We start from the raw sequence: 57318 nt of genomic DNA, 5'->3' as shown, positions 1-57318 counted from the left end.
CTTTTAATGTAGATAATTAGCCCAAAAATAATAAAGGAAAAATGATGAAAAAAGATATCCATCCAGAATACGTAGATTGCACTGTAACTTGTGCTTGCGGAAACACTTTTAAAACAAAGTCAAACAAAAGCGAAATTAGAATTGACATTTGCGATAAGTGCCACCCATTTTTCACAGGCAGCGAAAAGATAGTTGACAGTGCTGGCCGTGTTGAGAAATTTAAGAAAAAATACGCTCAAAAATAAGCCTTGCTCTACTTTATTCCTACTCCAATAGGAAATTTAGAAGATATCTCGCTTCGTGCGATCAAAATTTTGCGTGAATGCGAGATAGCTATCTGCGAAGATACAAGAGTCTGTAAAAGTCTTATAAACTTGCTAAATGAACGCTTTGACGCAAATATAAATATCTCAAATTTTATCCCGCTTCATACTCATAACGAAGATGACTTTTTCACAAATTTAAGTGATGATTTTTTTAGTAAGAATGTAGCCTACATGAGCGATGCTGGTATGCCAGGTATCAGCGATCCAGGTGTTAGCCTAGTAAGATATGCTCAAAAAAATAACATTGAATATGAAATTTTAAGCGGAGCAAATGCGGCACTTTTAAGTGTGGTCGCAAGTGGACTTTGCGATAAGGAATTTGTCTTTTTAGGCTTTTTGCCAAACACTGGTAGAGATAGAGCTCTCTCTATCCAAAATGCTCTAAATTTAGCCTATCCGGCTGTGATATATGAAAGTCCAAAACGCATACTAGGCTTAGTACAAAGCATCGCAAATCTAGAACCTGAGAGAGAAATTTTTGCCATAAAAGAGGCTACGAAAAAATTTGAAACTAAATTTAAGGAAAAAGCTAAAAATTTAGTAAAAACTTTAGAAAAGGCTAATTTAAACGGTGAGTGGGCGGTTGTCATCTCAAAAAGTGACAAAACAGCCACTCAAAATATCACAAAAGATGAGATACTTTCGCTTGATCTTGCCCCAAAAGTAAAAGCAAAATTGCTTAACAAAATAACTGGAGAAGATGCAAAAAAGATATATGATGAGCTTATAAAAGCTTAAATTATAGGCTACAAAACTACTAAGCGACACTAAAACGAAAGTGTAAAATTTACTCTAGCTACATACAAAAATAAGTTAAATTTTAATTGACTTTAGCTACCATAAGTTACCATGATAATATACGGAAAACAACTATTTTTACATATTTTGAACAAGCGACCACAGATATTAGAAGAGATATATCTCTCAAAAGAGTGTGACAAAAAACTCTTCTCTAAAATTTGTGGCACAGGCAAAAAAATTATTCGCGTGGATAATCAAAAAGCGCAGTCTTTAGCTCGCGGCGGAAACCATCAAGGTTTTTTAGCAAATGTTAGTGAGTTTGAATTTTCAGACATTGCCGAGCTTAAAAAGCTAAATTTTATCGCTATTCTTTATGGCATAAGCGATGTTGGCAATATCGGTGCTATCGCTAGAAGTGCTTATGCTCTAGGCTGCGAAGGTCTTGTGATAGTGGCAAAAAGTATAAATATGCAAGGCGTTTTAAGATCAAGTAGTGGTGCTGCTTATGAGATACCAATAGCGATTTTTGAAGACGGACTTAGTTTATTAAATGAACTAAAGCAATTTGGTTTTAAAATTTATGCAACAGCAAGTGATGGCAAAAACGTAAAAGAGATGAAGTTTGCTGGTAAGAGAGCTTTGGTGATGGGCTCAGAGGGCGAAGGCATACCGCAAAAGGCTCTAGCGAAGTGTGATGAGTGTATTGGTATAAAGTTAAAAGAGGGCTGGGACTCCTTAAATGTAAGTGCAGCTTTTGCAATAATTTGTGACAGGATGATAGATGAATGAGATTGAAAATTTAAAAGAGATAGGTATAAAGGAAATTTCACGTAAAACGCATATTGAGCCTACATTTTTACAATATATTTTTGATAAAAATTTTGAAAAATTATCACGTTTAAATATTAGAGGCTATGCCAAGATTTTGCAACGTGAATATGATGTTGATTTGAGCGAGTTGCTCGCTGAATATGATGCCTTTATGCAAGAAAATACTCCAGATGAGAGTCACAAAACTAAAGTTACTCCAAAAATTTCTTCTTACACTCCAAAAGATATTACCATACAAAAACAAAGCGGTAGTGGCGGTGCTGGATTTTTATTTTGGCTCATCATTTTAGCTATTATCGCTGGTGGGGCATATCATTTTGATGCTTACAAATATATCGAGAATTTTTTATCGTTTTTAAATGATGAGAATAAAAGCGTGAGCTATTCGCAGTCAAGCATAGTAAATGAGGTGAAGAAAAATATCATCGATACAAATATCACCATCTCTCAAAATAGCCCTAAAATAGAAGCAAACATATCAAGCGTAAAAATTTCAGCTCCAGTTGAGCAAAATGTGACAACAAGTCCTGCAAACATGGAGCAAAATGCTGTAAAGCCAAGCATGGCAGCTCAGCCAGCTCCTAAGATAGAGCAAAACATTACAAAGCCACTAAATGAGGCGGTCATTACACCAAAACAACGTGTCTGGATAGGCATCATTAATCTTGAAAATGGTCAAAAAGTATCAAACGACACAAGTAAAAGCATAAATATAAATTTAGACCAAAGACAGCTTGTGGTTTGTGGAAATGGTAACATTGAGCTAAAGATTGGCGACAAGGTGACAAAATATAATCCAAGCCGTCCAGCTAGATTTTTAGTAGAAAAAGGAGAGATGAAATTTGTGAGCTATGATGAGTTTGTAGAACTTAACAAGGGTAAATCTTGGTAAGAAAAATAGCGATTTTTACCGCTTTTAGTGTATTTGCCTATGCTTTTAGCTTACAAACTAGTGCAAGTGCTTTAAGCAATGTTGAAAATGTGCAAATTTCTTTAGAAAATTTAGACCAAAATGGCTCACTCAATGTCAATGAGCTAGTATTAAGATTAAAACAAAACTCAAGTTACGATAGCATTTCATTTAGTTCAAATAGTTTGAATTTGAAATTTATAAGCGAGCAAAAAGTTCCTTCTACATTATTTGTAAAATCAATAAATTCAACTCTGGATGATGCCAACATAAGTATCTCAAGGATAAATTCTCTAAAAAATGGAGATCAAATTTCTTATGGAATTTCAGCCATAAAAAATGGCGGAATAGATCCAAGTTTATTAAGCTTAGCGCTTAGTCAAAGCGGTTTTAAAATTTTAGGATTTGATAGGGTTGATGGGAATTTAGAGATATTTTTAGATGCTCAGAATATGATTCTTAAGGCTACAAAGGTAAATTTTGACGAAGAGACGCCACTTTTAAAAAGCGGTGGTACTTATTTTGTTGATGTTGAGGGTGCAAGTAGTCTGGATATCGCATCAAAAGAGTCAAATAGATGGATGCCACTTGTTAGGATTTATGATAAAAATTTAAATCAGATCGACTCTATAAAAGAAGAGCAAGCAAAAACCGCCATTTCTATAAATTTAGCAATAGGCGCAAAATACGCATTAATTAGCGACAATGTTGATATAAATAATATAAAAAATGAGATAATTATCAAGCTTATAAAATAGGAGTAAGCAGTGTTTGATGAGATAAGATTTAATACAATTGAGCGTTTGCCAAACTACGTTTTTGCCGAAGTAAATGCTATAAAAATGGCAGCACGCAGAGCTGGCGAGGACATCATCGACTTTTCTATGGGCAACCCAGAGGGCAGAACACCGCAGCACATCGTCGATAAACTATGCGAAAGCGCGCAAAAAGATAAAACCCACGGCTACTCAGCCAGTGCTGGAATTTACAAGCTCCGCCTTGCCATTTGCAACTGGTATAAGAGAAAATATGGCGTAAATTTAGACCCAGAAACTGAAGCAGTCGCCACAATGGGCAGCAAAGAGGGCTTTGTGCATCTTGCTCAAGCCGTGATAAACCCAGGCGACGTGGCTATCGTGCCTGATCCTGCATATCCGATACATACACAGGCATTTTTATTTGCTGGTGGAAGCGTAGCCAAAATGCCACTTCATTACAACGATAAATTTGAGCTAGATGAGAATAAATTTTTTGAAAATTTGATCCAGACTATACACGCAAGCTCGCCAAAACCAAAATACGTAGTCGTAAATTTCCCTCACAATCCAACGACCGTGACAGTGCAAAAGAGCTTTTACGAGCGTCTTGTAAGTATTGCAAAGCAAGAGAGATTTTACGTCATATCTGACATCGCCTACGCTGATCTTACATTTGATGGCTACAAAACGCCAAGTATCTTTGAGGTTGATGGTGCAAAAGACGTTGCAGTCGAGTGCTATACACTTTCAAAAAGCTACAATATGGCTGGCTGGAGAGTTGGCTTTATGTGCGGAAACAAGAGACTTTGCGCTGCACTTAAAAAGATAAAATCGTGGGTTGATTACGGCATGTTTACGCCGATACAGGTGGCTGCCACAGTCGCATTTGACGGCGATCAAAGCTGCGTTGAAGAGATACGCCAAATTTATGAAAAAAGAAGAGATGTGATGATAGAGGCCTTTGCTCAGGCTGGTTGGGAGCTTAAAAAACCAAGCTCTAGTATGTTTATCTGGGCAAAACTACCGCCAAAAGTTAGTCATCTGGGCAGCCTTGAGTTTTCAAAGCAGCTTCTTACAAAGGCATCAGTAGCAGTTAGTCCGGGTATTGGTTTTGGCGAGGGCGGAAACGACTATGTGCGTCTAGCTCTTATCGAAAACGAAAATAGAATAAGACAAGCAGCAAGAAATATAAAAAAATATTTGAAAGAATTTGAATGAATGTAGCGATATTAGGCGTTGGAACCGTCGGTGAGTCAGTTGCTAAAATTTTACTAAAAAATAAAAAGCTAATCGCAGCAAGAAGTGGCGAAGAGATCGTACCAGTTATCGGTGTGGTTAGAAATTTAAACAAAAAAAGAGATGCGGGCATCCCTTTGACTGACGATATAAATAGCGTTATAAATCGCGATGATATCGATGTTTTTGTCGAACTTATGGGTGGTGTGGAAGAGCCTTTTAGGGTTGTGAGTGAAATTTTAAAGCGAAAAAAAGCAGTTGTAACCGCAAACAAAGCACTTCTTGCCTATCATAGATACGCCTTGCAAAATTTAGCCAAAAATATACCATTTGGCTTTGAAGCAAGTGTGGCTGGAGGCATACCGATCATTAGAGCCTTAAGAGAAGGCTTAAGCGCAAACCATATCGTTAGTATAAATGGCATACTAAACGGAACTAGTAACTTTATCCTAACCTCGATGATGGACGAGGGATCAAATTTTAAAGACGCACTTAAAAAGGCGCAAGAGCTTGGATACGCTGAGGCTGATCCTACTTTTGATGTGGGTGGCTTTGATACGGCTCATAAGCTTCTTATACTGGCAAGCATCGCATACGGTGTACACGGCGATCCAGAGGATATTTTGATCGAAGGTATTCAAAATATTACACCTGAAGATATATTTTTCGCAAAAGATTTCGAATACTCAATAAAACTTCTAGCAATTGCCAAAAAAAGTGAGGGTAAAATCGAACTACGTGTACATCCAGCGCTTGTGCCACAAAATAAAATGATAGCAAAGGCAAGTGGTGTGACAAATGCGATCAGTGTCGTTGGTGAGGTCGTTGGTGAGACGATGTACTATGGACCTGGAGCTGGTGGCGACGCAACGGCAAGCGCGGTGATCAGCGATCTTATCGACATCGCAAGAGATAGCAAATCGCCAATGCTAGGATATAAAGCACCTTTTGAATTAAATACGCTTGAGCTGCTTGATCGCGATAGGATAAAGACGAAGTACTACTTTAGATTAAAGGTCGAGGATAAAATGGGTGTGCTAGCAAAGATTACAAATTTAATGAGCGAAAATAACTTATCGATCGATAGCATACTTCAAAAACCAAAAGATGAGAGCGAATTTGCGGTATTGTTTTTTACGACACATACGAGTCTTGAGGCTGATGTAAGAAGGACAATTGAAATTTTAAAAGAGCAAGAGTATATAAAAGAAGAGCCATTTATGATGAGGATCGAGGAGTAGCTTGGGGCTAAAAGAGTATCTCTTTGGCAAAAGCTCAGAAGATAGGGCGTGTGAATTTTTACAAAAACTTGGTTTTGTCATTTTAGAGAGAAATTTTCACTCTAAATTTGGCGAGATCGACATTATTGCTCTAAGCAGTGATAAAATTTTACATTTTATAGAGGTAAAAGCGACTAGCAAAGAGTATGAGGCGGAGTATAGGCTAAATCAAGCAAAATACACGAAAATTTTAAAAACTATAAATTTTTATATGATGAAAAACGAGCCAAACAGAGATTTTCAGCTTGATTTGCTAGTTATAAAAAATAAAAATTTCGAGTTTATAGAAAATATTAGTTTATAATAAAATTTATTATTTAGATAAAATTTAAATTTAATTTTGTATAATTGCCACATCTTGAAAATAAGGAGAAAAAATGGGAAAATACATCGAACTTACAAAAGAAAATTTTGATGTTACAAAAGAAGGCGTTGCTTTAGTAGATTTCTGGGCTCCATGGTGCGGACCTTGCCGTATGCTAGCTCCAGTGATTGAAGAGCTTGCTGAAGAATTTGACGGCAAAGCAAAAATTTGCAAGGTGAACACTGATGAAGTGCAAGATCTTGCAGTTGAGTTTGGCATCAGATCGATCCCAACATTGCTATTTTTTAAAAATGGCGAGTTAGTTGAGCAAATGGTCGGTGCACAGTCAAAACAAGCCTTAACTGACAAACTAAATTCGCTTCTTTAATGAGCGAAAAAAGAAGAGGAAGCCTACTTCCTCTTACATATATATTTGGTTCATTTTTTGGTGCAGCTATGATAGCAGCTGCATTTGCGTATAGCAACTATCGTTTTTCACAATATAAATTTGTTGATTTTGCGAAGCTAGTTTTTTACGAAAAAAGCGAGATTTTCACTCCAAAAGAGCCAAAATACACGCTTTTAATCTTCAGCTCAAATCAATCAAAATTAGATGAAATTTTACCAATCAAAAATGAAACAGTTGTGGCAATCGATATCTTTCAAAAAAGATATGAGTCAAACTCAACACTAAAATATATAAGCTCGGATATTAATACGGTCTTGGAGCTGATGCGAAATTTGAGCATTACAAAGCTTCCAAGTAGTGTTGAGATAGTTCATCAAAGGGGCGAAATTTATAAACAAAATTCGCCCATAAATGTTTTAGAATAAAGGAAAATTATGCTTGATTTAGCGATCATCGGAGGCGGTCCAGCAGGACTAAGCGCCGGACTTTACGCCACTAGAGGCGGATTAAAAAATGTTGTAATGTTTGAAAAAGGCGAGCCTGGCGGTCAGATCACCTCGAGCTCAGAGATAGAAAACTACCCAGGCCAAAAAGCCCCTGGCGAGAGCGGTTTTGACTTTATGAGCACTTGGTGGAAGCAGTGTAGTGCATTTGGACTAGTTCATAAGTGGGCAAACGTCGTTGGTGTTAGAAAAAATAGCGACCGCAGCTTTGAAATTTTACTTGAAGGCGGCAAGAGCGAGCAGGCAAAAGCTGTCATCGTAGCAACTGGCTCAACCCCAAGACGCGCTGGCTTTAAAGGTGAGGATGAATTCTTTGGCAAAGGTGTTAGTACATGCGCAACATGCGATGGCTTTTTTTACAAAAACAAAGAAGTGGCTGTTCTTGGCGGTGGTGACACAGCTGTTGAAGAGGCGCTTTATCTAGCAAATATCTGCTCAAAAGTCTATTTAATCCATAGACGTGACGAATTTAGAGCGGCGCCAACTACAGTTGAAAAAGCTAGAAAAAATGAAAAGATCGAATTTATAACAAGTGCGACGATAAAAGAGGCGCTTGGTGATAAAATGGGACTAACGAAGATCGTGCTTGATACCAAAAATGGTGAGCGCGTGCTTGATGTGCCGGGAATTTTTACCTTTGTCGGGCTAAATGTAAATAACGAAATTTTAAAAGACGAAAATGGCAAATTTATCTGCGAGATGGTTGATGGCGGACAGGTTAAGACAAATCTTAAGATGCAAACTAGCCTAAATGGACTCTTTGTAGCAGGTGATATCAGAGAAGACGCTCCAAAGCAAGTCATCGTAGCAGCAGGTGATGGCGCAGTGGCTGCACTTAGCGCTATGAGCTACATAGAAAGCTTGCATTAATACTCAAATTTAGCCAAATTTTTGGCTAAATTTCTCTTCTTTTTTCTATTAAAATTTTGATTTTATACGCATTTTTAAAGCCTATTTGTAATCTATCTATAATAAATTTTATGTTAAATTTCAACCAAAAATCAAAGGATAAATTTTGGTAAAAATAGGCCTTTATGGTGCTAGTGGAAAGATGGCTCAAAGTATCATTTCTTGTTTAAAAGATGAAAAAGATGCCACTTTAAGCATCGCTTTTAGCCAAAAAAATCAGGTTGAAAATTTAAATAGCGAACTTTTGACAAATGACTTTGCTAATTTTTTTGAAGCATGCGATGTGATAATCGACTTTAGTCAAAAAGAGGCGACCATGGCACTGCTAAACTACGCTAGAACCAATCCAAAACCACTAGTTATCGGTACGACTGGCCTAGATGATGAAGATAAAAACTTACTTCACCTAGCATCTGGAACTATGCCTATTCTTTACGCAACAAATATGAGTCTTGGTGTGGCTGTTCTAAACCGCCTTGCAAGGATTGCTTCAAAAACATTAAGAGAATTTGACATAGAGATCGTAGAGCAACACCACAGGCACAAAAAGGACGCTCCAAGCGGCACAGCGATGACCTTAGCTGATTGCGTGGCTGAGGCTAGGGATCTAAATTTAAAAGATGTTTTAGTCACTGGTAGAGCTGGCATGGTGGGCGAAAGAAGCAAGGACGAGATCGCAGTTATGGCACTTCGTGGTGGAGATGTGGTCGGTCGCCACACAGTTGGCTTTTATAATGACGGCGAGTTTATTGAGCTAAATCACACCGCAACAAGTAGGGTAACCTTTTCAAAAGGCGCGATCAGGGCTGCTATTTGGCTAAAAGATCAAAATAGTGGCTTATATTCGATAGATGATAGTTTAGGGCTTGATGATTAAATTTGAGCTTGATGATGTAGAGAGCTATAAGCTATAATTTGGTGATAAATTCTATCTGTCGGAGCGTGAAAAGCGTCAAAATTTAAGAACTGGCGATATAGTAAAACTTATATTTAGATTTGAAGATGATGAGTTTGCTTAGGTTGAGCGCATGTGGGTGGTCGTTGGCGAGACAAATAACGGCGAATTTACCGGCATTTTAGACAATGAATCATTTACAAAAGGCTGTTTAAATGCTGGCGATGAGATCAAGTTTAACTACAAAAATGTTCTTGAAATTTACAAAGATGATGAAAACTAAAGGAAAAAAATGTGTGCAATAGTTGGTATTATAAATTCTAAAGATGCAGCAAAGACTGCGTATTATGCGTTATTCTCTATGCAGCATCGCGGTCAAGAGGCGAGCGGCATTAGTGTTTGTGATGACGGAGAAATTTCTACTCACAAGGGTAATGGCCTAGTTACAGAGGTCTTTAATGAAGAAATTTTAAGATCACTAAAGGGTGATATGGCGATCGGTCACAACCGCTATGCAACGGCTGGTAAAAACTCAGGTCGTGATGCCCAGCCAATAGCCGCTAACTACTCTTTGGGACAAATTTCAATCGTCCATAATGGAAATTTGGTAAATAAAGATGAGGTTAGAGATGAGCTTATTAAGGATGGTGCAATATTTCAGACAAATATGGATACTGAAAATATCATCCATCTAATTGCAAGAAACCATAGTAAACACTTGCAGGACCGTATTATTGCGGCACTTGACAAGATAAAGGGTGCTTATTGTCTGCTTATCCAGTCACGCCATAAAACCTTTGCCATAAGAGATCGCTGGGGTGTTAGGCCACTAAGCCTTGGCAAGCTAAAAGATGGTGGATATATCGTAGCTAGCGAGACTTGTGCTTTTGATCTTGTTGGGGCTAGCTTTATAAGAGATATCAGGCCTGGTGAGATGATAGTTTTTGAACATGGAAAAGGTGAGTTTCAAAGTATCCAAATTTATGATCCAGATCCTAGAATTTGTGCATTTGAATATATCTATTTTGCACGTCCAGATAGCGTGATAGAAGGTAAAAGTGTCTATGAAGTTAGAAAAAAAATGGGTGAAGTACTAGCTAAAAAGAGCAAAATTAAAGCAGATTTCGTCGTACCTGTGCCAGATAGTGGCGTGCCAGCAGCGCTTGGGTACGCAAATGAGAGCAAAATCCCATTTGAGCTAGCTATCACTAGAAACCACTATGTGGGTAGAACCTTTATCGAGCCAAGCCAAGAGATGAGGAATTTAAAAGTCAAGCTAAAACTTAATCCGATGTCATCGGTTCTAAAAGGTAAAAGTATCGTTGTTATCGATGATAGTATCGTTCGCGGTACTACTTCAAAAAAAGTGGTTGATCTTTTAAGACATGCGGGCGCTAAAGAGATTCATTTTAGAGTCGCTTGCCCTGAGCTTAAATACCCTGAGCGATATGGCATCGATACGCCAAGCTTTGAAGAGTTAATAAGCTCTAAAAAAAATGCAGAGGAAGTAAGAGAATATATCGGTGCAGATAGCTTAGAATTTTTAAGTATAGACGAACTTAAAGAAAGTATCGGTAATGAGCGAAAATATTCGCTTGTAAGCTTTGATGGTGACTATTTCATAAAGTGAAAAATTTAGCCATTTTTTTGCTTGTTGCAATATTTTTTAGTGGTTGCTCACAAAAGAGTCCAAGCAAAAAAGATGAAATTTCTATTTACGTAAGCTACTATGAGATAAATGGCACAAAACAGCAGCTACAAATAAAAACTGCTCAAAATTTTACAGAACAAAATACTAGTGTGCCATTTTTTGGTATAGTAAATTTTTTAGCAGAAGATAAGATTTTAAATGCTTATTCGCTTGCAAAGGGTACTATAAATGTACTTGAAGTAAATAACAACTCTATAAATTTAAATAAATCAAGAGATATATTAGCTTTAAAAAAAGCTAATGAGATAAAATTTTATGAGATAAGGCCCGATGTGCTTGAGAGTGTTAAATTTAGCTCACAAAATAGTGTTTGTGGTGATTTTTTGTTACAAAAGCCAGTGCATATAAATGTGGCAACAAACTATTATTTAAGAGATGATAGCTTTTTTGCAAGCTTAATAGATGCAAATTTCTTTTATAAAAAAGGTTCAAAGATCCTAAAAAAAGAGTTTGTTTATAATATAGCCGAGACTAAAATCCTAGAAGAAGCAAAAGAATTTACACAAAAGACAAAGCAGCTCTTTTTAAATGACCTACAAAAATTGGGCAGGCTACTTGATATACTTTGTACTTTTTAAATCTTTATCTTAAAAAATCGTGTTTATTGCAGATGCTAAAAAGATAAAATTTAATCTAAAATCAAACCAAGACTTAGCGTTTTATCCTATGAAATTTGTAAAATTTTGCTTTAACTTGATTAGTAGCAATTTAGTTTTGTGATATTCATGCCATTTTTAAAGTAAGGCGGATATGGCATATATACGGTAAATGGTGTGCTTTTTTGCTTTGGTAAATTTTTGGCTACATCAAATTTATATTCAACTGTATTTGGCCTCTCATCCTTATCTGTGCCAAGAACCCATGAGAAAAATGAAAGCCCACTTGGCTTAAAAAATGCTTCACCGCCAAGGTCATTTTTATTTAGCGGTTGATTGATTAGTTTGACTGTCAGTGTGCAGTTGCTAATTGTAAATTTACCAATGTTTCTCACTTGCCCCTTAAAAACAATACTTTCATTTCGTAAAATTCGTTCACTTTTTACATTTTCGAGCATACCTTTTTTTGTATATTTATCAAGCACTAGCATCAAAAAAACAGCAAGTGTAGTTGAGACCAAAATGTTTGTAAAAAATAGTGATAAAAATAACTTTCGCTCAGCTCTAAGTGAAAGAACAAGAAACAAAATAGAAAGTAGAGCAATCGCAAAAAGAACGATAATATGAACGATCGTAAAATATGCTGAGCTCATCAAAAACACTCCACTTTTTTAGAGATATTGTAATCTATAAATGCGAAATCATTGACAAATTCTTTAATCTCAATGCTTTGCTTTGGCAAAAATTCCTCGTTTAAGATGATTCTTTTTCTAGCAAATGGATTAAGTGAGTTAAAAAAGTCTTTCGTATTTTGCCTTGAGCTTAGATAGAAGTCAAGCTCGATTTTACAGATATTAAGTATATTATTTGAATTATTTGTAATATTAAAATCAACCATTAGCGCATCGACATATTGAAGCTGTTTGGTAGTTATTTTGCTTATGCTAACTGGTCTTAAATTTTCATTTATATATTTGTTCGCGTAGTAATTACCTATAAAAAGTCCAAAAAAATCAGCCAAAATAAATAAAAATCCTATCTGCCACCATGACTTTATCGCTATAAAAATCCCTAAAAGCACAATTAGTATAAATGCTAAAAATATCCAGCCATAGGTTAGAAAATCAATGAGCTTTGCATTTTGCAATACAAAAAGCAAGTTGTGCTTAATGCTGTTTAACATCTCGCGATCTTTTCTCTTCAATGCCACTTATGCCAAAACGCCTTGCAAGTTCGTTTTTTACAGCATCTGGATGGATATTATGGGCTGAAAGTGCTACAAGTGCATGAAAGCAAAGGTCGGCTGCTTCATAGATCAGATCATCTTTTGCTTTTTGCTCATTTTGCTTTGAGTTTTCTGCGAAACTAAGATCCTTTGCGGCCATTATAAATTCGCCAGCCTCTTCGCCAACTTTCTTTAAAATTTGATTTTCGCCTTTTTTAAAAAGACTTGCCACATATGAAGTTTCAGGGTTAGCATTTAGCTTTCTATCTTCTATCACATGGTAAAGCTCATCAAGCACACCATAATTTATTTTTTTGACTTCAACTTTTGTATCTAAAATTTTACCGTCATGCAAATTTATCTCATTAAAAAAACACGACCTTGCTCCAGTGTGACAAGCAGCGCTTCCGTTTTGAATCACCTTTAAAAGCAAAGTATCGTTATCGCAGTCTAAAAAAGCAGCCTTTATCTCCTGAGTGTTGCCACTTTCTTCGCCTTTTTTCCAAATTCTATTTTTAGTGCGTGAAAAATAGTGAGCGTAACGGCTAGATAGACTTAAATCTAATGCTTCTTCGTTCATGTAAGCAAGCATTAAAACTTCATTTGTGGCATGATCGCAAACCACTACTGGAAGCAATCCACCAACTTTTTGCCAGTCTATACTTTTTGTTACGCTATTCATTTTTATCTCTCGCTTACTGAGCTAGCTCTTGCTTTATCTTTTGCATCTAGCCAGATGTTTGGCACAGCCCCACCAGGTGTCAAGAAAATTTTAGCATCTTTGTTTTCTTTTAGAGCCTCGTTAAATTTATTTTGCGTCTCGATCTGCTTTAAATTTAGTAGATTTTGATCGACACTTTTTGCAACCTCTTTGTTTGCATACGCAGTTGCGTCAGCCTCGATTTTAATGGCATCAGCCTTACCTTTTGCTTCAATGATCGCAGCTTTAGCGGTACCTTCTGCAAGTGCGGCTTGTTTTAAGGCTTCTTGATTTGCTCTTTCTACTTCGTATTTTGTTCTCTCAGCCTCTTGTTTTGCGATTTGGACGCGCTCGATCTGCTCTTTTACCTTTGAAGGCAAGATGATCTCACGAAGCTGCACTGTTAAAAGCTCAACTGGCTTATTTGGCTGAGAGTCGATGTCTTTTCTTATGCCATCATCGATTTGTCTTGCTAGATCGTTTCTCTTTGTTGGAAGCTCTTCTGCTGTGTATTTACCAGCGATACTACGAACTACGTCACGAACGACAGGATCAACTATCTTGCTCTCCCAGCTAAGACCCCAAGAGGCAATAGTTTGAGGGGCATTTTCTGGATTTAAACGGTATTGCACAGTAATATCAATGCTAACTGGTAAATTTCTAGCATCAAGCACTGAAATAGAATTTTTACGTAAAATTCCAGCGCCAACACCTTGATATGATTTTTGCATTGATTCGCCCATATCCTCGCCAGAAGTATAGTTTATGATCCTAACTCTGGTGTCCACTATGATGATGTCTTGGATAAAAGGTAAAAAGAAGTGAAAGCCTGGTTGCAAAGGATTTGGCTCGTATTTACCTGCTGTAGATTTTATGCCAACTTCGCCTGAGTGAATCACTTTAAATGGCTGAGTGATAGCAAAAATAGCAATAATTGCAATTACAATGTAGGCAAGTGCTCCAAATTTACCAAAACCACTTGGTAGATTTGGCATTTTAAAGTCCTTTTTGAAAGGCGGCTCTTTGTCGCTATTTTGACTAGAGCCTCTGTTATCATTACCTGGCTTTTTTTTATTGAAATAATCGTTTAAATCAGCGGGCATTTCGTTCCTTTAAATTTTTAAATATATGTTAAAAATGATTCATATTTTTTGTTTAGACCATAAACCACGTCAAAATAAGCTTTTTGTAGTCTCTTTGTCACTTCGCCTCTAGCTCCGTTGCCGATAATGCGGTTATCTATGCTATTTATCGGTGTTACTTCAGCTGCAGTACCAGTGAAAAATGCCTCGTCAGCTGTGTAAGCCTGATCTCTTGTGATGCGCTCTCTTCTTACTTCTATGTCAAGATCATGAGCAAGTCTTATGACTGTATCTTGAGTGATGCTAAGTAGGCTGTTGTCGTTTGGTGGAGTGATTAAAACGCCGTTTTCAACGATAAAGAAACACTCGCCTGGGCCTTCAGCTACAAAGCCCTCACTATCAAGAAGTAGCGCCTCGTCGTATCCAGCCTCTTTTGCCTCGTAGTTTGCCATTTGTGAGCTTAGGTAGTTTGAGCTAGCTTTTGCTCTATTCATTTGAGCAGCAGGTGCGAGTTTGGCAAAGCTTGAAATTTTAACTCTAATGCCTTTTTCTAGGCCTTCATCACCAAGATAAGCACCCCATTCCCATGAGGCGATAGCAGTTTGCACTGGTGCTTTTGTGTGAGCTACACCCATTACGCCGTATCCTAAAAATATAAGTGGGCGGATATAAACATTGCCATTATATTTATTTGCACGAAGAAGCTCTATTTGCGCTTTTTCAAGCTCTTCCTCAGTGTAAGGTACATTTAAAACGGTCATTTTTGCTGATCTTAAAAGTCTTTTTGTGTGATCTTGGAGTCTAAAAATAGCTAGACCTTTTTTTGTTTTATAAGCTCTTGTGCCTTCAAATACGGCATTAGCATAGTGTAAAGAGTGAGTTAGAACGTGTACTTTTGCATCGTCCCATTTAACTAATTTTCCATCCATCCAGATAAATTCTGAAGCATTCATTGTTAAACCTTTCTTTTTTCTTAGAAATTTTGGTCTGAGTTTATCTAAAATTGCTTTAAATTTACATTTCTAAGACCAAAATTTGCAGATATTACCCGCCAAAACTACTTATCTAAAAGCTCTTGTATGATCTTTGCCATCTCATCGATTGATGAAGCTGCGCTTAAATTTATTAAGTATTTGCCGCTTACTACAAAAGCTGGCACACCGCTAATACTTGCAACATCATAAGAGGCAAACCATGCGTCTAAAAGCTCTTTTGCTCGGTCGCTATTTAGTGCTTTTTCGTAGTCGTCCTTGCTCACGTGAGCTGCTTTAAGGGCTAAATTTATAAATCTCTCTTTGTCTTTGCCATCATTAAAATCATCTTTTTCATCATGTCTTGCTTTATAGATCGCAAATTTGGCTTGCTTAAATTTTGACTCATCGCTTAGTAGATCAGTCCCATTTGTTTCATCTATAAAGATAAGAGCAGCAAAAATTTTGCTTGCGGTCTCACCAAGCTTGCCTTTTGTACTTAGGTGATATGGGATAAATTTCACATCTTCAAGCTTTGACATCAGCTTTCTTGTGATAGTTCGGTCAAATTTATAGCAGTGTGGGCAGTCGTAGCTAAAGACCTTAACGACCGAGTTTTTAGGCACATTAAGCGATTTTGCTAGAGTTTGATACTCTACGCCTTCGGTTAGCGCAAATAAATTTAGTGCAAAAAACGCACTTAAAATTAGCATTTTTATAAGCTTCATCTTTGCTCCTTATTTTACAAGATCGGCTAGCACTTTTGCGGCGTGATCTTTGGCTTTTATGCTTTTATAAATTTTAACTATCTTGCCGTCTTTGCCGATCACAAATGTACTTCTAACGATACCAAGATACTCTTTGCCATAGTTTTTCTTAACCTGCCAAACGCCATAAAGCTTTGAAATTTCTTTATTCTCATCGCTTAATAGAATGTGCTTTAAATTTTGCTTTGCGATAAAGCCAACGTGTGACTTCACACTATCTGGGCTAACGCCGATTATAACCGTGTCATTTTTGATAAACTGATCGTAGTTTGCGCTAAATTCGCAAGCCTCAGTTGTGCAGCCCGGAGTGTTGTCCTTTGGGTAGAAGTAAAGCACTACATTTTTGCCCACAAAGTCTTTTAATGCGACCTTTACACCGTCTTGATTTAGTGCTTCAAACTCTGGCGCTTTATCGCCAACCTCAAGCGTTATCTTTCTTTCTAAGTCTGTTCTGCCAAATTCGCTCATTTTATCCCCTTTCTCTTATCTTCTACGCTTTCGCCACCTACGCCGATGTTGCTAGCGTCGTGAGTTTCTATGAAAATCATAACCGCCTCTTTTTTCTTGCCAAGTACTCTTACAAGCGTCTCAGTCACTTCTTTAAAGACTTGATCTTTCTGCTCTTTTGTCGGCTCTGGACCTGCTATTTTGATATTAACATAAGGCATTTCTGCTCCTTTTTTAAGATGCAAAATATTAGCCAAAATGAGTGAAATTTCAGATTAAAGCCTTTATTTAAGAATTTGGCATTAAAATACAAAAACTTGTTACATAGGAGCGAAAAATGGACTACAACAAACATAACAAAGGCTTTGTTTGCTTTATGTACGGCTTTGGACGAAGCAGAGCGGTTTATGCTGTTTTGATGGTTTTAGTCATATTTTTGCTTGGTTTTTTGACATTTGGCTCAAGTGCTCAAACTGATATTTTAAATTTACAAATAGCCCTTGGTGTCATGCTTTGTGGGCTTTTACTGATCTTTTTAAATCCAAAAATTTTTATCATCAAGCTAATTGGATATTTAATTTCACTTGCTGGCGTTATGATCGCTCTTCACAATGCAAATTTGCTAGGCGAAGGCTTTAGCTTATATTTTTACGCAAGCCTAGTCTTTGGCGCATTTATGATGCTCATGCTTCTTAGCTGGTTTGTTTATAACGCAAGAAGCAGCGAGATAAATGAAATTTAGTTCGCCACTCCCATAAGCACGCTTGTATAGGTGTTTTGTTTAGGATCTGAGCTTGTTGCATCATTTACATTTATGCGGCCAGTCTCAAGCCCAGCCTTGATGAGCGCTTCTTTTACTGCATTTGCACGCTCATTTGCTAGCTCAACCAGCTTTTCCTTATCCACTTCGATAGCTTTTATTGCCTCTTCTCTTAAGGCCTTATCACTTTTATCTTTAGCGTTTGGAACGAGAGAATTTAGCACGGTAATATAATCTTTGCCACTTGAGGCGATTATTTGATTTATCTTTTGATCAAGCCTTTTTTCTTTAAAGTAGAGCACATCTATCTCGGAGTAAGTAGGCGTGATGCTAAGTTTCATCATAGGCTTTGCAGTGGTTAATTTTATAAAATCAGCTATTTTTGGTGCTTCTGAGCTTATTAGCTCGCTACTTCCAGCAAGAAAATCAATAGAGCTAAGATCCTTGCCGCCAAGCCCTAGAGCATTACCTAAAAATCTAAACGGAGCTAACGTAATGTCTGCAAAGAGTTTTTTAACAGCAGCCCAAATGACACCGCCATATTTAAAGTCAGGATCGTCTAAATTTCCTTCAACTGGAAGGTCGATATTTATTTGATTATTTTGATCGCTTAATATCGATATAGCAAGCGAAAGTGGTAAATTTACAGCATCTTTTGAATCAACCTTTTCTCCAAGTGTGAGTGTGTCAAAATTTATAAGATTTGAGCCGTTTAGTTTTGAATCAACAACGCTATAATTTAGATTTAAATTTAACTTACCTTTTTTTATTTTATAACCCAAAAATTGCCCGCTGTATGGTGTTATGTCGATTAGATCGATGTCTTTAAAATCAAGCTTAACATCGGTATTTTGCTTTAATTCAAAAGGAAATAATTTTGCTGTAATCTGAGAAAAACCGTTTTTACCAACTGTGCCTTTAAACTCGCCCGAACTTGGACGTTTTTTATCGATGTCAGTTAGCTTGCCATTTAGATTTGAAATTTTTGTAGCAAATGGCATAAATAGTGACGCATCTGAAAAATCAACCTCGCCGTTATTAAGTGAGAAATTTTTGATACTAAAATTTAGCTTGTCATCTTTTTTACTAGCCACCTTTTTGCTCTCAGTTTTTTGCTCACTTTGGGCTTTGCTTTTATCTTCTTTTACGATTTTGCTTAGATTAAATTCGCGCTCTTTGCTTAGATGAGCCTTGATAAATGGCGAATTTAGAGCAACTCCAGTAATTTCAAGATTATCTTTAAAAAGTGAAATTTTATCTACATCTAAACTTTTAAATGCGATTAGCTTTTCTTTATTTTTAGCATCTAATCTAATATCTTTTACGCTAAGCTTTACATCCGCTTTTATATCTTTTGTATAGTGAAGCTCGGCGTTTGCACTCATCTCTCCACTTGAAAGATCTGCCTCTAAAAATGGCTTTGCGTAAGCAAAATATTTTGGCAAATTTTTATCTTCAATTTTGATTTTAGCAGCTATATCAAGAGGTTCAAGTTTGATCTTTGAAGTTAGGTCTAAATTTAGCTTTTGCGAGCTTTTCATATCCACTTTTGCGTCAAATGGCTTACTAAAATCGCTACTTAAATTTGCTATTTTTACAAACAAATTATCAAATTTATGAGCGATCTTCTCACCTTCAAAAAGGTGTGTCAAAGCGATACTAGCATTATTTACATTGATATTTTTTATATCAAATTTAAACTCACTCTCTTTGCTTTTTGAAGCTGGTGTATTCTCTTTTTTAGTTTTAGTGCGATGATTGGCTGTTTTTGCCGGCTCTTTCTCACCAAGTCCAAGCTGGTTTATCGCACTTAAGCCGCTACCATTTAACTCTGAGTTAAATTTTGGTCTATTTATATCGATATTCTCAGCATTCAAAGCCATATTTAAAATATCAAATTTGATCGTTTTTGTAAGCACATCAGCGATGTCTAAAATTTCTTTATTTTTTGCCTTTAAATTTATGCCATTTATACTAAGCTCATCAAGAGTCGCAAGACTTTTATTGGTATCTTGGGTGAAGCTAATATTTGAGAATTTAGCCCCTGTCACATTTGCATTTGCATTTTTACTAAGTGGGGCATTGATATCATCAAACGCTATTTTTTCAAGCGTCAGAGCTGTTTTATTATTTGCTAAATTTGCATTTAAATTTGAGGCATTTATATCTTTTAGATTTACTAAATTTTTACTGATTTCGTCTATTTTTAGGGTGTTTGCATTTATGCTATTTAGTGCAGCTGTCGCATTTAGCTCACTTTTTTCATTTAAATTTGCTAAAAGCGAAATATTGCTTAAATTTAGTGATTTTAAGCTTGCTGTTATTGCATTTTTAAATGATATATCGCTTAAATTTATGGCATTTAACTCTAATTTAGCATCTATCTTGTCTGCTATTTTACTTGATAGATCAAATTTTGGAAGCTCTAACTCACCAAGGCTTAGTTCGTTTTTGCCCTCATCTATGTTTAGCGATTTTACATTTAAAAAGCTATCCTTTAAATTTATATTTGTAGCGTTCTCGTCGGCAATTAAAGCGTAATTTATTCCTAAATTTATGACCGCATTTTTAAGATTTAGTGTGTCGTTATCGATGAAGCTAATCGCGACTGGATCGATGCTAAAGTTCTTTATGCTGATATTGCCCTCGATTTTTAGGGGATTTAGCTTGATATCGCCATTTAGATCGATCTTGTGAGCTAGAGTCGAGTTTGAGTCAAAGATATGGCTACCTGCACTATTTTTCTTCGTATTTAGAGAGTTTAGCTCGTAGTTTATATCATCAAAGCTTACGTTAAATGGCTTTGTTAAATTTTGATCGCTATATGAAAATGAGCCTTTGATGATTTTTGCGTTATTTAAGGCAAAATTTATAGAACTAGTGCTGTTATCTTCAGTAGTTGCGTTATCGTCGCTTATAAAATTGCTAAAGTTAAATTTTGAATTTTTATCTCGTAAAATTTTGACATTTGGCTCTTGAAGCCTAAAAATATCAACTTCAACTAATTTTTTAAAGATAGAAAATGGCTTTAGCTTGACGTCGATTTGCTTTGTGCTAAAAAGTGGCGAAGTAGTATTTAGCTCGGTATTTGTGGCATTTAGCTCGAAGGTAAATGGATTAAATTTAGCATCTGCTACAAAAAGCGTTGCGTTGTAGTCTTTTAGATATTTTGGAGCAATATTTTTAATGCCATAAGGTACTCCAAAAAATCCAAGAAGAGTATAAATAACTAAAAGTGAAACTACGCAGATGGCTGAAATAAGTGCTGTTTTTTTATTTTTATTCATTGTAAAATTTACCTTGTTATTATCTAAAATAGGGAGAGATTTTACTTCAAAAAAGGTTAAAAGATAGTTAGAAATTTAAAACTTCTATACTATAAATTTACATTTAGCTTAATAATACTTTTATAAAATTCGTATTACCATTTTACAAATATTTCAAAAAAAGGGGATAATGTGAAGAGAATTTTACTTGCATTTTTCTTGTTATTTGGCGTTTACCTTTACGCAAATGAGAGTAAAGTCATAATAGCTATCGAGGAGCAAACACCTCGTATAAATCCACTCTACGACGAGGATCACGATCCTACGCTTTCGCTGGTTTTCTCTGGTCTTACTAGCCATGATGAAAATAGCCATGTAGTGCCAGAGCTTGCCAAGTCTTGGCAGGTGAGTGATGATGGGCTGGAGTATATTTTTGAGCTAAGAGATGATGCCTTTTGGCATGACGGGGTGAAATTTAGCGCAAAGGACGTTAAATTTAGTATCGAAGCGGCTCAAGATAAGAAGCTAAATGCGCCTGCTATCTCAAACTACGAGGTGGTAAAAAGCGTTGAAATTTTAGGCGATTATAAAGTAAAGATCACGCTAAAAGAGCCTTTTCCGCCGTTTCTTGACGCACTTAGCTTTGGCGTGCTGCCTGAGCACATTTTAAAGGGCAAAGATATCGCGACTGATAAATTTAATGACGCCCCTATCGGCACTGGCGCATACAAGCTTGTAAAATGGAAAAAAGATGAGAGCTTGGAATTCGCGGCAAATGAGAAATTTTACAAGGGTGAGCCAAAGATAAAAAGGGTATTTTTTAAAATTGTTGGTGATGAAAATTTAAGGCTCGTTGGGCTTAAAAGTGGTGAGATCGATGTTGCGCTCATCTCTCCAACCGGCGTAAATTTCATAAAAGATGATAAAAAATTAAGCCTGCTTAAATTTAAAAGTGCGGACTATAGAGCTTTGATGTTTAACTTTAATGATCCTCTTTTTCAAGATAAAAATGTAAGAATCGCCCTAAACTACGCGGTAAATAAAGATGAGATAGTTAAAAAACTATTTCACGGATATGCAAGCGTAGCGAACAACCCGATAGAAAAAAGCTTTGCAAACGACAGCGAGTTTAAATTTAGCTACGATCCGCAAAAGGCTAGGGAGCTACTTGAAAAAAGCGGCTTTAAGAAAAACAAGGCTGGCTTTTTTGAAAAGGACGGCAAGGAGCTTGGCTTTGACATCTACGCTTTTAATAACGACATCTTAAGGGTCAATCTAGCTAAAATTTTAAGCAGCGAGTTTGAGAAATTTGGCGTAAGAGCCAAAGCCTACGCAAAGCCAAGAACAGCCTTTAGCATAAGCAAGGTTGATAGCTTTATCATCGGCTGGGGAAGCCCATTTGATCCAGATTTTCACACATATAGAATTTTTGGCGGATTTGCCGATGTGAGTGTGAATGAAAATGGCTGGAATTTTAACCACTACAAAGATGCAAACGTTGATATTGCCATAAAAAATGCAAGATATACAAAGGATGTGGAGCTTAGAAAAAAATACTACAAAGAATTTCTAAAAGCGCTTTTTGAAAATCCACCTTATATTTTCATAGCCTATCTTGACTATCCGCTCGTCTTTAACAATAAAATTTCAGGCATCAAGACGCAAATTTTAGGCCACCATGGAGCTGGATTTTTATGGAACATAAGAGAGTGGCAAGTAAAATAGTGGATAAAAACTTTGTTTAGAGCCATTTTAAAAACAGCGATCTCAAGCCTTGGATTGCTATTTTTCATCTCATTTTTTATATTTTTGCTCATATATTTTTTGCCAGGCAATGTCACTGACGTGATGTTTTCGAGGAGTGAGGCGGTAAATTTAGCCATAAAAGAGCAAATTTTAGAAAATTTGGGGCTAAAAGATGGCTTTTTTGTGCAGTATTTTAGATGGCTAGCCCACTTTGTCGCAGGGGATTTTGGCACTAGCTTTGTAAGTGGGGCAAGCGTTTTTTTGCTCATTAAAGAGAGGCTTTTAAACTCGCTTATCTTATTTTTTGCTTCGTTTTTTCTGATAGTTTTTTTATCATTTTTCTTGGGGCTTTTAAGCGCCATTTATAAAAACAAATTTGCCGATATCTTTATAAACTTTAGCTCGTTTTTGCTTGCCTCACTCCCTCATTTTTACGTAGCTCTCGTGCTAATAGCGATCTTTAGCGTTTATCTAAACGTGCTACCAAGTTCAGGCGCAAACGAGCTAGGATCTAGCGGCGTGGGGGCTAAATTTATCATCTTGCCAACGCTTGCCATCATCTTGCCACACCTTGGCGCAAATGTGAAATTTGTAAAAGACAGGCTAAATCAAAGCCTAAACACTGACTTTATCCAGACGGCTCACGCTAGAGGTTTGGGACGAGGCAAAATTTATCTCTTTGCCATAAAGCACGCAAGCACCGATATAGTCTATTATTTCGCCACTCTTGTGGCTGGCGTTTTTGCTGGCTCATATGTCATTGAGAGCATTTTTTCATTTCCAGGAATAGGCAAGCTTGGCCTTGATGCGGTGATCGCCAAAGACTATCCAGTCGCACTTGCGACTATTTTGCTAACGGCCGTTTTTGTCGTTTTTGCAAATTTGCTAGCAAAAATTTTCGCTATCTTGGCAGATAAGAGAAATTTATGAGAAAAGTAATATTTTTTCTAGCTTGCTTTGTATTTTTGGCACTTGTTGCATTTGCTTTTGTGACGCCGTTTTTTTCTAAATTTGAGCCAAATTTCACTGACTTTATAGCGGTAAATTTAGCTCCAAGTAGCGAGCATATCTTTGGCACTGACATCCTAGGCAGGGACAATCTCATAAGAGTGGCCTACGCGCTTAAAAACTCGCTTATTGTTTTACTGCTAGCTGGCTTTTTAACGACGCTTTTCTCGCTCATCTACGCATATTTTGGCACTAGTAAGAGGAGAGTTTGCGAGAGCCTTTTTGACAAGGGACTTGATGCCTTTTTAAGCATCCCAAATATCGTTTTTATCATGCTTTTTAGCTCATTTAGTAGCGGAGATCTGCTTATAACCTCTTTTATCATCGCCATTTGTTCGTTTATGCAGGGTGCAAAAGTCTTTATGCAAAATTTAAGACTTAATAAAAAGTGCGACTACGCCGAGCAAGCCGTGATAAATGGGGCTGGTAAATTTAGCCTTATTTGCTTTGAAATTTTGCCAAATTTAAAGCATCTAATAATTAGCATCTTTGGCATAAACGCGATAAACGCAGTCGTCATGGAGGCCACACTTGGCTTTTTTGGCGTGGGCAGCGACGCAAATAAGATAAGCCTTGGCATCATGCTAAATGAGAGCAAAGAGGCACTTTTTCTTGGCTCTTGGTGGATGGTGCTTTCCCCAGGCGTGACGTTATTTTTGCTCATCCTTGCAACATCGATCATCACGTCAAATTCAAAAAATGGCAATATAAAAATATGATAGAGATTAAAAACTTAAACGTTTTTTATAAGGATAAGAAGCTTTTGCATGAGCTTGATTTTACTATGAGTGAGGGTAAATTTATAGGTATCACAGGTGCAAGTGGCAGTGGTAAATCACTCTTTGCAAAGAGCCTAATAAGGCTTTTTGATGATGATTTTAGAGTGAGGGCAGATAAATTTAGCATTTATAAAAAAGACATCTTAAAACTTAGCCAAAATGAGCTAAAAGAGCACCGAAGAAAGGTCGCCGCGCTCATCTTTCAAAACTCCGTTGCTAGCCTTCATCCGCTCTTAAACGTCGGCGATCACTTCAACGCCTATCTTGGCGGCGATAATAAATCAAATAAAGAGCTTGCATTTGCTTATTTTAGGGAGTTTGGGCTGGGTAATGCAAATCTCATCTGGCACAAATACTCATACGAGCTAAGTGGTGGCGAGGCGAGCCGCGTGCAGATCGCTCTTGCGCTTTGCCTGAAGCCAAAAATTTTAGTCTGCGACGAGATAACAAGCGGGCTTGATAGCATTAGCGCTAGCCACGTGGCGGGCATCTTAGAGAGCCTAAAAGGCAAGATGAGCGTCATCTTTATCTCGCATGATGAGGCGCTAACGAACTATCTTAGTGATGAAATTTGGCAGATGAGAGATGGACGGCTAAGCTTAAAGGAAAATGCGTGAAAATCAGGCTTGAAAACGTCTCAAAAAGTTTAAGTTTTAAGGAGCATTTTAACGCTAGAGCTGAAGTGCTGCACCTTTTAGAGGGGATAAATTACGAGCTTGATGATGGCGAAAATTTAGCCATTTTGGGGCAAAGCGGCAGTGGCAAAAGCACGCTTGCAAAGCTCATATCATTTAGTGAGCCAAAAAGTGGGGGCAAAATTTATATAAACGATAAAGAGATCACGGACAAAAATGAGCTCAAAAAAGATATCAGATATATCTTGCAAAACCAAAAGCAAGCCCTAAATCCAGCGCTAAAAGTAAAAACAGCTATCGCTCACGTGAGGTCATATCTCAAGCTTAGCTTTAGTGAAAATGAGCTTAAAGAGCTTCTGGTGAATTTAAATTTAAAAGATGAAATTTTAGAAAAATTCCCATCACAGCTAAGTGGCGGCGAGGCGACAAGGGTTGGGATATTGCTGGCACTGCTCTCAAAACCAAAAGTCTTAATCTGTGATGAGATAACAAGCGGGCTTGATAACGAGACAAAGCAAAAGATCATAAATTTGCTTTTAAGCTTGGATGAAAAGATCAGCATTATTTTTATCACGCACGATATTTTAAGTGCGATGAAGATAGCACAAAAAGTGCTAATAATCGAATCTGGTAAGCAGGTGGTGTGGGGTAAATTTGAGGATCTTGTAAGCCAAAATGTCCTTAAAAAATACCTCGATGCTGCAAAAATTTATAAAAATAATCTTTGATATAATGCGAGCAAAAAAAGGTCAAATTTGCTAGTTCATATCTGCTGCTCAGTTGATAGCCACTACTTTTTGCAGCGCCTACGAAAAGACTATCCAAATGAACGAATAGTAGGCTATTTTTACGATCCAAACATACATCCATATAGTGAGTTTTTACTGCGTTTTGAGGACGTGAAGCGAAGCTGCGAGAAGCTAGGCATCAAGCTTTTATGTGGCGAATACGACTACGAAGCGTGGCTTGGTGGCACAAGGGGGCTTGAAGATGAGCCAGAAAAGGGCAAAAGGTGCGAGTACTGCTTTGACTTTCGTATGAAAGACTCCGCTAAAAAGGCACTTGAGCTAGGGCTTGGTAAGATCACGACGACACTTTTGATGAGCCCAAAAAAGGACTTTTCTCAGCTTAAAAAGGCGCTCGATGAGGCGGTGGCTGGCTCAAATTTAGAAGCCGTTGCGGTTGATTATAGAAAAAATGGCGGCACAAGCGAGCAGTTTATCTTAGCTAAAAAAGATAAGCTCTATCACCAAAACTACTGTGGCTGCGTCTTTGCGCTAAAAAAGCAACGTGACTCGCAAAATTTGCCCCAAAGTGAGCTAATGAGCGAGCTGCACGCAAGGACACTTTATGGCAGCATAGAAGCTAGGCTTGAGCTTTATAAAAAGGTGTGCGAGTACGAGGCGAGAGGTGAGAAATTTCACCTTTTTAGAAGGCGATTTTTAAACTACAGGCTTTTGCGCGCTAGTGTGAAATTTCAAAACGCTGTGATACCAAGCTATTTTGTGCTCTACTCTGGCTTTAAAAGAGAAAATTTGAAGCTAAATGTAGAAAATTCTTGTGAGATGGACGATGAGCTAAAAGAGGGTGCAATCTTTATGAGTATAGATCGCTTTAATAAATTTACAAATAGCAAATTTAAAAGCGTTGATGAGCTTTGCAAAAGGCCGCTTGAGCTTGATGATGAGCTAAAATTTCGCCGTGATATAAGCGGAGAATTTTCGCAAAATCCTATCATCGTCTTAGACGAGGTCAAAAAGGGTGGCTACGAAATTTACTCAAAGGCTGTTTTTTATAATGACAGCGAAGAAATTTTGGTTTTAGACTAAAAGGCGAGTTTATAAAATTTATCTTAAAGCAGTGAATTAAATTTTTGCCACATAAGGCGAAATTTAGAGATTTTTAAAAGAGGCTAATAATTTTTTTCTTAGTATAAATTTGTTACAATCGCCACAAATTTACATTACTAAGGCTAAAACGTGATAGACGTCGTAGAAATTCAAAAAATTCTTCCACATAGATTCCCATTTTTACTTATAGATAGAGTTGTCGAGCTAGAGCCTGCAAAAAACATTGTCGCTTATAAAAATGTAACTATTGGTGAGCCGATATTTCAGGGACACTTCCCAGGTCACCCGATCTATCCTGGCGTGATGATAATAGAAGGCATGGCGCAAGCTGGTGGCGTGCTAGCTTTTAAGAGCATGAGTGATGAGCATCAAGCTGGTATCGAGAATAAAGTAGTCTATTTTATGAGCATAGACGGAGCAAAATTTCGCCATCCAGTCCGCCCTGGAGATAGACTAGAGTATAGACTAAATGTGCTAAAACACAAAGGAAATATCTGGGTGCTTGAAGGCAAGGCATACGTAGATGACGCACTTTGCGCTGAGGCTGAACTAAAAGCGATGATAGTCGATAAATAGGCTTTTGCTTAAGAAAAAGAGAAACAATGAAAAATATCCACCAAACAGCTGTAATAGAAGATGGAGCGATAATCGGAGATGGCGCAAACATCGAGGCTTACGCCTTTGTTAGCAAAGATGCAGTCCTTGGCAACAATGTCACGATAAAGCAAGGTGCAAGGGTGCTTGGCAAGACCAAGATCGGCGATAACTCTCGTGTATTTAGCTACGCGATCGTAGGTGACATCCCACAAGATATCAGCTATAAAGACGAGGTCGATACTGGTGTCATTATCGGTGAGCACGCAACTATACGTGAGTTTTGCACGATAAACTCAGGCACGCATAAGGGTGATGGCATAACAAGGATCGGAGATAATGCTTTTATCATGGCGTATTCTCACATCGCACATGATTGCATAATAGGCAGCAACGTCATTTTGGCAAATAACGCAACCCTGGCAGGTCACGTCGAGCTTGGCGACTACGCTGTTGTGGGTGGTCTTACGCCCATTCATCAGTTTGTTAGAGTAGGGGAAAGCTGCATGATCGCAGGTGCAAGCGCGCTTAGCCAAGATGTAGTGCCATTTTGCCTAGCTGAGGGCAACAGAGCTTATATAAGAAGCTTAAATTTAGTTGGCATTAGACGTAGATTTGATAAAGAGCAAGTTGAGGAGCTAGTTCGCGCTTATAAATTTTTGTTTAATCAAGGCATTAGCCTAAAAGATCAAGCAAACGAGCTAATCGCAAAAACCAGCGATGAAAATGTTAAAAAAATGTGTAAATTTATATTAGAAACGACAAGAGGAATTCCGCTTGCAAAAGGAAGAGATTAATGGCTAGAAAGTGTAATTTTTGTGGAGAGGCAGAGTCTGCTGAGAGAAGATTACTCGCTGATATCGAAGGAAATGCCTATATATGCGAGTATTGTATAGCAGCCGCATACGATATGATACATGGAGATACTAGCGTAGAGGAGAGAAAAAACGACGAAACGATAGAGTATCAAAAGCTCACACCAAAGGAGCTAAAAGCGGTACTTGATAACTATGTGATCGGTCAAGACAGGGCTAAAAAGGTCTTTAGCGTCGGCGTATATAACCACTATAAGAGAATTTTTAAACAAAGCGACATCAAAGACGATACTGAAATTTCAAAATCAAACATCTTGCTTGTTGGCCCAACTGGAAGTGGTAAGACGTTGATGGCTCAGACTTTAGCGAGATTTCTTGATGTACCTATCGCGATTTGCGATGCAACAAGCCTAACTGAGGCTGGATATGTCGGTGAGGACGTTGAAAACATTCTAACAAGGCTCTTACAAGCTGCAAATGGTGATGTTAAAAAGGCGGAGCAGGGCATTGTCTTTGTCGATGAGATCGATAAGATCGCTAGAATGAGTGAAAATAGAAGCATCACAAGAGACGTTTCGGGTGAAGGCGTACAGCAAGCATTATTAAAGATCATCGAAGGAAGCGTCGTGAACATCCCACCAAAAGGTGGCAGAAAACATCCAAACCAAGACTTCATCCAGATAGATACCACAAATATATTATTTGTTTGTGGTGGTGCATTTGACGGACTTCTTGATATTATTGAGAGAAGAGTTGGAAAAAATGTTCTTGGATTTAATCAAGAAAAACGTGGTAAAAACGAAAAAGAAAATTTACTAAGCCTGCTTGAGCCAGACGATCTTGTAAGATATGGCCTCATCCCAGAGCTTATTGGCAGACTTCACGTAGTAGCTACTTTAAACGAGATAACAAAAGAAGATATGGTTAAAATTTTAACCGAGCCAAAAAATGCGATATTAAAACAATACCAAAAGCTTTGTGCGATTGACGGTGCTACGCTTAAATTTGATGATGAAGCACTTGAAGAGATAGCAAGTCTAGCTATTGAGAGAAAGACCGGAGCAAGAGGGCTTAGAAGTATAATGGAAGAGCTTATGACGGACATAATGTATGAGCTGCCAGAGTTAAAAGAGTATGATATTGTTATCTCAAAAGAGACTGTAAAAGATAAGGCAAAGCCAATTTTAATAAAGCACGATAAGAAAATAGCGTAAAGGAAATAGATGTTTTTAGATCAGGTTATAGGTTTTTTCTCAAGTGATATGGGCATAGATCTCGGTACCGCAAATACACTTGTTTTGGTAAAAGATAAAGGCATAATAATAAATGAACCTTCTGTTGTTGCAGTAAGGCGTGAGAAATATGGCAAACAAAAAATTTTAGCGGTCGGACATGCCGCAAAAGAGATGGTAGGAAAAACTCCAGGCGATATCGAGGCGATAAGGCCGATGAGAGATGGCGTTATCGCGGATTTTGATATGACTGAGCGCATGATACGCTATTTTATAGAAAAGACTCATAAAAGAAAAAGCTTTCTACGCCCAAGGATCATCATCTCAGTTCCTTATGGACTTACTCAGGTCGAAAGAAAGGCTGTTAGAGAAAGTGCTTTAAGTGCTGGAGCAAGAGAGGTATTTTTGATCGAAGAGCCTATGGCAGCAGCGATTGGTGCAAATTTACCAGTTCGTGAGCCACAAGGCAACCTAGTAGTTGATATCGGTGGCGGTACGACTGAGATAGGTGTTGTCTCGCTTGGTGGTCTAGTTATATCAAAATCAATCCGCACGGCTGGCGATAAGATTGATATTAGTATTGTTAATTACATAAAAGAAAAATATAACCTACTAATAGGTGAGCGAACTGGCGAGGAGATAAAGATTGCCGTAGGTTCCGCTGTACAGCTTGAAAAAGAGCTAAGCGTAGTGGTAAAAGGACGCGACCAAGTGAGCGGTCTTTTAAGTAGAGTCGAGCTAACAAGTGAAGATGTAAGAGAAGCGATGAGAGAGCCACTAAAAGAGATCGCAGATGCGCTTAAAACTGTGCTTGAGATGATGCCGCCTGATCTTGCTGGTGATATCGTGGAGACTGGTATCGTACTAACTGGCGGCGGAGCGCTTATTAGAGGACTTGATAAATTTTTATCTGATATAGTTAAACTTCCAGTTTTTGTAGCAGATGAGCCACTTCTCGCGGTTGCTAGAGGGACGGGCAAGGCACTTGAAGAGATTGGGCTTTTACAACAGCTGACAAATGAAGAGTAAGATTGTTCTTTTTGTTTTTATAGCATTGCTTGCTATGGCCTCAGTTTTCAAGGGAGAAATTTTAAGTAATCTTTCTATCGGGCTTAGTAACTATGCTACAAATTCATACGACAATTTTGCTAAAAGTGTGAAAGATTATATAAACGAATATTTTAGGCAGGCTAGCGAGATAGAAAAACTAAGAGCGCAAAATGAAGAGCTAGAGCGCTCAGCCACGCTTCTTTCTACTTTTGCGAACGAGCTAAATCAAATTTTAAAAGATAAAAACTCAACTGCCTATGCCCCAGCTGTAAAGCTAGTAAAAGGGCTTAGCTACGTGCATATTGGGGATTATAATAAAATTTGGATAAGCGAGTTTGAAGGATACGACCCAAATAAAATTTACGGGCTCATCTATCAAGGAAATAGCGCTGGTATCGTTATCGCAAAAGACGGCAAGCCGCTAGCTTACTTGCAAAATGACCCAAAAAGTATCTTTGCAGTTTATATAGGAAATGACAAAATTCCAGGCGTCGCGCATGGAAATCAAGGCCAAATAATGGTGAAATTTATCCCACAATGGCTCAGTCCAAAAGAGGGCGATGAGGTCTTTACGAGTGGACTTGACGGGATATTTTTTAGTGGGGTGCCAGTAGGGCGTGTGAGTAAAATTTTAAAAGAGAGCTCCTATCAAAGCGTGATAGTTGAGCCCTATGCGAAGCTAAACATACCAAACTATCTATACGTTGTAACAAAGGAAAAATAATGCCAAAAAGAACAGATATAAATACCATTTTGCTAATCGGCTCAGGCCCTATCGTCATCGGTCAAGCCTGCGAATTTGACTACTCAGGCACGCAAGCAGCCAAGACGCTAAAAGAGCTTGGATACCGCGTAGTGCTTATTAACTCAAACCCAGCCACCATCATGACTGACCCAAATTTTGCCGATGCAACGTATATAGAGCCGATCACAAAAGATAGCATTTTAAGGATCATCGAAAAAGAAAATATTGATGCTATCTTGCCAACGATGGGCGGACAAGTAGCGCTAAATGCCGCTATGGAGGTCTTTGAGAGCGGTCTTTTAAAGGATGTGAAATTTCTTGGTGCAAACCCAGAAGCGATAAAAAAGGGTGAAGATAGACAAATTTTTAAAGCAACCATGCAAAAGATCGGCATGGACCTGCCTGAGAGTAGATATGCTTATAACATGGACGACGCGCTAAATGCGGCAAACGAGATAGGCTTTCCGCTAATCATAAGAGCTAGCTACACACTTGGTGGCGCAGGAAGTGGCGTGGCTTATAATATGGATGAGTTTAAAGAGTTAGCTAATACTGGTCTTGACGCAAGCCCGATACATGAAATTTTGATAGAAGAGAGCTTACTTGGCTGGAAAGAGTACGAGATGGAGGTTATCAGAGATAGAAACGATAACTGTATTATCGTTTGCTCGATCGAAAATTTTGACCCAATGGGCGTGCATACAGGCGATAGTATCACGGTTGCGCCAGCTTTAACGCTAACAGATAAAGAGTATCAGGCTATGCGTGATGCTAGCTTTGCCATACTTCGTGAGATCGGCGTTGATACGGGCGGCAGTAACGTGCAGTTTGCCATAGATCCAAAAAGTGGCCGTATGATCGTTATCGAGATGAATCCACGCGTTAGCCGAAGCTCTGCACTTGCCAGTAAAGCTACTGGCTATCCGATCGCCAAGGTAGCGACGCTTCTAGCCGTCGGTTTTAGCCTAGATGAGATCAAAAATGATATCACAGGCACACCTGCTAGCTTTGAGCCGGTGATTGACTACATAGTGACAAAAATTCCACGCTTTACATTTGAGAAATTTCCAGGATCAAACCCATATCTAGGTACTGCGATGAAGTCAGTTGGTGAGGTCATGGCGATAGGTAGGACATTTAAAGAGAGTATCCAAAAGGCACTTTGCAGTCTAGAGCGTGATCTTTGCGGATTTAACAGCCTTAGCCTAGAGAAAAACGCTTTGATTTATGGTATCAGAAATGCAAATGAGAGGAGAATTTTATATCTAGCACAAGCCTTTAGAGATGGCTTTAGCGTGGCTGAGGTGCATGAGTTTAGTAAGATCGATCCATGGTTTTTAGAGCAAATTTATGAGATAGTTAAATTTGAAGATAAGATCGACATGGATATCTTAAACAACGAAGAGCTACTGCGAGAGGCCAAAAGCATGGGCTTTTCAGACAAGATGATAGCTGTGCTTATAAATGAAAAAGACGATCTTGAGCTTAGCCAAAATGATATCTATTTCGCTAGGCAGAAGCTTGGCATCGAGCTTGAATACAACGAGGTCGATACTTGCGCAGGCGAGTTTAAGGCACTAACGCCATATCTTTACTCAACCACAAATATCACTAAATTTCCTAAAAAAGAGCTAGCAAAAGACGCTAAAAAGGTGATGATAATAGGTGGCGGTCCAAACAGGATCGGTCAGGGTATAGAATTTGACTACTGCTGCGTACACGCAAGCTACGCCCTAAGAGACCTTGGCATAAAAACGATAATGTATAACTGCAACCCAGAAACCGTCTCAACCGATTACGACACGAGCGATATTTTATACTTTGAGCCGATTGATTTTGAGCACGTGAGATCAGTCATCGAGCGCGAAAAGCCAGACGGCGTGATCGTGCATTTTGGCGGTCAAACTCCGCTTAAATTTGCAAAACGCCTGAGCGTAATCGGTGCAAAGATCATCGGAACAACTGCAAGAGTAATCGATGTGGCCGAGGATAGAAAGAAATTTAGCGAATTTATAAATAAAATAGGCGTTCTTCAGCCTAAAAATGACACTGCCACTAGCTTAGAGGAAGCCTTGCAAAAGGCCGCGACTATTGGCTATCCAGTGCTAGTTCGTCCAAGCTACGTCCTTGGCGGCAGGGCGATGAGAAGGGTACACAACGAGAGCGAACTAAAAGAGTATATGAGTGAAGCGGTCAAAGTTAGCAACCACTCGCCAGTGCTACTTGATAAATTTTTACAAGATGCAAAAGAGCTCGACGTAGATGCGATATGTGACGGAAAAGAGGTCTATATCGGTGCGATAATGGAGCACATCGAGGAGGCTGGAATTCACTCTGGCGACTCAGCTTGTATACTGCCACCGATGAGTTTAAGTGCAGAAATGATAAAAAAAGTGGAGAAGCAAACCAGAGATATTGCTCTAAATTTAGGCGTCGTCGGCCTTATGAATATCCAGTTTGCTATCTATGAAAACGAGCTTTATATGATCGAGGTAAATCCTCGCGCGAGTAGGACTGTGCCGTTTGTGAGCAAGGCTACTGGCGTGCCTATGGCAAAGGTAGCGACAAGAGTCATGTGGCAAGGAAATTTACGTGAGGCGCTTAAATTTTATGATGATTACAAAGTTGTTTATGAGGACGGCGACATCTTAAAACCTCGCGTTAGCTCGCATATTTGTGTAAAAGAGTGTGTATTACCATTTAACAAGCTAAGTGGTGCCGATCTCATCCTTGGCCCTGAGATGAAGAGTACGGGTGAGGTAATGGGCATCAGCCACGACTTTGCAAGCTCATTTGCAAAGAGTCAGATCGCTGCTAGCAACACTTTGCCAAGCAAGGGCAGAGTCTTTCTAACGCTAGCTGACGCTGATAAATCTTACGCACCAGCCCTTGCAAAAGAGCTAATAGCGCTTGGTTTTAGCATCATCGCAACTGGCGGTACGCATAAAATTTTAAGTGAAGCTGGTGTTGAGGCTGAGTTTGTCTATAAGATAAGCGAGGGCAGACCAAACGTCGAAGATAGGCTCAAAAACGGCGATATCGCACTTGTTATTAACACAAGCGATACAAAATCAAGCGTGGATGATGGTAAAAAGATCCGTCAAAACGTGCTTAGATTTAAAATTCCTTACTTTACAACGATCCGCGCAGCACTTGCAGCCGCTAAGTCACTAAGCTCGGTACAAACTGGCAAAGCACTTGAAGTAAAAAGCTTGCAAGAGTATTTATCTAAAAAATAATAAATTTAAGGCAGTTTGGCTTATAGCTAAACTGTTTTTAAAGTATTGCTGGAAGCGGTAGATGTCTATGTATGGCATTTTGCCTTGAATTTTAGTCCAGCTTTCATCAATCTAGTAATATTAAAGCTTATGTTTAATATAATCTCACTCAAAAGGAGAGATTATGAAAATTTTAAATGCTTTTTTTACAGGTATTATATTTGTCCTTGCTCCTATTTTTACGCTATTTGTTGGAATTTACAACAACTACTTTTCTTACTATGGCATAAGCGAGTATTTTAATGTTGTTTTTGTTGATAACGTGCCTTTTTTATGGCTTTTGCCCGTATTTTTTATATTTGGGTATTGCTTTTTTTACGCGCCTTTTAGAAAAATTTTTAGAGCCTTTTATTTAGTTTTGCTGATAGTTTGTGCTTTTAGTTGGTATCCTGACTTTGGACGCACTTTAGGAGAGAATTATTTTATGAGCAAATCGCTATCTTTAGATATCTCATCAAATTTAGAAAATGAGCAAAAGACTGATGGAAAGATACTTTATGAAGGACGAAGAGAAATTTATTTTTTAAGAAGCGATAATAATAAAGTCGTTAAAATTTCAAAGTAAAGTTTTACCTTTATTTAGTTAAAATGGCATAAAAATTTAAAGGTTTAAAATGCGTTTAAAACTCCCACACGTTCCGTATATTTCACATAAAATAGCAATAGATCTTCTAAATTGTGGTTTCGTAAGACTAAATAAAGGTATTGAGCCAATCGTAGCAAAAACAAGTGAAATTTTAACAGTCGATATTCAAAAAGAAAGAGCTTTAGATGAGCGAGTAAATGAGCTTTTGGAGAAAAATGAAGACGAGATGCAAACTATGCAAATTGACCGCAAAAATATGTTTTGGCTCGTTAAAAAGAAGCTCGCAGGTGAATTTGATGTAATTTTAACCCACGAAGATAGATTTAGTAATATCGCTCACAAAGTGCTTGAAACTATTTGGAAGAGCGGTCTTGTTGATTATAATGTATCTGAAAATCGTGTAAAAAATGTGATTTATAACTCAATAGACGAGTACTTAAAAAGCTATGAGAAGATAGAAGATGATGTCTATGAAATGATACAAAATTATAAACATAAGCTAATCCCAGGAACTGATGAATATGATCTTGTCTTTGAGCGTTTGTATCAAGATGAGCTTAAAAAAAGAGGTATGCTTTAATGAAAGCTTACATTTATATTGAAAATGGTGTTTTTTTAGAAGCAAAAGCTTTTGGTGCTCATGGTGAGTGTGCAGGTGAGCTCGTCTTTAATACCTCGATGACTGGCTATGAAGAGATCATGAGCGATCCAAGCTATGCTGGTCAGTTTATCGTCTTTACGATGCCAGAAATAGGCATAGTAGGTATAAACGAAGACGATATGGAGAGTCTTAGAATTCATGCAAGTGGCGTTATAATGAGAAGCTACAACGAGACTCCGTCAAATTACCGCTCGCAAAAATCTTTGGGTAAATTTTTCGAAGAACAGGGCAAATTTGGCGTTTATGACGTTGATACTAGATATCTTACAAAGATGCTACGTGACGAGGGTGCGCTTATGGCATACATCTCGACACAGATAAGCGACAAAGACGAGCTAAAACGCAGGCTTGAGAGTAGTGGACGTATAGAAAATATAAACTACGTAAAAACAGTTAGTGCGATGGATGAATATGAGCACAAAAAAGGCGCTTGGGATAGAAATTTAAAGTCATATAAGCCGCTAAAAAGTATTGGCAAAAAGATAGCTGTTTTTGACTTTGGCGTAAAGAGAAATATCTTAAACGAGCTATGTGAAACTGGTCTTGAAGTCATCGTCGTGCCACACGACACTAAGGCTGAAATTTTGATAGAAAAATTTAAAAATGGCGAGATAAATGGGGTATTTTTATCAAATGGCCCTGGTGAGCCAAAAAATTTAAAGGCCGAAATAGGCGAGATCAAAAAGATGATTGAGGCTAGGATACCTATATTTGGCATTTGCCTTGGACATCAATTACTCTCAAACGCCTTTGGATACGAGACATATAAGCTTAAATTTGGTCAGCACGGAGCAAATCACCCAGTGCTAAATTTAGAGACAAAAGCGATCGAGATAACAACACAAAATCACAATTACAACGTACCTGAGAGTATCGCAGAAGTAGCTGTTGTGACTCATAGAAATTTATTTGACAACACAATCGAAGGCGTGAGATACAAAGACTATCCGATCTTTTCAGTTCAGCACCACCCAGAAGCAAGTGGTGGTCCAAGCGAGAGTAAGTATATATTTAAGCAGTTTTTAGAAATTTTATAAGATGCAAAATATAAACCTTTACATGATTATCTCAGTTGCATTTTTAAGTAGCTTTAGTCATTGTGTAGGTATGTGCAGCGGATTTTTAAGCTTACAGACTCTATTTTTTAAAGGCAAAAGTAAGAGAGAAATTCTAATGCTAAGCACACTTTATAGTCTAGCTAGAATTTTTGCTTATGTAGTTTTAGGAGCTTTGTTTGGTGCCTTTGGAGCGGCCATTAGCTTTGGCTTGCAAGCAAGAGGTCTTATATTTTTTATAGTTGGCTTAGTGATCGCGTTTATCGGTATTGCCTTACTTTTTAGGGGTGAGCTTTTAAAATTTGTAGAGAATCAAAAGGCGCTTAATTTTGTAGTAAGAATTGCAAAAACGAGGATTCAAAAGAAAAATTTAACAAATTTTTTATTACTTGGTTTTTTAAATGGCTTTTTGCCTTGTGGCGTGGTTTATTATTTTTTGGCACTTGGGATTTTAAGTGCAAATTTTATTGATTCGGCTTTTATAATGCTTGTATTTGGCCTTTGTACATTGCCAGCTATGCTTTTGGCTAGCTTTGTATTTGGAATTTTAAATGAAAAATTTAAAGACATAATGTTTAAGATTTCGGCTAGTATAATGATAATAAATGGAATTTATCTATCATTTTTAGGATATAGAGCAAATGCTTAAGATAAAAAATAAGAGAAATAATTTTTAATTGTGTCAAAATTTATGATGTTTAATAAATATAACCAAAAAGGAAGAATAAATGAGCAAGATTCTTAATAATCTAACTGTTCTTATCGTTGAAAATGAGGGAGATGGTAAAAAAATAGTACAAGAAGTTATGCGAGATAAATTCGAAAAAGTTATCACTGCTCAAAATGGCGATGAAGGACTTAAGAAATTTAAAAAATATAATCCAAATATGGTTATAACAGACGTTTTTATGCCTATAATGAATGGCCTTGATATGGCTAAAAGCATTAAAGAAATTTCAAAAGATACACCTATTATAGTTTTTAGCACAAATAGTGAAAAAGAGACACTTCTAAAAGCGATAGATGTTGGTATTGATAAATACGTTTTAAAGCCGATTGATCTTGATGATTTTTTGGTTACTTTAGAAAATGTTGCCAAAAATAAGATAGAAACAGCAAATATTATTCAGGTTACAAATGGATATAGTTTTAATAAAATAAAACGTGTGCTTATCAGAGATGGTGTTGAAATTTCTCTTACAAAAAAAGAACTTGCATTTATATCTTTGCTCATAAAAAGGCTTGGTACGCTTGTGCTTCACGATGAAATAAAAAATGTTGTTTGGGTCGGTGAGAGCGTGACAGAGGCTGCTATTAGGACCTTTGTTAAACGTGTCAGGGATAAAGTCGGTAGTAATTTTATAAAAAATGTTCCTGGACTTGGTTACAAAATAGATAGAAGACTCTCCTAGTAAAAGAGAATTTATATTAATTAAGTCTTTTTATAGTTTTTCTACTCTAAAATAACCGAAAATTAATATAAATTTAACTAGGAGGAAAATTTATGCGACCATCCCAGTTGCTACATTATGATTATAGTGTGGCAAAACTCTTTATGTTCTCCACGATATTTTTTGGTATTGTTGGCATGGCTATTGGTGTTTTGGTGGCTTTTCAGCTTGCCTGTCCTGATCTAAACTATATAGCTGGTGAGTATTCGGCATTTGGTAGATTGCGTCCTCTTCATACTAACGGTATCATTTTTGGTTTTATGCTCTCTGGTATATTTGCCACTTGGTATTACATAGGACAGCGTGTTCTAAAAGTATCAATGAGCGAATCTCCGTTTTTGATGTTCATTGGTAAGCTTCATTTTTGGCTTTATATACTTGTTATGATTCTAGCTGTCGTGACGCTTTTTATGGGCGAGAGTACATCTAAGGAGTATGCCGAGCTTGAGTGGCCACTAGATATTGCTGTAGTAGTAGTCTGGGTGCTTTGGGGCGTAAGTATATTTGGACTTATTGGTATACGCCGCGAGAAGACACTTTACATCTCAGTTTGGTATTACATTGCTACATTCCTTGGCGTTGCTATGCTTTATCTATTTAATAACATGGAAATTCCAACAAGACTAGTTAGTGGATATGGCTCATGGCTACACTCAGTTTCGATGTATGCTGGCTCAAATGATGCCTTGGTTCAGTGGTGGTACGGTCATAACGCAGTTGCATTTGTATTTACAGTAGCGATCATCGCCCAAATTTATTATTTCTTGCCAAAAGAGAGTGGACAGCCAATATTTTCTTATAAGCTTTCGTTATTTTCATTCTGGGGCCTTATGTTTATTTATCTTTGGGCTGGCGGTCACCATCTAATATATACTGCTGTGCCTGATTGGATGCAGACTATGGGTTCGGTTTTTTCTATTGTTTTGATTTTACCTTCTTGGGGTTCAGCTATTAATATGCTTCTTACAATGAAAGGCGAATGGACACAACTTCGCGAGAGCCCGCTTATTAAATTTATGATCCTAGCTTCAACTTTTTATATGTTTTCAACTCTTGAAGGCCCTATCTTAGCTATTAAATCTGTAAATGCACTAGCTCACTATACTGACTGGGTGCCAGGACACGTACACGACGGCGCACTTGGCTGGGTTGGTTTTATGACTATGGCGGCACTTTATCATATGACGCCACGTGTCTTTAGGCGCGAAATTTATTCAAAATCCTTAATGGAAGCTCAATTTTGGATACAAACAACAGGTATAGTTTTATACTTTGCTTCGATGTGGATTGCTGGTATTACGCAAGGTATGATGTGGAGAGCGACTGATAGCTATGGAAATTTACTCTACTCATTTATTGATACTGTTGTAGTGCTTATACCTTATTATTATATTAGAGCTATTGGTGGACTTTTGTATTTGATTGGCTTTTTGATGTTTGCTTATAATATCTACAAATCAACTTCTGCTAAAGCTATTTTGGCAGAGCCAAAAAGTGCAACGCCTATGGGCGGTGCTAAAGCCAATGCGGAGGTGATGTGATGTTTGCTTGGTTAGAAAAAAATCCATTCTTTTTTGCAGTTTGCGTATTTATCGTCATAGCTTATGCTGGTGTGGTAGAAATTTTACCTGACTTTGCAAATAGAGCTAGGCCACTTGAGGGTACAAAACCTTATACAGTTTTAGAGCTTGCTGGAAAAAATATATATATACAAAATGGTTGCAATACTTGTCACTCACAGATGATACGTCCGTTTAAAGCAGAGACTGATAGATACGGCATGTACTCGCTAAGTGGCGAATTTGCTTATGATCGTCCTCATCTTTGGGGTTCAAAAAGAACGGGTCCAGATCTTATGCGTGTGGGTAATTATAGAACAACAGATTGGCATGAAAATCACATGCTAAACCCAGCCTCTGTTGTGCCAGGTTCGATCATGCCAGCATATCCATTTTTATTTAAGAAAAATGCTGATATAGAGACCGCTTACGCTGAAGCACTAACTGTTAAAAAGGTCTTTAACGCGCCTTATGATGAGAAAGATATGCCAGCTCTTGGTACTTTTGAGCAAGCAAATGCCAACGTGAAAGAGCAGGCTGCAAGTATCGTTGAAAGTATGAAAGATGAGCAAGTAAAAAGTACCTTTGCAAAGGGTGAAATTCGCCAGATCGTGGCACTTATCGCCTATCTAAATAGCCTAAAATAGGAGTTAATAATGGATATTAGAGAACTTCAAGCTTATGGCTATTTTATTTTGACAGCATTCTTAGCTATCACTTTGTACGCTTATTTTTTTCATCTTTACAAAAGTGAAAAGCAAGGTAGAAGAAATTATGAGAAATATTCAAGATTAGCCCTAGATGATGAGATCGGAAGTAAAATTTTAGAGCAAAAGGCTACAAAGGAGAGCGTATGCAATGGCTAAATTTAGAAGATAATATAAATTTACTTGCGTTAATAGGTGCCATCTTAATTATCGTACTAACTGTCGTTGTAGCTGGCAAGTATGTTGGTCAAATGAAAGTTAAAAAAGATGAAAGTGTAGAGCTTAGCGAGCATAACTGGGATGGGATAGGCGAGTATAAAAATCCAGTTCCATTTGGTTGGGCAGTAGTTTTTTTACTAACGCTTGTTTGGGCGATTTGGTATTATTTACTTGGTTATCCACTAAATTCTTACTCACAAATCGGTGAATATAATAAAGAAGTAAAAGAGGCAAACGCTAAATTTGAAAAAGAGTATGCAAACCCAAGCAAAGAAACGCTTCATGCTATGGGAGAGAGCGTATTTTTGGTGCAATGCTCAGCATGTCATGGCATCACAGGCGATGGCATTGGTGGCAAAGCTGCAAATTTACAAATTTGGGGTAGCGAACAAGGAATAATTGATACGATACTAAATGGCTCAAAAGGGCTTGATTATCCTATGGGTGAGATGCCAGCAGGGCTAGCTGATGCTGATGGAGCAAAGGCTATCGCAGCTTATGTTGCAAAAGAGATAAGTGCTATAAAAAGTACAAAAAACGAAAATTTAGTAGCTATGGGAAAAGAGCTTTACGCAGCTTGTGCAGCTTGTCACGGAGATGATGGTAAAGGCATGGATGGCATGTCGGCTGATCTTAGTAAATATGGTTCAAGTGAGTTCATCGTAGATGTACTAAATCGTGGTAAAAACGGCAATATCGGTGTTATGCCTAAATTTAATGATGGCAGATTAAACGAGATACAACAAAAAGCAGTTGGCGAATATGTCATATCGCTATCAAAGGGCGAATAATGGAAAATAAAAATAGAAATATCTTTGCTTTAAATGGTATTAGCGGTTATTTGGTGGCAGTTTTGCTTTTGCTATCTATCCTTGGCGTACTTACTTATATTGGTATTGGATTGCAAAAAGATGTAGCAACCAAGCCTTACTTATTAAAAGATGCAAGTAGCATTGAGATGAAGAGCGTTGATAACGCTAAACACGTCATTATAAAGGAGTAGCGATGCTAGGCATAATAGAAAAAGCCATAATCTTGCTGATAGTTGTTGCAGGAGCTATTTGTGCATGGTCAGTGCTTACATCAAACCACCTTTTTGTAGGCTAGGTGTGAGAAAATTTATACTCATTTTTATATTTTTGCTCTCACAAAGTTTGGCTTTGGGAGCAAATTTTGTGATAAATAATGATGAAATTCTAAGCCAAAAAGTAAGTGTAAAGCTAAATGAGATCGGCAGTGAGCTTTACACAAAAAGCGGTATAAATTTAGTAGTTGGCGTATATAAAGATGGTGAGCTAGAATCTCTTTTTAAAGAGCAAAACCTTAGCTCACCTTATGCTTTTTTACTGCTTATAAAAGATAAAAAGAAAGTAGAAATTTTTGCCGATGCTAATACCTCAAAACTTTTTAATAAAGAACAAATTTTAAGTGTAAATCCAGAGTCAGGAACGATAATTCCTATTTTAGTTTCTAAAAATGGCAAAGATGTCTATAATGCTGCTATATTAAATGGCTACGCTGATATTGCCGAGCAAATCGCATCTAGCTTAAATTTACAGCTTGAAAGTAGTGTTGGAAATTCAAATAAAACTACGTTAAATTTTTTAAGATTTTTCATCTATGGTTTGGTTGCATTTTTTATAATTGTTATCTTTTATAAAAAGGTAAAAAATGGATAAAAAAACCTTTTGGCCTTATGCTATCGTGCTTAGTTTCATTGCTATCATTATCGCTTGCGCAGTAACGATCATCATAGCACTGAAACATCCAGTTGAAATGGATAGCTCTTATATGCAAAGCTACCAAAATGTCGATGAAAACATAACCTTTATCAAAGAGAGTGAAAAACGCTTTGATGAGAAATTTGATCTAAAATTTGAGCCAAATTTTAATGCACTAAATGCTAAGTTTAAATTTCATCTAACTCCAAAAAAAGGAGAAATTTCAGCTTTAAAATATGAAATTTTACTCACTCGCCCACAGACAAATAAAGAAAATAAAATTTTAAGAGCTTCATGGCAAGAAAATGATCTAGTAAGCGAAGAAACAAGTCTAAAAGAAGGCAGGTGGCAGCTACTTTTAAGGCTAAGTGACACTAATGACACAAGGTATTATAAATTTGATCTTAATGTCACAAAATGATCTTAAAATCGCAGCTTTGGTATATGGAAAAGATTTCAAAGCTGGATTTAAAATTTTAATAAACTAATCTTTTTAGCTAAATCTAAAACCAAGTTGCTAAGTTTTTATCAAATAAAGCTATAAATCAAATCTCTTTAAATCCAAAATTTAATCCCAAACGCTCGCAAGTGCCGACATATTCTTTAAATTTATAGATTAGTGGATGCCATTTTTGCGTATCTATCTTTTCATCTTTTAGTAAATTTTCATCTACAAAAATGCCTGTAATCTTACAAGTAACGATGCTAAACCACTCTTTTAACTCTATCTTTTCTACAACCGTTTCTATCTGTATCTTGCACTCTTTTATCCTGACGGTTTTTGCATTTATGCCAGGCTCTTTGCTGAGATTTGCCACCTTAAATTTGTCGTGCTCGTAGATGTAGCCAAGATTCTTTTTTTCTTCTGGTACTTCACTATCACCAGTTAGTTTTTCCATTTTTTGCACAGCTTCTAGCAGGCTTTCATCACATAAATTTAGCGTGATATCTGAACCATTTTTGATATTTTTAAAGCCTTGATTTTCAATGCCTATGCCAAGCACCACTGTATTTCCTAATGTCCAAGAAGATGAAAGCACCGTGATATCATCGCTTGCGTTTTTATCTTTTGTGGTAGCCAGCAAAACCGGAAAGCCGTAGTAAAAACCTTGTCTGTTTAACTCTTTATGCATTTTTGCTCCTTTTTTTGTGATTGTAGCTTTTGGCTCTTTAAGGCTTAAAATTTTAATGTATTTAGATAAAAATTTAAAGCTTTATCTAAGCGTAAAAAGCGCTCTTTTATCAGCATTTAGCTATCATTGCTTAAAAATTCAAGAGAGAAAAATGCATAACCTAAACCAACTTTTTGTCTTTACGAACTCGCGTAAGATTCGTGAATTTAATGCAAGTTTTAATGATGAGCTAATCCCAAAAAGCCTAAGTATCGCTGAGTTTTATAAAAAGGTAGTTTATGTAGATGGTAGGTTTGAGATTGATAGCACCTATGCTTTAGTGCTTATGAATAGAGCCTGTGCTAGCGTCAAAAAGGCAAACTCTGTTCTTAAAATTCCAACTGAGTTTTTTGAATTTTTGAAAAATAATGACTATCTTTTTTCTTTTTTTAAAGAGCTAGCTATTAGTAAAAAGAGTATTGCTGAGATTAAATTTAACGACATTTACGCTAATTTTGAGGAGCATTTAAACATACTTGAAGCGGTTTTAAAAGAGTATGAGAGCTTGCTTGATAGAGAAAATCTCTATGATGATATAACCTTGCCAAAAATTTATAACGTAAATGAAGCTTACATCAAAAGCTTTAGTGAAATTTCACTGCACATAGATGGAATTCTAAGTGAGTTTGAGTGGGAAATTTTAGAGAAAATCTCAAAACTAACTACGCTAAAAATTATCTTTCAAACCAGTGTTTTTAATGCAAAGCTAATCAATAAAATAAAGCAAATTTCAGCTATTAGCGAGATTGAAAATTACAAAAAATATGAGCTAAATTTAAAGACAAATGAGCTAATTTGCTTAGAAAATATCAAAAAAATTGAGCCAGTTTTAGAGAAGCGATTTGCCACTAGAAGCCTGCAATGTGCCTACGCTATGGCAAAGGCGAGCGAGTTTGTGCGTGATGGAATAAAGCCTGAAAACATCGCTGTTATATTGCCAGATGAGAGCTTTAGTGAAATTTTAAGGCTTCATGATAGAGATAAAATTTTTAACTACGCTATGGGCGAGAGCTTTAAAAATACAAAATTTTATGAGGTACTTTTTTACATCACAAGAGTGATCAATGAAGAGGTAAGACCGGTTTTTGATCAAAGTAAGTGTGAGAGCTACGAGGAACTTGGCTTTATCTTGAGCACGCTTGGCGTAAGCGAAGAGCTTTTTAATAAATTTAAATCATGCTACTTTGAACTTTGTGACTTTACTAAATTTAAAGAGTTAATAGATGAGCTTTTAACTCTTGAAAATGAGCCAAGATGTGAAGAGAAGCTCGCGCTTGAGCTTTTTAGGATTGAGAATTTATGTAGGTATTTTAGCTTTAGCCTAAAGCAGCTAAGTGAAATTTTTTTACTAAATATCTCGCGACTAAGCATCGATGATGTGGGCGGTGGAAAGATCAGTGTCATGGGCATGCTAGAGAGCCGTGGAATGAAATTTGATGGTGTGATCATAGTTGATTTTAATGATAACTTCATCCCAGCAAGAAGCACAAATGAGATGTTTTTAAACTCGAAAGTGAGGCAAAAAGCAGGGCTTATAAGCTACCTTGAGCGTGAAAATTTGCAGAGATTTTACTACGAAAGTCTTATAAATAATGCCAAAAAGGTCGCCATAAGCTGTGTTTTAAATGAAGAGAGTATTCCTTCAAGATTTTTAAAAAATTTCAAAACAATAAAAGATGAGAAATTTAGTGACGAGGCGTACTTAAAATTATTTTTAAAAGGAAGTACAAGCCTAAATTTAAGCGATGATGAGATCATTTTGGAGCATGATTTTTTCACTAAACCGCTATCATTTTCTACACTAAATTTATTTCTAACTTGCCCAAGAAAGTATTATTACGCAAAGATAGCTGGTATAAAAGGAGCAAAAGCAATAGCAACTGAGCCAGGATCTAAGCAGGGAAATAGCGTGCACAAGGCACTTTATGAATACTACACGAGTGATTTTTATAGACAAAAAAATATATTTGATTTGGCTATTTTTAAAGAAATACTTGCAAAGCAAGATTTTTCTTCGCTTGAGCTTGAGATTTGGTCGCAGAAATTTAAAGAATACGCAGAGTTTGAAAATGAACGTTTAAGTGCTGGCTTTAGAGTGCTTGAGTGCGAAAAAGACATAGAGAGCAGTTTTTGTGATGTAAAGATAAAAGGCATTATCGATAGAATCGATGCTAGCCCTGATGGTGAGCCTTTTATACTTGATTATAAAACTGGTGATGCAAATGCGAACTCACTTCAGCTTGCTTTTTATGAAGCACTTTACGGTAGCGAGGTAAAAAGTGCTTACTTTGCTCTAAAGAATGAACCTGTGCTTATCAGCTCTAAAAAAAGCGTAGATGATCTAAGGGCTGAGATAGAAAATCTAAAGAGTATAAGTAACACTAAGATAAATTTTGAAAGAAAAAGCGGAGCTTGTAAATTTTGCGAGTATGCCATACTTTGTAGGAGAGAGTTATGAAAGATTTTTTAGCCCTAAAAGCAAGTGCTGGAAGCGGGAAAACATTCGCTTTAAGCGTTCGTTATATCGCTTTGGTGCTTAGAGGCGAAAATATAAACGAGATCATCGCTCTAACCTTTACCAAAAAAGCGGCCAATGAGATGAAAGAGCGCATAATCACAACTTTTTTGGGCTTGCAAAATAAAAAGGACGAGCTTGAGAAGCTTTGCAAAGAGCTTAGCTTGAGCCAAGATGAGGTCATAAAAAGACGCGATGAGAAGCTTGATAGATTTTTGCAAAGTGAGCTAAAAATTTATACATTTGATGCATTTTTCTCTGGAATCCTAAAAAAATTTAGTCAAAATTTAGGACTCAGTCCTGATTACAGCGTGCAAGATAGTCTGCAAGATCTGGCTTGGAAAAAATTTGTAAAAGAGGCAAGCAAAGATCAAAAGCTTCTTAGTGAGCTTGCACTCATGATGATAATCTCAAGTCAAAAAGAGGCGAGCTTTTCGCAGACTTTGGCTAAATTTTATGAGAGTTTTGGCGGTGAGCTAAAAGATAGCGGTGCAAGCTATCCAGATGATAGCAAGGTAAGAGCAGCGCAAAAGGAGATAAATGAGCATATAGCCTTACAAAATGGTGCTAGTGATACGGCCAAAAAGACATTTAGTGAGCAAAATTTATTTGAGCTTTTTAAAAATAAGGTCTTTGAAAGAGAGAGCCTGGATTACCGCACTTTTAGCAAAATTTATACAAGTGAGCTTGATGAGCTTTTTGTAAAGCTAAAAGAGGCGGCAAAAGAGTATATTTTGGAGGTTGAAAGATACAGACTTAGCGGCTTTAGCAAGCTCTTAAACATTTATAAATACTCAAATTTAGAGCTAAATAAAGAGATAAATGCTTTAAGTTTTGCTGATATAAATAAGCTGGTCTTTAAGCTTTTGGTTGAAAATTTTAATAAAGATGTGCTCTATTTTAGGCTTGATGGCCGCATAAATCACCTTTTGATAGATGAGTTTCAAGATACAAATGTGATCCAATATGAGATCATCTTGCCAATTATCACTGAGATCGTTTCAGGATACGGACAAAACGGACTCGGGAGCTTTTTTTACGTTGGAGATACGAAGCAAAGTATCTATAAATTTAGAGGTGGTAAAAAAGAGCTTTTTGATAAGCTGGGAGATGATTTTACTCAGATAGATATAGAAAATTTGCCAAGCAACTACCGTAGTTTAAAGGCTTTGGTGAAATTTAATAACGCTATTTTTGAAGAAATTTATCATAGATATGGACTTAGTTTTGAGCCACAAGAATCAGATAAAAAAGATAAGGAGCTAAGCTACAAAGTAAGTGGCGAGTGTCCTTATTTTGAAGCCGAGGAAGATGACTATGGCTACTTGCGTGTGCTAAGTGATGGAGATATCGCGGGTGCAGCGGTTTCGCAAGTAAAAGAGCTACTTTCTGCTGGCGTAAATGCAAGTGAGATAACTGTGCTTTGCTGGAAAAATAGTGACATCAGCCTCATCTCAGAGGTGCTTAGCAGTGAGGGGATAAAAAGCGTAAATGAAGGCACCTTGGAGCTAAAGCGAACGCCGTTTGTTGCAGCGATCATCGAGTATGCGAAATTTTGTCTTTTTGGTGAAGAAATTTATGAAAAAAATGTAAAAGCACTCGTAAATACAAATCCTAAAAGACTAAAAATAAAAGCTGAAGATAGTGCGACAAAAAGCCTATTTTATCTAGCTAAAAATTTATATATAAATATGGCTGATGTTGATATTTTAAGGCTTTTTGAGCTAAGCAGTGGCTACAAAAATTTAAGCGATTTTATCTTTAATCTTGAAAATTTCAGTTCTAAAATCAGTCCTAAAAATGCTGATGGCGTAAAAATAATGACTGTTCATAAGTCAAAAGGACTCGAGTTTGCTCACGTGATAGTTTGTGATATGATGAGTAAGGGCAGGGGCGATGACTCAAACTTTATAACAGAATATAGCGAAAAAGGCGAGTGGATAGTAAAAAGCCGAATTTCTGGTAGAGAAAATTTTGATCCTGAGTATGCTGGCGTGTTAGAGCAAATGAAAGAGCTTGAGAAGCAAGAAAATATCAATAAAATTTACGTTGCTTTCACTAGGGCTACAAAGTCGCTTATCATCATTAAACAAGCCGCTCCAAGTGGGAATAGTCCTAGCTTTTTTTCTTTTTATACTAGAAGTGATAAAAGCGAAGTAAACGACTATCTTGATCTAAAAGAGTTTAGCTTTGGTAAAATTTTGCCTAGCAAGAGCGAGCAAAAAGAGGATACAAAAGATGAAAAAATGCCTGAAATTTTAAAGATAGAAAGGCAAGATGTAGAGGCAAGAGAGCAAAAAACGAGCGGTAAAAATTTAGAGGCAATCTATTTTGGTTTAGCGTTTCACTATTTGCTCGAGATGAGTGAGAAATTTGATGAAAATTCACTTTTAAAAGCTAAAAGTTTAATGCTAAATAAATTTTATAAATTTCTCTCACCTGATAGGCTTGAAGATGCCTTTAAACGGGCAAAAATGCTAATAAATGAGCCAAAATTTCTAGAGCGCATAAAAGATAAAGAAATTTACAAAGAGCAGCCATTTAAAGTAAAAAATGAACTAAAACAGATGGACTTATTTTGTATCGGAGAGAGCGAAATTTGTGTGATTGACTATAAAACGACCGATAAAAATATCGAGGAAAATAAAAAACAAGTTGGAGAATACAAAGAGGCATTAAGTAAATTTTATCCAAAGCATAGTATAATCGCCGTCATCTTCTACGCTCTTGATGGAAAAATTTCATATATTGAAGTTTAAATGCTACTTAATTTAAGCTTTATAAAAGCATTGTTTAAATACAATCACAACTCAAAAATTAACTTGGCAAAGGTAAGAAAATGACAAAAATAACAAAGCCAAACGAAGTTAAACGAGACTGGATCGTTGTTGATGCAGCTGGTAAACGTTTTGGTAGATTGCTAACTGAGGTAGCAACTATACTTCGTGGCAAAAACAAACCATGCTTCACGCCAAACGTAGATTGTGGCGACTATGTTATCATCATAAATGCTTCAAAAGTAGAATTTACTGGTAATAACAAAGCTGAAGATAAACTTTATCACAGACACTCAGGATACTTTGGTAGCGTAAAGAGTGAAAAATTTGGCGATTTGATAGCAAATAAGCCAGAAAAACTATTTAAATTAGCTGTTCGTGGAATGCTTCCAAAAACTAAACTTGGAAGAGAGATGATAAAAAAACTAAAAGTTTATGCTGGCAGTGAGCATCCTCATACGGCACAAATAGCTAAAAAAGAAGGAAAATAATTATGGCAAAAGTTTATGCAACTGGTAAAAGAAAAACTGCCGTAGCAAAGGTTTGGATAAAAGCTGGAAGCGGTAAAATCGTAGTAAATGGTATGGATCTTAATACTTGGCTTGGTGGACATGAAGCTATAAAGCTTAAAGTAATTCAGCCACTTCTAGTTACTAAACAAGAGAGTTTAATAGATGTAGTAGCCACAACTTTAGGTGGTGGTTATTCAGCACAAGCAGAGGCTTTGAGACACGGTATTTCACGTGCTTTAGCTGATATGGATGCTGATTTTAGAGCAGCACTTAAACCAAAAGGCTTATTAACTAGAGATTCTCGTGTTGTTGAACGTAAGAAATTTGGTAGAAGAAAGGCAAGAAGAAGCCCACAATTCTCTAAACGTTAATGAGTTTTTGCAAGTGCTTTTGCATTTGCAAAATTTAAGTTGTGTAAATTTCAAATTTACATTGTTAATTAAATTATGATTTAGAGTCGGTTAAATTTTATTCAGTTAAAATGTAACCACTTTAAAATAAATCCTAAGAAAGGAATTCTAAATATGAAAAAGATTGCTTTAGCTATGGTTGCCGCAACAGCGGTTTTTGCGTCTAACGCAGCATATAATTATGAAGTTACTCCAACTATTGGTGGCGTTCACCCAGAGGGAAATCTACGTGTAAAAGACCATAACTTCGTTGGTGTTAGAGCTGCTAGAAATCTTGAAGATTTTTTCTTTGATCAAGTAGAGCTTGGTGTTGATTACACTCAAAAAGCAAAAGAAAAAACAGGTAGCTTAACAAGAGAAGGAAGAGTCCTTAGATATCATGCAAATCTTGTAAAAGATATAGTTGATTTTGGACCAGTTAGTCTATATGGCTTAGTTGGTGCTGGTTATGAAGATGTTCCAGCTATTTTTGTTAAAAATGAAGATGGCGGTTTTGGCCAATATGGTTTTGGCTTAAGATATCAAGTAACTGATAGATTTGCTCTTAAAGCAGAAGCAAGAGACGCTATCAAATTTGAACATGCTGATCATAACCTATTCTATTCACTAGGCTTTGGTATCGGTCTTGACTCAAAAGCAGCTCCAGTTGTGGCAGCAGCTCCAGTTGCAGCAGCAACTCCAGCAGCAACTCCAGTTCTTGATGATGATAATGATGGCGTGCCAAATGATATAGATCAATGTCCTAACACTCCAGCTGGCGTGGTTGTTGATGAAAGAGGATGCGAAAAAGTTATCGTTCTTAGAGATTTAGATGTTAACTTTGCATTTGATAGCTATAAAGTTGGACCAAAATATGCAGCTGAGATCAAAAAAGTAGCTGACTTTATGGGCGAACACCCAGATTATAAAGTTGTACTTGCTGGTCACACTGATAGCGTAGGTGCAGAAGCTTATAACCAAAAATTATCTGAAAAAAGAGCAAAGGCAGTAGCTGATGTTCTTGCTGGCTATGGAGTAAGCGAGGATAAAATTTCAACAGTTGGTTACGGTGAGCTTAAACCAATTGCTACAAATAAAACTAAAGAAGGTCGCGCTCAAAATAGACGCGTTGAAGCTACTTTCAATAAATAATCTTATTATTTAAAGCTACTTCTTTCGGGGCTTAGCTTCGGCTAGGCCCTTTTTTATTTCTACGGAGAAAATGATGAACAAAACCATACTTTTTGATTTAGACGGTACACTTATTGACTCAACTTCTGCTATTTTAAAAGGATTTGATAGAGCTTTCTTATCTCATGGTAAAAAAGAGCCAGACCATAATGCATTAAAGTCTTTGGTTGGTCATCCGCTTGAAATAATGTTTGAAAGACTTGGTGCAAGCAAAAATTTAATTGATAGCTATATAAAAGAATATAAAGCTTGCTACGAAAAAATTTATCTTGATGAGACGGTACTTTTAGATTATGCAAATGAAGCATTGAAGGAGGCAAGTAGCTTTGCTGACGTGGGTATAGTTACTACTAAAACTTCAAAATTTTCTATTATCTTGCTTGAGCATTTAGGAGTTATGAAATATATAAAAACTGTTATTGGAAGAGATGATGTTGTTAATCCAAAACCAAAACCAGAGCCAATAAATTTGGCTTTAACTAGACTTAATAAAGATAAAAATAATGCATTTATGGTAGGTGATACCATTATGGATCTAATGGCTGCACAAGCCGCTTTTATTACAGGCGTGGGTCTAACTTGTGGATATGGTCAAAAGAGTGATTTGGAGAATTTTAGTAAACATATTTTCTCAAACCCATTTGAAGCCGTTAGCTTTATAGAAGAGGTTTGATAATCTAATATCCCCAAACTGCTTATCCTTTAAAGTAAATTTAACCTAACCTTTAGCTTGCTTGGTTATAAAATTTACTCCAAAAAATTTATTACCTTTGTTTGGCGCAAAATCTTTTTAAAAATATTTATTATGAATTTTTAACATCTAAATTACTTAAATTGATTTTCTTAATAGCCTACTTTCATAGTAAATTTATCTTATTTAAAATATGAAAATTTGTCTAAAAGTTAGCTAACTTCTAGGAGATCATAGGTTTAAGACCCTAGCTACCTTTAGAGCGCTTACAAATGCAAAATGTAAGTTATATCCGCCAAGCATGCCAGTGATGTCCAATACTTCACCAATAAAATAAAGTCCATTAACGTTAGAAGCTTGTAAATTTTCATCTAAAAATTCACTCTTTACGCCACCTTTTGTAACTTCCGCTCTTTCAAAGCCAAATGTCCCAGCCGGGGCAAATTCATAAGTAAAAAGCCTTTTTATTATTTGTCTATCATTGTTGTTAAATTCATAAAAGGCTCTGTCTTTTAAGCCAAAATTTTTTAAAAATTCTAGCACAAATCTCTTTGGTAAGGGCAAAACCGAACTAAGTTGCTTTTTACCATTTATTAAATTTTTCTCACTAAATTTGGGCAAAAAATTTATGCAAATTCGCCCATTTTGCCAAAATAGCGAGGCGTTTAGTATTGCTGGTCCGCTTATGCCTCTATGTGTAAAAAGTAAGTCTCCACTAAATTTATGGCTCTCGTTTTTGCTATTTATCTCCACATCTGCGTTTAGGCTGACGCCACTAAGTTCTTTAAACCAAAACTCATCTTTTTGTACGCTAAATCCGACAAGTGCAGGTGCAAGAGCTGATGTCTCAATACCAAAATCATTTGCTATTTTATAGCCAATGTCGCTTGCGCCAAGGGCTTTGTAGCTTAGTCCGCCACTTGCGATGACTAAATTTCTAGCTCTAAATTTCTCACTTTTGGTTGAAATTTCAAAAATTTCATCTATTTTTTTAGCGCCAAGAACTTCTTTGTTATAAAAAATATCTGCATTTTGTCTTTTTAAAAGTACGCTCAAGACGCTCTTTGCGCCGCTATCGCAGAAAAACTGATTTTGCTTTTCCTCACTAAATTTAAGCTCACTAAAAAATTTTAAAACTTGATCTGGAGTCAGTACCTTTAAAATTTGCTCTATAAATTTTTGCTCTCCAAGATAGTTTTTGGCGCTTATGAAGCGGTTTGTGATGTTGCATCTGCCTCCACCGCTTGCTAGGATCTTTTTGCCAGCACTACTATTTTTTTCTAAGATGGCAACCTTTTTACCATTTAAATTTGCTCCTAAAAATAGTCCGCTAGCACCGGCGCCAATGATGATGACGTCGTAGATCAAAACTTCAAACTCTCTTTTAAAGCCGCCTCGCTTATTAGGCGAGAGTCAAATTTTATCACTTGATTTTTCTCGTTTTTGTAATAATCGACTACACCTTTTTGGCTATTTAGTAACTCTAAATTTAAGCTTACTTCAGGACTTAGGTAGATGTTTTTAAAAATTCTTGGATCGCTTAGGCTAAAGAGTAAAACAAGCCAGATCACGCAAAGCACCACGCAGATGATGGCGAGTACTTTAAAGCCAAAGGCGTGCAAGATATACCCACCAAATGCACCTCCAACAAAGCTTCCTAGATAGCCAAATGAATTAAATACACCAAGGGCTGAGCCTTTTTGTGAGGATTTTACAAATTTTGTTGCAGTTGATTGCATAATGGGCTCGTGAAGGTTAAATCCTATAAAAAATATAGCAACTCCCAAAACGAAGATAAAAAGTGTAAAACTAATGGCAAAAATGGTGTAGGTTAGAGCAAAAAGCAGCGTACCAGCTATCAAGATGACCTTACTAAGTCCCTTGCCATCGCCAAGGGCGCCAGCTAGCCCCATAGCCAAAAAGCCAAGCACGGCGCCAAGTGTATAGACCTTGTAAAGCTCGCTACTTTCGTAACCATACTCTTTTACCAAAACGATAGGGATCACCAAAAATGCGATACTTGCTAGCATCTTTTGCATAAAAGAGGTGAAATTTATGATCATGTAGTCTTTTTGTAAAAACAGCTTACCAAATGGCACTTTTTCACTTTTGGCACTCACTTTTATCTCTTTTGGCACAACGGTATAAAGAAGTACAATGCAAAGTAGGCTAAGAGCGGCACTTAGGTAAAAAAGGCTTGAAAGCCCGAAACTTCTAGCAAGAAGCGGTCCAAGCACCATCGAAAGCGTGAAGCTAAGCCCTATAAAAGCACCCATTATCGCCATGGCTTTTGAACGTTTTTCTTCTGTTATATAGTCACTTATCATCGCAGTCGCAACTGCTCCGATAGCACCTACACCTTGTAAAAATCTACCAAATAGCATGGTAAAAATATCGCTTGTAAGTGCACAAATTATTGAGCCGATGATAAAAACCAAAAGTCCGATCGTTAATGTTTTTTTGCGTCCTATCCTATCCGAGAGCGCTCCAAAAGGCACTTGAAATATCATCTGTGAGATCGCATAGACGCCTACTATTAGCCCTACTAAAAACTCGTTTGCTCCGCGTAAATTTAAGGCATAAAGGCTAAGCACCGGCAAAACTATAAAAAGACCTAAAAATCTGCTTGCTATGATAAAAGATAGTGGTAAAACGCTTTTTAACATAAAATTTTCCTTATTTTTAAAAGGACTAAGTTTATCATTTTAACGCTAATTTAAATTTAAAAATTTAATCTACTTTTTTGTAAAATACGCCCAAAAATCAAGGAGCTCTTGCAATGAAGATCGTGCTTGCGACATCAAATTTAGACAAAGTAAAAGAAATAAAAGAGTATTTAAAAGGCTATAAAATTTATGCTCTAAGCGAGGTTGTAAAGCCATTTGAGATCGTTGAAGATGGCAGCACTTTTCAACAAAATGCACTCATAAAGTCAAGAGCTGTCTTTGCAAAGCTTAAAGAGCAGGGGCTTGATAATGAGTTTATTGCTCTTAGCGATGATAGCGGCATTAGCGTAGATGCGCTTGGTGGCGAGCCAGGGATTTATTCAGCTCGCTATTTTGACCTTGATGAAAATGGTAAAGTATGTGGCAAAAACGCAAATGACGCAAACAATAGAGCAAAGTTAATTAGCAAGCTAAAGGCACTAAATTTAGAGAGTTCATCAGCGCACTATACCGCCTGTATCGCTATTAGCTCAAAATTTGGCGACTACACGACGCATGGCTTTATGCATGGAAGAGCGATTGATGAGGAGCGTGGTACAAATGGCTTTGGCTACGACGCGCTCTTTATCCCAGATGGCTTTACTAAAACGCTTGGTGAGCTAGATAATGAGACGAAGCTTAAAATTTCTCACCGTTCAAAGGGACTTGAGCTTGCAAATTTCGTGCTAAAAAGTCTAAAGAAAAACTTTAGTTAAGCCCATTTAGCCCTTTGTTAGCTCTCTCTAAAAGATCCAGTGCACGAGGATTTTGCTCTTTTCCATTTAAAATTTCAAGCACTTTTTTGTAGTTTTGGGTAGCTTCGTCCTTTTGATTAAGCTTTGCTAGGTCGTTAGCAAGCTCTACTAAAAGCTCTGATCGCACAAGCTCGTTGCCATTTAACTCCGGCGTGATATCAAGTAAATTTAGCGCTAAAAGGTGGTTTTCGTGGGCTTTGTCAAATTCGTTTTTTAGGTAGTAGGCGCTAGCGATGCCTTTTATACAGATGAGTTCGTCGTTCATTGGGGCATTTGGCGCGTTGTCATAAATTTTTAGAGCTTCTTGAAAATTAGCAAGTGCTTCGTCGTATCTGCCTAGCGCCTTTTGTGCCGCACCTAGGCTATGATAAGAGCGAGCTAGTAGCAGCTTGTCGCTAACGTTTGCCGCAAGCTCTAGGGCTCTTTGTGAGAGCTCTAACGCCTTTTGTGGCTCTTTATTTACCATGCAAATGCTAGCACTATTTATGAGCGAAGTGATCGCCTGCTCGGTGTTGCCCTCTTTTAAGCAGACATCAGTCGCTTGCTCGGCTAAATTTATGGCTCTCTCCAAATTTCTATCGCTTTTATAAAACTCCCTCACACTCTCTTGTATTAGCTCGTCACAGCTACTTGCAAAGAGGCAAATAGGCGCTAAAAATGGCAAAATTTTCTTCATCTTTTTACCTTTAAATTTTTGCCTTATTTTACCTTTTAAAGCGAGAAATTTATATTAACTTTGCTAAAATCACTAAAATTTTAAGGAGCCAAAAATGTCAAATATCTTAATCATCGGAGCAGGTGGCGTGAGCCAAGTCGCAACCGTAAAATGCGCGATGAACGCGGACGTTTTTAGTAAGATCACCCTTGCTAGCCGCACCAAAAGCAAGTGCGACGCGATCGCTAAATTTATCAAAGACCGCCTAGGCGCGCAAATCGACACCGCTCAGATCGATGCGGACGATACCGATGCCGTAGTCGCGCTCATCAAAAAAACGGGCGCCGATTTGCTTTTAAATGTGGCACTGCCGTATCAAGACCTAACCCTCATGGACGCGTGCTCTCGCGCCGGCATCCCATACATCGACACCGCAAACTACGAGCACCCGGACACCGCCAAATTTGAATACAAGCTGCAGTGGGCAAAGGACGGCGAGTTTAAAGCCGCAAACACGATGGCGCTGCTGGGAAGCGGCTTTGATCCGGGCGTGACGAACGTATTTTGCGCCTATGCGCAGCAAAATCTCTTTGACGAGATCCATGAGATCGACATCCTAGACTGCAACGCAGGCGATCACGGCTATGCGTTTGCGACGAATTTCAATCCCGAAATCAACCTGCGAGAAGTGAGTGCAAAGGGCCGCTACTGGGAGCGCGGCGAGTGGAAAGAGACCGAGCCGATGGAAATAATGTTCAAGTGGGACTACCCGAAAGTAGGCGTCAAGGATAGCTACCTGCTCTATCACGAGGAGCTAGAAAGTCTTGTTAAAAATATCAAAGGGCTAAAGAGAATCCGCTTTTTCATGACCTTTGGACAAAGCTACCTAACTCACATGAAGTGCCTAGAAAACGTCGGCATGCTACGCATCGACGAGGTCGAGCATAACGGCGTAAAGATCGTGCCGATACAGTTTCTAAAAACTCTACTGCCTGATCCTGCAAGCCTAGGCCCTCGAACGAAGGGCAAAACCAACATCGGCTGCGTGATACGCGGCTTAAAAGACGGCAAAGAGCGTCAAGTCTATATCTATAACGTCTGCGACCACGAGGCTTGCTACGTCGAGACGGGCGCGCAGGCGGTGAGCTACACCACGGGCGTACCTGCGATGATCGGCTCGATGATGGTCGCAAAGGGCATTTGGAGTGGAAAAGGTGTCTTTAATATGGAAAATTTCGACGCCAAGCCTTTCATGGACGAGCTAAATAAGCAGGGCTTGCCGTGGGAGATGATAGAGATGAAACCCGGTGAGAGGTATGAAGTAAAATAGCAAGGCTTGTCTTTTTCTACTTATACTTCGTTGAAATTTGATTTTTAATGCTCACGTATCAAATATACGCTCCACTTAAAAATCAAATTTCGCCTCGTCTAAGCGAAAAATACATTCACGGAATATATATTTTCAGATGTGACAAAATAACTTATACATAAAAGGTAGCAAATGATATATAAAATTTTAAAAAACTTAGAAGCATTTTTTGTAAGAATTAAAAATAATTTTTTAAATATGAATAAAGAGAAAAAATTTTACTCCATAGCTTTGATTTTTTTATATTATTTTTTATTATTGTTTTTTTT

61 protein-coding genes are annotated in these 57318 nt (G+C 37.3%); 48 read left to right on the top strand and 13 right to left on the bottom strand.

Annotated features, from left to right (window positions below; all coding sequences use genetic code 11):
• Positions 1 to 44 precede the first annotated feature (44 nt).
• The 15 genes from rpmE to F3G69_RS02755 all read left to right on the top strand — a co-directional run bounded on the left by rpmE (position 45) and on the right by F3G69_RS02755 (position 11391).
• A complete protein-coding gene (gene rpmE, locus F3G69_RS02820) occupies positions 45 to 245 on the top strand; it encodes a 50S ribosomal protein L31 (RefSeq protein WP_002942443.1) in 201 nt (66 codons plus the stop codon).
• Positions 246 to 248: 3 nt separating this feature from the next.
• A complete protein-coding gene (gene rsmI / locus F3G69_RS02815) occupies positions 249 to 1064 on the top strand; it encodes a 16S rRNA (cytidine(1402)-2'-O)-methyltransferase (protein WP_149714345.1) in 816 nt (271 codons plus the stop codon).
• A 111-nt stretch (positions 1065 to 1175) separates the two neighbouring features.
• On the top strand, positions 1176 to 1856 hold the full coding sequence (gene rlmB, locus F3G69_RS02810; protein ID WP_107690683.1) for a 23S rRNA (guanosine(2251)-2'-O)-methyltransferase RlmB: 681 nt from the start codon (positions 1176 to 1178) through the stop codon (positions 1854 to 1856).
• Positions 1849 to 2790 carry a phosphatidylglycerophosphate synthase gene (locus F3G69_RS02805; protein ID WP_149714344.1) on the top strand — a complete coding sequence of 314 codons (942 nt, stop codon included), beginning with the start codon at positions 1849 to 1851 and terminating at the stop codon, positions 2788 to 2790. Before rlmB ends, F3G69_RS02805 begins: the two co-directional genes overlap by 8 nt.
• Entirely contained in the window at positions 2784 to 3566 is a 783-nt protein-coding gene (locus F3G69_RS02800) for a hypothetical protein (protein ID WP_149714343.1), read from the top strand. Before F3G69_RS02805 ends, F3G69_RS02800 begins: the two co-directional genes overlap by 7 nt.
• 9 nt (positions 3567 to 3575) lie before the next feature.
• Positions 3576 to 4784, top strand: a complete 1209-nt coding sequence (locus F3G69_RS02795; RefSeq protein ID WP_149714342.1) for an LL-diaminopimelate aminotransferase — start codon at positions 3576 to 3578, stop codon at positions 4782 to 4784.
• On the top strand, positions 4781 to 6043 hold the full coding sequence (locus F3G69_RS02790) for a homoserine dehydrogenase (RefSeq protein ID WP_149714341.1): 1263 nt from the start codon (positions 4781 to 4783) through the stop codon (positions 6041 to 6043). The genes F3G69_RS02795 and F3G69_RS02790 overlap by 4 nt, the downstream gene beginning before the upstream one ends.
• Position 6044: 1 nt before the next feature.
• Positions 6045 to 6386 carry a YraN family protein gene (locus F3G69_RS02785; RefSeq protein ID WP_149714340.1) on the top strand — a complete coding sequence of 114 codons (342 nt, stop codon included), beginning with the start codon at positions 6045 to 6047 and terminating at the stop codon, positions 6384 to 6386.
• A 73-nt stretch (positions 6387 to 6459) separates the two neighbouring features.
• The gene (trxA, locus tag F3G69_RS02780) at positions 6460 to 6774 is read left to right on the top strand and encodes a thioredoxin (protein ID WP_149714339.1); all 315 of its coding nucleotides are present in this window, start codon (positions 6460 to 6462) and stop codon (positions 6772 to 6774) included.
• The gene (locus F3G69_RS02775; RefSeq protein WP_054196066.1) at positions 6774 to 7220 is read left to right on the top strand and encodes a hypothetical protein; all 447 of its coding nucleotides are present in this window, start codon (positions 6774 to 6776) and stop codon (positions 7218 to 7220) included. The genes trxA and F3G69_RS02775 overlap by 1 nt, the downstream gene beginning before the upstream one ends.
• A gap of 9 nt (positions 7221 to 7229) precedes the next feature.
• Entirely contained in the window at positions 7230 to 8168 is a 939-nt protein-coding gene (locus tag F3G69_RS02770) for an NAD(P)/FAD-dependent oxidoreductase (protein WP_149714338.1), read from the top strand.
• A gap of 145 nt (positions 8169 to 8313) precedes the next feature.
• Complete coding sequence (gene dapB / locus F3G69_RS02765; RefSeq protein ID WP_149714337.1) at positions 8314 to 9084, top strand: 4-hydroxy-tetrahydrodipicolinate reductase; 771 nt, start codon at positions 8314 to 8316, stop codon at positions 9082 to 9084.
• Between the two features lie 151 nt (positions 9085 to 9235).
• Positions 9236 to 9385, top strand: coding sequence for a hypothetical protein (locus F3G69_RS09250; RefSeq protein ID WP_188115323.1), 150 nt, complete (start codon positions 9236 to 9238; stop codon positions 9383 to 9385).
• 9 nt (positions 9386 to 9394) lie between these two features.
• Positions 9395 to 10732 carry an amidophosphoribosyltransferase gene (purF, locus tag F3G69_RS02760; protein ID WP_103560479.1) on the top strand — a complete coding sequence of 446 codons (1338 nt, stop codon included), beginning with the start codon at positions 9395 to 9397 and terminating at the stop codon, positions 10730 to 10732.
• Entirely contained in the window at positions 10729 to 11391 is a 663-nt protein-coding gene (locus tag F3G69_RS02755; protein WP_103600264.1) for a DUF8095 domain-containing protein, read from the top strand. Before purF ends, F3G69_RS02755 begins: the two co-directional genes overlap by 4 nt.
• A 119-nt stretch (positions 11392 to 11510) precedes the next feature.
• Here F3G69_RS02755 and F3G69_RS02750 read toward each other — a convergent pair whose 3' ends face one another.
• The 8 genes from F3G69_RS02750 to F3G69_RS02715 form a co-directional block, all read right to left on the bottom strand.
• Positions 11511 to 12062, bottom strand: a complete 552-nt coding sequence (locus F3G69_RS02750; protein WP_021090969.1) for a DUF2393 family protein — start codon at positions 12060 to 12062, stop codon at positions 11511 to 11513.
• Positions 12062 to 12592, bottom strand: coding sequence for a DUF2393 family protein (locus F3G69_RS02745; RefSeq protein WP_149714336.1), 531 nt, complete (start codon positions 12590 to 12592; stop codon positions 12062 to 12064). The genes F3G69_RS02750 and F3G69_RS02745 overlap by 1 nt, the downstream gene beginning before the upstream one ends.
• On the bottom strand, positions 12576 to 13316 hold the full coding sequence (hisIE, locus tag F3G69_RS02740; RefSeq protein WP_149714335.1) for a bifunctional phosphoribosyl-AMP cyclohydrolase/phosphoribosyl-ATP diphosphatase HisIE: 741 nt from the start codon (positions 13314 to 13316) through the stop codon (positions 12576 to 12578). The genes F3G69_RS02745 and hisIE overlap by 17 nt, the downstream gene beginning before the upstream one ends.
• A gap of 2 nt (positions 13317 to 13318) precedes the next feature.
• Positions 13319 to 14437, bottom strand: coding sequence for a prohibitin family protein (locus F3G69_RS02735; RefSeq protein ID WP_021090685.1), 1119 nt, complete (start codon positions 14435 to 14437; stop codon positions 13319 to 13321).
• 17 nt (positions 14438 to 14454) lie between these two features.
• Entirely contained in the window at positions 14455 to 15369 is a 915-nt protein-coding gene (locus F3G69_RS02730) for a branched-chain amino acid transaminase (protein ID WP_054196075.1), read from the bottom strand.
• 104 nt (positions 15370 to 15473) lie between these two features.
• Positions 15474 to 16115, bottom strand: coding sequence for a thiol:disulfide interchange protein DsbA/DsbL (locus F3G69_RS02725; protein ID WP_149714334.1), 642 nt, complete (start codon positions 16113 to 16115; stop codon positions 15474 to 15476).
• Between the two features lie 9 nt (positions 16116 to 16124).
• On the bottom strand, positions 16125 to 16622 hold the full coding sequence (gene bcp, locus F3G69_RS02720) for a thioredoxin-dependent thiol peroxidase (RefSeq protein ID WP_149714333.1): 498 nt from the start codon (positions 16620 to 16622) through the stop codon (positions 16125 to 16127).
• On the bottom strand, positions 16619 to 16822 hold the full coding sequence (locus F3G69_RS02715) for a tautomerase family protein (RefSeq protein ID WP_021090801.1): 204 nt from the start codon (positions 16820 to 16822) through the stop codon (positions 16619 to 16621). Before F3G69_RS02715 ends, bcp begins: the two co-directional genes overlap by 4 nt.
• A 116-nt stretch (positions 16823 to 16938) precedes the next feature.
• Here F3G69_RS02715 and F3G69_RS02710 point away from each other — a divergent pair, with 116 nt between their 5' ends.
• On the top strand, positions 16939 to 17343 hold the full coding sequence (locus F3G69_RS02710; RefSeq protein ID WP_149714332.1) for a hypothetical protein: 405 nt from the start codon (positions 16939 to 16941) through the stop codon (positions 17341 to 17343).
• Here F3G69_RS02710 and F3G69_RS02705 read toward each other — a convergent pair.
• Positions 17340 to 20648, bottom strand: coding sequence for a DUF748 domain-containing protein (locus tag F3G69_RS02705; RefSeq protein ID WP_149714331.1), 3309 nt, complete (start codon positions 20646 to 20648; stop codon positions 17340 to 17342). The two genes, F3G69_RS02710 and F3G69_RS02705, sit on opposite strands and share 4 nt — an antisense overlap.
• 171 nt (positions 20649 to 20819) lie before the next feature.
• On the opposite strand from F3G69_RS02705, the gene F3G69_RS02700 reads away from it, so the two are divergent.
• From F3G69_RS02700 to F3G69_RS02585, 24 genes are all read left to right on the top strand, one after another.
• The gene (locus tag F3G69_RS02700) at positions 20820 to 22352 is read left to right on the top strand and encodes an ABC transporter substrate-binding protein (RefSeq protein ID WP_149714330.1); all 1533 of its coding nucleotides are present in this window, start codon (positions 20820 to 20822) and stop codon (positions 22350 to 22352) included.
• 12 nt (positions 22353 to 22364) lie between these two features.
• Positions 22365 to 23303: an ABC transporter permease gene (locus F3G69_RS02695; protein WP_149714329.1), complete on the top strand. Its 939-nt coding sequence runs from the start codon at positions 22365 to 22367 to the stop codon at positions 23301 to 23303.
• Entirely contained in the window at positions 23300 to 24100 is an 801-nt protein-coding gene (locus F3G69_RS02690; RefSeq protein WP_149714328.1) for an ABC transporter permease, read from the top strand. The genes F3G69_RS02695 and F3G69_RS02690 overlap by 4 nt, the downstream gene beginning before the upstream one ends.
• Positions 24097 to 24777: an ATP-binding cassette domain-containing protein gene (locus F3G69_RS02685; protein ID WP_149714327.1), complete on the top strand. Its 681-nt coding sequence runs from the start codon at positions 24097 to 24099 to the stop codon at positions 24775 to 24777. Before F3G69_RS02690 ends, F3G69_RS02685 begins: the two co-directional genes overlap by 4 nt.
• Positions 24774 to 25523: an ATP-binding cassette domain-containing protein gene (locus F3G69_RS02680; protein WP_149714326.1), complete on the top strand. Its 750-nt coding sequence runs from the start codon at positions 24774 to 24776 to the stop codon at positions 25521 to 25523. The genes F3G69_RS02685 and F3G69_RS02680 overlap by 4 nt, the downstream gene beginning before the upstream one ends.
• Positions 25524 to 25550: 27 nt before the next feature.
• Positions 25551 to 26624 carry an epoxyqueuosine reductase QueH gene (locus tag F3G69_RS02675; protein WP_149714325.1) on the top strand — a complete coding sequence of 358 codons (1074 nt, stop codon included), beginning with the start codon at positions 25551 to 25553 and terminating at the stop codon, positions 26622 to 26624.
• Positions 26625 to 26774: 150 nt separating this feature from the next.
• Entirely contained in the window at positions 26775 to 27221 is a 447-nt protein-coding gene (gene fabZ / locus F3G69_RS02670; protein WP_021091063.1) for a 3-hydroxyacyl-ACP dehydratase FabZ, read from the top strand.
• 26 nt (positions 27222 to 27247) lie between these two features.
• Entirely contained in the window at positions 27248 to 28036 is a 789-nt protein-coding gene (lpxA, locus tag F3G69_RS02665) for an acyl-ACP--UDP-N-acetylglucosamine O-acyltransferase (RefSeq protein ID WP_149714324.1), read from the top strand.
• Complete coding sequence (gene clpX, locus F3G69_RS02660) at positions 28036 to 29268, top strand: ATP-dependent Clp protease ATP-binding subunit ClpX (RefSeq protein ID WP_103600251.1); 1233 nt, start codon at positions 28036 to 28038, stop codon at positions 29266 to 29268. Before lpxA ends, clpX begins: the two co-directional genes overlap by 1 nt.
• 9 nt (positions 29269 to 29277) lie before the next feature.
• A complete protein-coding gene (locus F3G69_RS02655) occupies positions 29278 to 30315 on the top strand; it encodes a rod shape-determining protein (RefSeq protein WP_021090637.1) in 1038 nt (345 codons plus the stop codon).
• The gene (gene mreC / locus F3G69_RS02650; protein ID WP_103600250.1) at positions 30305 to 31060 is read left to right on the top strand and encodes a rod shape-determining protein MreC; all 756 of its coding nucleotides are present in this window, start codon (positions 30305 to 30307) and stop codon (positions 31058 to 31060) included. Before F3G69_RS02655 ends, mreC begins: the two co-directional genes overlap by 11 nt.
• The gene (gene carB, locus F3G69_RS02645; RefSeq protein WP_103600249.1) at positions 31060 to 34320 is read left to right on the top strand and encodes a carbamoyl-phosphate synthase large subunit; all 3261 of its coding nucleotides are present in this window, start codon (positions 31060 to 31062) and stop codon (positions 34318 to 34320) included. The genes mreC and carB overlap by 1 nt, the downstream gene beginning before the upstream one ends.
• 163 nt (positions 34321 to 34483) lie before the next feature.
• Positions 34484 to 34924, top strand: coding sequence for an isoleucyl-tRNA synthetase (locus F3G69_RS02640; protein WP_103600248.1), 441 nt, complete (start codon positions 34484 to 34486; stop codon positions 34922 to 34924).
• A 49-nt stretch (positions 34925 to 34973) separates the two neighbouring features.
• The gene (locus tag F3G69_RS02635) at positions 34974 to 35525 is read left to right on the top strand and encodes a DUF507 family protein (protein WP_087578297.1); all 552 of its coding nucleotides are present in this window, start codon (positions 34974 to 34976) and stop codon (positions 35523 to 35525) included.
• Entirely contained in the window at positions 35525 to 36643 is a 1119-nt protein-coding gene (carA, locus tag F3G69_RS02630; RefSeq protein ID WP_084041626.1) for a glutamine-hydrolyzing carbamoyl-phosphate synthase small subunit, read from the top strand. The genes F3G69_RS02635 and carA overlap by 1 nt, the downstream gene beginning before the upstream one ends.
• A gap of 1 nt (position 36644) precedes the next feature.
• On the top strand, positions 36645 to 37310 hold the full coding sequence (locus tag F3G69_RS02625) for a sulfite exporter TauE/SafE family protein (protein WP_257639875.1): 666 nt from the start codon (positions 36645 to 36647) through the stop codon (positions 37308 to 37310).
• A gap of 79 nt (positions 37311 to 37389) precedes the next feature.
• Positions 37390 to 38073 carry a response regulator transcription factor gene (locus tag F3G69_RS02620; protein WP_021090989.1) on the top strand — a complete coding sequence of 228 codons (684 nt, stop codon included), beginning with the start codon at positions 37390 to 37392 and terminating at the stop codon, positions 38071 to 38073.
• Between the two features lie 92 nt (positions 38074 to 38165).
• A complete protein-coding gene (gene ccoN / locus F3G69_RS02615; protein ID WP_149714323.1) occupies positions 38166 to 39653 on the top strand; it encodes a cytochrome-c oxidase, cbb3-type subunit I in 1488 nt (495 codons plus the stop codon).
• The gene (ccoO, locus tag F3G69_RS02610) at positions 39653 to 40318 is read left to right on the top strand and encodes a cytochrome-c oxidase, cbb3-type subunit II (protein ID WP_149714322.1); all 666 of its coding nucleotides are present in this window, start codon (positions 39653 to 39655) and stop codon (positions 40316 to 40318) included. The genes ccoN and ccoO overlap by 1 nt, the downstream gene beginning before the upstream one ends.
• Positions 40319 to 40327: 9 nt before the next feature.
• Complete coding sequence (locus F3G69_RS02605; protein WP_021090915.1) at positions 40328 to 40537, top strand: cytochrome c oxidase, cbb3-type, CcoQ subunit; 210 nt, start codon at positions 40328 to 40330, stop codon at positions 40535 to 40537.
• Complete coding sequence (locus F3G69_RS02600; RefSeq protein ID WP_103592810.1) at positions 40525 to 41388, top strand: cbb3-type cytochrome c oxidase N-terminal domain-containing protein; 864 nt, start codon at positions 40525 to 40527, stop codon at positions 41386 to 41388. Before F3G69_RS02605 ends, F3G69_RS02600 begins: the two co-directional genes overlap by 13 nt.
• Positions 41388 to 41600, top strand: coding sequence for a DUF4006 family protein (locus F3G69_RS02595; RefSeq protein ID WP_149714321.1), 213 nt, complete (start codon positions 41388 to 41390; stop codon positions 41598 to 41600). Before F3G69_RS02600 ends, F3G69_RS02595 begins: the two co-directional genes overlap by 1 nt.
• Before the next feature lie 106 nt (positions 41601 to 41706).
• Positions 41707 to 42276 (top strand): hypothetical protein, encoded by a 570-nt coding sequence (locus tag F3G69_RS02590; protein WP_087576560.1) that lies wholly within the window; start codon positions 41707 to 41709, stop codon positions 42274 to 42276.
• Positions 42269 to 42739 (top strand): FixH family protein, encoded by a 471-nt coding sequence (locus F3G69_RS02585; RefSeq protein WP_085657825.1) that lies wholly within the window; start codon positions 42269 to 42271, stop codon positions 42737 to 42739. Before F3G69_RS02590 ends, F3G69_RS02585 begins: the two co-directional genes overlap by 8 nt.
• Before the next feature lie 124 nt (positions 42740 to 42863).
• Here F3G69_RS02585 and F3G69_RS02580 read toward each other — a convergent pair whose 3' ends face one another.
• Positions 42864 to 43451 (bottom strand): flavin reductase, encoded by a 588-nt coding sequence (locus F3G69_RS02580; RefSeq protein ID WP_149714320.1) that lies wholly within the window; start codon positions 43449 to 43451, stop codon positions 42864 to 42866.
• Positions 43452 to 43506: 55 nt separating this feature from the next.
• On the opposite strand from F3G69_RS02580, the gene F3G69_RS02575 reads away from it, so the two are divergent.
• The 6 genes from F3G69_RS02575 to F3G69_RS02550 all read left to right on the top strand — a co-directional run bounded on the left by F3G69_RS02575 (position 43507) and on the right by F3G69_RS02550 (position 51547).
• Entirely contained in the window at positions 43507 to 45948 is a 2442-nt protein-coding gene (locus tag F3G69_RS02575) for a PD-(D/E)XK nuclease family protein (protein WP_223155863.1), read from the top strand.
• A complete protein-coding gene (locus F3G69_RS02570; RefSeq protein ID WP_149714319.1) occupies positions 45945 to 48764 on the top strand; it encodes a RecB-like helicase in 2820 nt (939 codons plus the stop codon). Before F3G69_RS02575 ends, F3G69_RS02570 begins: the two co-directional genes overlap by 4 nt.
• 80 nt (positions 48765 to 48844) lie before the next feature.
• The gene (gene rplM, locus F3G69_RS02565) at positions 48845 to 49273 is read left to right on the top strand and encodes a 50S ribosomal protein L13 (protein WP_002939292.1); all 429 of its coding nucleotides are present in this window, start codon (positions 48845 to 48847) and stop codon (positions 49271 to 49273) included.
• 2 nt (positions 49274 to 49275) lie between these two features.
• Positions 49276 to 49665, top strand: a complete 390-nt coding sequence (gene rpsI, locus F3G69_RS02560) for a 30S ribosomal protein S9 (RefSeq protein WP_021084780.1) — start codon at positions 49276 to 49278, stop codon at positions 49663 to 49665.
• Between the two features lie 153 nt (positions 49666 to 49818).
• Complete coding sequence (locus tag F3G69_RS02555) at positions 49819 to 50835, top strand: OmpA family protein (RefSeq protein ID WP_084041636.1); 1017 nt, start codon at positions 49819 to 49821, stop codon at positions 50833 to 50835.
• A 73-nt stretch (positions 50836 to 50908) separates the two neighbouring features.
• Positions 50909 to 51547, top strand: coding sequence for an HAD family hydrolase (locus tag F3G69_RS02550; RefSeq protein WP_149714318.1), 639 nt, complete (start codon positions 50909 to 50911; stop codon positions 51545 to 51547).
• Positions 51548 to 51796: 249 nt separating this feature from the next.
• On the opposite strand, the gene F3G69_RS02545 is transcribed toward F3G69_RS02550, so the two are convergent.
• Together F3G69_RS02545 and F3G69_RS02540 are read right to left on the bottom strand one after the other, a co-directional pair.
• Positions 51797 to 52933, bottom strand: a complete 1137-nt coding sequence (locus tag F3G69_RS02545; RefSeq protein WP_149714317.1) for a BaiN/RdsA family NAD(P)/FAD-dependent oxidoreductase — start codon at positions 52931 to 52933, stop codon at positions 51797 to 51799.
• Positions 52930 to 54231, bottom strand: a complete 1302-nt coding sequence (locus F3G69_RS02540; protein WP_149714316.1) for an MFS transporter — start codon at positions 54229 to 54231, stop codon at positions 52930 to 52932. Before F3G69_RS02540 ends, F3G69_RS02545 begins: the two co-directional genes overlap by 4 nt.
• 113 nt (positions 54232 to 54344) lie before the next feature.
• Here F3G69_RS02540 and F3G69_RS02535 point away from each other — a divergent pair, with 113 nt between their 5' ends.
• Entirely contained in the window at positions 54345 to 54986 is a 642-nt protein-coding gene (locus F3G69_RS02535) for a non-canonical purine NTP pyrophosphatase (RefSeq protein ID WP_149714315.1), read from the top strand.
• Here the strand turns inward: F3G69_RS02535 and F3G69_RS02530 are convergent.
• On the bottom strand, positions 54979 to 55701 hold the full coding sequence (locus F3G69_RS02530; protein WP_103600237.1) for a tetratricopeptide repeat protein: 723 nt from the start codon (positions 55699 to 55701) through the stop codon (positions 54979 to 54981). The genes F3G69_RS02535 and F3G69_RS02530 overlap by 8 nt on opposite strands.
• Positions 55702 to 55795: 94 nt before the next feature.
• Here F3G69_RS02530 and F3G69_RS02525 point away from each other — a divergent pair, with 94 nt between their 5' ends.
• On the top strand, positions 55796 to 57010 hold the full coding sequence (locus F3G69_RS02525) for a saccharopine dehydrogenase family protein (protein ID WP_103600236.1): 1215 nt from the start codon (positions 55796 to 55798) through the stop codon (positions 57008 to 57010).
• The last annotated feature ends 308 nt before the right edge of the window (positions 57011 to 57318 follow it).

Source organism: Campylobacter concisus (genome assembly GCF_902460625.1).
Taxonomy (GTDB): domain Bacteria; phylum Campylobacterota; class Campylobacteria; order Campylobacterales; family Campylobacteraceae; genus Campylobacter_A; species Campylobacter_A concisus_AD.
This window is presented reverse-complemented; position numbering and strand designations above follow the sequence as displayed.

Excerpts from the sequence above, each read along its gene's own strand:
- rpmE (WP_002942443.1), top strand. The coding sequence starts at position 45 with ATGAAAAAAGATATCCATCCAGAATACGTAGATTGCACTGTAACTTGT.
- rlmB (WP_107690683.1), top strand. The coding sequence starts at position 1,176 with ATGATAATATACGGAAAACAACTATTTTTACATATTTTGAACAAGCGA.
- F3G69_RS02805 (WP_149714344.1), top strand. The coding sequence starts at position 1,849 with ATGAATGAGATTGAAAATTTAAAAGAGATAGGTATAAAGGAAATTTCA.
- F3G69_RS02790 (WP_149714341.1), top strand. The coding sequence starts at position 4,781 with ATGAATGTAGCGATATTAGGCGTTGGAACCGTCGGTGAGTCAGTTGCT.
- trxA (WP_149714339.1), top strand. The coding sequence starts at position 6,460 with ATGGGAAAATACATCGAACTTACAAAAGAAAATTTTGATGTTACAAAA.
- F3G69_RS02775 (WP_054196066.1), top strand. The coding sequence starts at position 6,774 with ATGAGCGAAAAAAGAAGAGGAAGCCTACTTCCTCTTACATATATATTT.
- F3G69_RS02770 (WP_149714338.1), top strand. The coding sequence starts at position 7,230 with ATGCTTGATTTAGCGATCATCGGAGGCGGTCCAGCAGGACTAAGCGCC.
- F3G69_RS09250 (WP_188115323.1), top strand. The coding sequence starts at position 9,236 with ATGTGGGTGGTCGTTGGCGAGACAAATAACGGCGAATTTACCGGCATT.
- purF (WP_103560479.1), top strand. The coding sequence starts at position 9,395 with ATGTGTGCAATAGTTGGTATTATAAATTCTAAAGATGCAGCAAAGACT.
- F3G69_RS02750 (WP_021090969.1), bottom strand. The coding sequence starts at position 12,062 with ATGAGCTCAGCATATTTTACGATCGTTCATATTATCGTTCTTTTTGCG.
- F3G69_RS02745 (WP_149714336.1), bottom strand. The coding sequence starts at position 12,592 with ATGTTAAACAGCATTAAGCACAACTTGCTTTTTGTATTGCAAAATGCA.
- hisIE (WP_149714335.1), bottom strand. The coding sequence starts at position 13,316 with ATGAATAGCGTAACAAAAAGTATAGACTGGCAAAAAGTTGGTGGATTG.
- F3G69_RS02735 (WP_021090685.1), bottom strand. The coding sequence starts at position 14,437 with ATGCCCGCTGATTTAAACGATTATTTCAATAAAAAAAAGCCAGGTAAT.
- F3G69_RS02730 (WP_054196075.1), bottom strand. The coding sequence starts at position 15,369 with ATGAATGCTTCAGAATTTATCTGGATGGATGGAAAATTAGTTAAATGG.
- F3G69_RS02725 (WP_149714334.1), bottom strand. The coding sequence starts at position 16,115 with ATGAAGCTTATAAAAATGCTAATTTTAAGTGCGTTTTTTGCACTAAAT.
- bcp (WP_149714333.1), bottom strand. The coding sequence starts at position 16,622 with ATGAGCGAATTTGGCAGAACAGACTTAGAAAGAAAGATAACGCTTGAG.
- F3G69_RS02715 (WP_021090801.1), bottom strand. The coding sequence starts at position 16,822 with ATGCCTTATGTTAATATCAAAATAGCAGGTCCAGAGCCGACAAAAGAG.
- F3G69_RS02710 (WP_149714332.1), top strand. The coding sequence starts at position 16,939 with ATGGACTACAACAAACATAACAAAGGCTTTGTTTGCTTTATGTACGGC.
- F3G69_RS02705 (WP_149714331.1), bottom strand. The coding sequence starts at position 20,648 with ATGAATAAAAATAAAAAAACAGCACTTATTTCAGCCATCTGCGTAGTT.
- F3G69_RS02690 (WP_149714328.1), top strand. The coding sequence starts at position 23,300 with ATGAGAAAAGTAATATTTTTTCTAGCTTGCTTTGTATTTTTGGCACTT.
- F3G69_RS02685 (WP_149714327.1), top strand. The coding sequence starts at position 24,097 with ATGATAGAGATTAAAAACTTAAACGTTTTTTATAAGGATAAGAAGCTT.
- lpxA (WP_149714324.1), top strand. The coding sequence starts at position 27,248 with ATGAAAAATATCCACCAAACAGCTGTAATAGAAGATGGAGCGATAATC.
- clpX (WP_103600251.1), top strand. The coding sequence starts at position 28,036 with ATGGCTAGAAAGTGTAATTTTTGTGGAGAGGCAGAGTCTGCTGAGAGA.
- F3G69_RS02655 (WP_021090637.1), top strand. The coding sequence starts at position 29,278 with ATGTTTTTAGATCAGGTTATAGGTTTTTTCTCAAGTGATATGGGCATA.
- mreC (WP_103600250.1), top strand. The coding sequence starts at position 30,305 with ATGAAGAGTAAGATTGTTCTTTTTGTTTTTATAGCATTGCTTGCTATG.
- carB (WP_103600249.1), top strand. The coding sequence starts at position 31,060 with ATGCCAAAAAGAACAGATATAAATACCATTTTGCTAATCGGCTCAGGC.
- F3G69_RS02640 (WP_103600248.1), top strand. The coding sequence starts at position 34,484 with ATGAAAATTTTAAATGCTTTTTTTACAGGTATTATATTTGTCCTTGCT.
- F3G69_RS02635 (WP_087578297.1), top strand. The coding sequence starts at position 34,974 with ATGCGTTTAAAACTCCCACACGTTCCGTATATTTCACATAAAATAGCA.
- carA (WP_084041626.1), top strand. The coding sequence starts at position 35,525 with ATGAAAGCTTACATTTATATTGAAAATGGTGTTTTTTTAGAAGCAAAA.
- F3G69_RS02625 (WP_257639875.1), top strand. The coding sequence starts at position 36,645 with ATGCAAAATATAAACCTTTACATGATTATCTCAGTTGCATTTTTAAGT.
- F3G69_RS02620 (WP_021090989.1), top strand. The coding sequence starts at position 37,390 with ATGAGCAAGATTCTTAATAATCTAACTGTTCTTATCGTTGAAAATGAG.
- ccoN (WP_149714323.1), top strand. The coding sequence starts at position 38,166 with ATGCGACCATCCCAGTTGCTACATTATGATTATAGTGTGGCAAAACTC.
- ccoO (WP_149714322.1), top strand. The coding sequence starts at position 39,653 with ATGTTTGCTTGGTTAGAAAAAAATCCATTCTTTTTTGCAGTTTGCGTA.
- F3G69_RS02605 (WP_021090915.1), top strand. The coding sequence starts at position 40,328 with ATGGATATTAGAGAACTTCAAGCTTATGGCTATTTTATTTTGACAGCA.
- F3G69_RS02600 (WP_103592810.1), top strand. The coding sequence starts at position 40,525 with ATGCAATGGCTAAATTTAGAAGATAATATAAATTTACTTGCGTTAATA.
- F3G69_RS02595 (WP_149714321.1), top strand. The coding sequence starts at position 41,388 with ATGGAAAATAAAAATAGAAATATCTTTGCTTTAAATGGTATTAGCGGT.
- F3G69_RS02585 (WP_085657825.1), top strand. The coding sequence starts at position 42,269 with ATGGATAAAAAAACCTTTTGGCCTTATGCTATCGTGCTTAGTTTCATT.
- F3G69_RS02580 (WP_149714320.1), bottom strand. The coding sequence starts at position 43,451 with ATGCATAAAGAGTTAAACAGACAAGGTTTTTACTACGGCTTTCCGGTT.
- F3G69_RS02575 (WP_223155863.1), top strand. The coding sequence starts at position 43,507 with ATGTATTTAGATAAAAATTTAAAGCTTTATCTAAGCGTAAAAAGCGCT.
- F3G69_RS02570 (WP_149714319.1), top strand. The coding sequence starts at position 45,945 with ATGAAAGATTTTTTAGCCCTAAAAGCAAGTGCTGGAAGCGGGAAAACA.
- rplM (WP_002939292.1), top strand. The coding sequence starts at position 48,845 with ATGACAAAAATAACAAAGCCAAACGAAGTTAAACGAGACTGGATCGTT.
- rpsI (WP_021084780.1), top strand. The coding sequence starts at position 49,276 with ATGGCAAAAGTTTATGCAACTGGTAAAAGAAAAACTGCCGTAGCAAAG.
- F3G69_RS02555 (WP_084041636.1), top strand. The coding sequence starts at position 49,819 with ATGAAAAAGATTGCTTTAGCTATGGTTGCCGCAACAGCGGTTTTTGCG.
- F3G69_RS02550 (WP_149714318.1), top strand. The coding sequence starts at position 50,909 with ATGAACAAAACCATACTTTTTGATTTAGACGGTACACTTATTGACTCA.
- F3G69_RS02540 (WP_149714316.1), bottom strand. The coding sequence starts at position 54,231 with ATGTTAAAAAGCGTTTTACCACTATCTTTTATCATAGCAAGCAGATTT.
- F3G69_RS02535 (WP_149714315.1), top strand. The coding sequence starts at position 54,345 with ATGAAGATCGTGCTTGCGACATCAAATTTAGACAAAGTAAAAGAAATA.
- F3G69_RS02530 (WP_103600237.1), bottom strand. The coding sequence starts at position 55,701 with ATGAAGAAAATTTTGCCATTTTTAGCGCCTATTTGCCTCTTTGCAAGT.
- F3G69_RS02525 (WP_103600236.1), top strand. The coding sequence starts at position 55,796 with ATGTCAAATATCTTAATCATCGGAGCAGGTGGCGTGAGCCAAGTCGCA.